This window comes from Sphingomonas sp. 77B (assembly GCF_056497825.1).
On record NZ_JBWMBY010000001.1, the window covers coordinates 1988917 to 2045251 of the forward strand.

Here is a 56335-nt window from a genome sequence, read left to right on the forward strand (position 1 = left end):
TCTTCGACCCGTCCGCACCTTCCGCGCCGAGGCCGCCGACCGCCAGATTGCCCTGCGCCATCGCATAGATCTGGCCGTCCGCACCCTGAAGCGGGGTGAGGATCAGGCTGCCGCCGCGCAGGCTCTTGGCCTTGCCCATCGAGGCGACGGTGATGTCCAGCTTCTGCCCCGGCTTGGCGAAGGGCGGCAGCTCGGCCGTGACCATCACCACCGCGGCATTCTTCATGCCCGGATTGGCGGTCGGCGGCAGTTGCAGCCCGAAGCGCGAGACCACGGCCTTCAGCGACTGGACGGTATATTCCAGATTGTCGTCACCCGTGCCCGGCAGACCGACGACGATGCCGTAGCCGGTCAGCTGGTTGGTGCGGATGCCCTGGAACCCGCCCAGATCCTTGATCCGGTCGGCCGAGGCCGGCCCCGCGATCGCGAAGGTGGCAAGGAGCATGAGGAAGAAGCGGAGGATCATGGTCAAAGGCCTCAGAACGGGCTGACGGCTTGGAAGAAACGGCTCAGCCAGCCCTGGCGGCTGGCCCGGGCGACGTCGCCCTTGCCGGTATAGGCGATCTGCGCATCGGCGACGCGGGTCGACTCGACGCGGTTGTCGATGCCGACATCGGCCATGCGGACCAGCCCCTTGATCTGGATGAACTCGTCGCCGCGGTTCAGCGTCACGCGCTTCTGGCCCTGGACCAGCATCGTGCCGTTCGGGAACACCTGCGCCACGGTCACGGTGATCTCGCCCGACAGCGAGTTGGACTGGTCGGCCGCGCCCGATCCGTTGAAGTTGCGGCTGCCGCTCATGCCGATATCGGTCGACTTGAGCAGCTTGCCTAGCGGGCCGGTGGTCGGCGGGGCCAGACCCAGATCGCCCTTGGAGCCGAGCTTGGAATTGGCGGACTTGCTCGCCGCCGTCCGCTCGACGAGCACGATGGTCAGCGGATCGCCGACCTTGCGCGCGCGCCAGCCTTCGTACAGCGCGGCATAGCCGTCCGACGCCTGGAAGATGCCGCCATTGGGCTGGACGGGCTGCGCGACCGGCTGCATCGGCATCGGCGCGGGGCGCACCGTCGAGAAATCCTCGACCGGCTTCTTCTTGCCGAACAGGCTGGCATGCGCGGGCGCAGGCATCAGCGCGACGGCGACCATCGTACCCGCCGCCGCCGACAGCGCCAGCTCGGTCCAATAGGCGAAGCGGAAGGTGGGAAAGCGGATGGTCATGGTCACAGATTCTGGTTCGCGTACTGGAGCATCTCGTCGGTCGACTTGATCATCTTCGAGTTGACCTCATAGGCGCGCTGGGTCTCGATCATGTCGACCAGCTCCTCGACGACGTTGACGTTCGAGCCTTCAAGCATCCCCTGGCGGATCTGGCCGCGCCCTTCGAGGCCCGCGACACCCATGTTCGCGGCGCCCGAGGCCGCGGTCTCGGTCAGGTAATTGTCGCCCTTGGACTGGAGCCCGGCCGAGTTGGGGAAGCTGGCGATCTGGATCTGGCCGATCTCGGCAGGGGCGGTCTGGCCCGGAAGGGTCGCCGAGACGGTGCCGTCGGTGCCGATCGTGACCTGGGTCGTGCCCTCGGGGATGGTGATGCCCGGCATCACCTGATAGCCCTCGGCGGTGACCAGCAGCCCTTCGGCCGAGCGCGAGAAATTGCCCGCGCGGGTATAGCCGAGCGTGCCGCCGGGCATCTGCACCTGGAAGAAGCCGTCACCGTCCAGCGCCATGTCGAGGCTGTTGTTGGTGGTCTGCATCGACCCTTGCGTGTTGATGCGCGCGGTCCCCTGGATGCGCACGCCGGTGCCCAGGTTCAGGCCGGTCGCGTACTTGCTCTCGGTCGAGCTGGCGGCGCCGGGCGCGGTGATCGTCTGATAGGCCAGCGTCTCGAACGCGGCGCGATCGCGCTTGAACCCGGTCGTGTTGACGTTGGCCAGGTTGTTCGAGATGACCCGCATACGCATATCCTGGGCATCGAGCCCGGTGCGCGCGACGTGCAAAGCGGCGGAAGACATAACCCTTTAATCCTCAGCTCGGCAGACGCATCAGCGATGCGCTGTTCTCATCCAACGACTTGGCCTCTTTCATGAGGTTGGCCTGCACCTCGTAGCTGCGCTGGTTCTCGATCATGTCGACCAGCGTCTGGGTCATGTTGACGTTCGACCCTTCGAGCGCGCCCGACTGGACGGTGGCGTCCATGTCCTGCGGCATCGCCCCGCCGCCCTTGACGCGCAGCAGATTGTCGAGACCCTTCACCGTCTGCGTACCGCGCGTGTCGGCCAGCTTGATGCGGTCGATCACCTGGGGCTGGGTATCGGGCCCGGCACCCAGCGGAATGATCGACAGTGTGCCGTCGGGGGCGACGGTCATCGAATTGTACGGCGGCACCGTGACCGGGCCGTTCTGGCCGACCACCGGATAGCCGTCGCCGGTCTGCAGCACGCCCGAGGCCGTGACCTCCAGGTCGCCGCGACGGGTATAGGCTTCCGAACCGTCGGGGGCCTGCACCGCCAGCCAGGCGCTCGACGTCGCGATCGCGATGTCCAGCGCGTTGCCGGTATGCTGGATGGTGCCCGGCGCGCGGTCGGCGTCGGTCACTTCCTCGGCGGTGGGCATCCGCGCCTCGAACGCCGCGCCGCCGCCCTTCAGGTCGATGCGGTCGAACACGACACGGTCGGCGCGGAACCCGATCGTCGAGGCATTGGCCATGTTGTTGGCGATCGCGGTCTGCGCCGCCATGTGCGCCCGCATGCCCGTCGATGCCGTATAGACCAGCTTGTCCATCGCGGTTCCCCGTTAGCCCCCGACGTTCGCTTAGCTGCGGATGTTGAAGATGGTCTGCGAGATCTGGCTCGACGTATCGAGCGCCTTCGCATTCGCCTGGAAATCGCGTTGCGCGGCGATCAGGTTGACCAGTTCCTCGGTGATGTCGACGTTCGACCCCTCGATGGTGCTCGACCGGATCGCGCCGTACGCGCCTTCATTGGCGGTGCCGAACTTGGCCTCGCCCGACTTGCCGGTCGCTTCCCAATAGCTGTTCCCTTCCTGGCGAAGGCCCGGCATGTTGACGAAGGTCGCCACCGCCACCTTACCCAGATTGGCGGTCTCGCCGTTGGTGAAGGACGCCGTGACCAGGCCGTTCTCGCCGACCGACACGCCCGACAGCAGGCCGACCGCCTTGCCGTCCTGGGTGCGCGAGGCGACCGAGAAGATCGAACCCGACTGCGACGAGCCGGTATAGTCGATCGTCAGCGGCTGCGCGGTGATCGAGGTGCGCGGGGTGTAGTTGTCGAACTTGGTCGGGCCGACCGGCGAGACAAGGTTGCCGCCCGCGTTGAAGGTCATCTCGATCGGCGCGGTCGAACCGCCGCGCGTCATCTGCTGATCGTTGACATAGCTGTAGACCTGCCAGGTGCTGCTGCCGTCGGCGGGCTGGATCGGCTTGTTGTTGGCATCCAGCGGCAGCGGCTTGCGGACGTAATAGTTGGTCAGCGTCATGGCATTGCCCGACGTGTCGTAGATCTTGGTCTGGGTCGTATTGTTGTACGTGCCCATGTTGGTCCGGTCGAACGCCGCCGTCGGGGCGACCGCGGTGCTCGACAGGTTGATGTCGAGCGTCACGTTCTTGGTCGACACCGGCGTGCCGCTGGTCGGCGGCAGCTGCAGGCTGGTCAGGCCGTCATTGCCGAACGAGGTGACGTTGCCGTCCTTGTCGACCGGGAACACCTGCATCCGGTTCCCTTGCGTGTCGGTGACATAGTTGTTGGTGTCGACCTGGAACGCGCCGTTGCGGGTATATTGTAGCGTGCCGGTCGTGCCGCCCGACTGCACCGTGAAGAAGCCGTCGCCCGAGATGGCGAGGTCCAGCGCGTTCGACGTGCTGGTGTAGTTGCCTTCCTTGAACTCCTGCCGGTTGGCCTTGACCACCGTGCCCGAGCCGACCTGCTTGAACGGGTCGGTCGAGAAGTTGGCCGCCATCACGTCGGCGAATTCGGCGCGGCTCTTCTTGAAGCCGTTGGTGCCGACGTTCGCGAGGTTGTGCGAGATGACCGACATGTCGGTCTGCGAGGCCTGGAGGCCGCTGAGCGAAGTGTAGAAGGACATGGGCTATCTTCCTGGTGCGTAAAGGGGGATCAGCCGACCGAGCGGACGGCGGAAAGCTGGACCTGGCCGAGACCGGCGACGGTCAGGACGGGGGAGCCGGTGGAGGGCATCGAGACCGACTGGACCGGCGCCCAGACGAGCGATCGGCTGCCGACGGCGGTGTTGCCGTTCGACGCCGAGACCGAGAGGGTGAAGGGGCCCGATCCGGCTTCCTTGCCGTCCTCGGTTTTGCCGTCCCAGTCATAGCTGACGGTGCCGCCCTGCTGGGTGCCCAGCGACAGCGACTTGAGGACCGCGCCCTGCGCGTCGGAGATCGTGACCGACACATCCGACGCCGCGCCGTCCAGCTCGATCTGACCGGCCAGGCCGCCGCTGGCCCGGCCATAGGCGGTGGTGCCCTGGGTCAGCACGGTCTTGCCGACATAGTTCATCGCGTCCGACGGGGTCGTCGCGTTGAGCTTGGTCGCGATCGCGCCGAGCGTGGTGTTCATCTCGGAGATGCCCGCCACGCTGGAGAACTGCGCCATCTGGGCGACCATCTGGGTGTTGTCCATCGGCGCGAACGGGTCCTGGTTCTTCAGCTGCGCGGTCAGCAGCTGCAGGAAATCGCCCTGGTCCAGCGTCGTGGCCGACTTCTTGGCGGTGGTCGGGGTCGTCGCAGCGGCGGTGGTCGCCCCGGCACGCTTGATGCCCAGGCTGTCCAGCGTCGAATTCATCTGCGTGGAAGTCATGATCAGCGGCCCAGCTTGAGGGTATCGAGGATCAGCGACTTGGCCGTCTGCATCACCTCGACATTGTTCTGATAGGTGCGCGAGGTCTCCATCATGTCGACCAGCTCGCGCGTCTCATCGACCGCCGCCTCGAAGACGTTGCCGTCCTTGTCGGCGATCGGGTTGTTGGGATCGTGGCGCTTGGTGGGGTCCTCGCCCGCCGTCACGATCTTCTCGACATCGACGGTCGACAGGCCGGTCGCGGCGTCGAAGCTGGTGCGGAACACCGGCTTCATCGTCTTGTACGCGGTCTCGGCCGACCCGGCGATGCCACCGGCATTGGCCAGGTTCGACGCGGTGGTGTTCATCCGCACCAGCTGCGCCGACATGGCGCGACCGGCGACCTGGAAGATGGAAAGCGGTCCGTTCGGCATCGCTTATTCGCCCTTCAGCGCGCGGGTGATGGTGGAGATGCGACCGTTCAGGAACGACAGCGTCGTCTGATACTGGACCGCATTCTCGGCGAAGGCGGTCTGTTCCTGGTTGAGTTCGACCGTGTTGCCGTCGAGCGAGGTCTGGATCGGCACGCGGTACTTCATCGCATCGGCGATGCCCCGCCCCTGGTCCTGACCGCCCTCGACCGAGGCGAGTGCCGCCTTGAAGTCGATGTCGCGGGCTTTGAAGCCCGGGGTCGAGGCGTTGGCGATGTTCGATGCCAGCACACCCATGCGCTGCGCCCGCACCTCCAGTGCGGCACCGTGCACTCCGAAAAGCGTTTCTGCGGCCATCGTTCAACCTCCTTTCCCACGCGGGACTTCGCGATGGCCGGACCCTCGCAATGACCGTGCCAATTCCACGGACAGGAGGGTAAGCGGACACCGGCACCGCCTTTCCGGCAACCGGCTGCCGGTTTTTGCCGGACGGCGGCAAAGAAGCGGCAGCGTGCCTGGTCAGCGCCTTTCCGCCGCCTTGCGCATCCGATTTGGCCCGGTCTTTGCGTGGGAGCGCGCATGACCGCATTTCCTCCGCTTCATCAGTTCTTCGATTCCGCGGCGCTCGCCATCGTGCTGGGCGGAACGCTGATCGCGACGCTGCTCCGCACGCCGTGGCGCGATGCCACGCGCGCGGTGCGGGCGCTGGCGGTATTGCCGCGCCGTCCCTTCTCCGCCGAGCCGCTGGTCGAACAGATCGCGCACCTGTCGCGCGTGGCCAAGCGCCACGGCGTCCTGACGCTCGACCGCTCGGTCATCACCGATCCCGACATGGCCGAGGCGGTGGCCGCGATCGTCGACGGCGAAGGGCCCGAGGTCGTGGCCAGCCGCCTGAGCCTCGCGCGCACCGCGCGGGTCGAGCGGCATGTCGCGATCGCCGACATCTGGACCGGCGCGGCCGAGGTCGCCCCCGCCATGGGCATGGTCGGCACGCTGATCGGCCTGGCGGCGATGTTCGCGACGATGAACGATCCCCAGCGGATCGGCGGCGCGATGGCCATCGCTTTGCTCGCGACCCTGTACGGCGCGCTGTTCGCCAATCTGATCGCGCAGCCGATCGCGATGCGCCTGCGCCGCGCCGCCCGGATCGAGGCGTTCGAGCGGACCCGCATCGTCGCGCCGCTGGCCGCCCTGGCCGCGCGCGAGGCGCCGCGCCCGTCACGCGGGCCGTCCCCCTCCCCGAAGTCGGGCGCCAATCTGGTCAGCGTCGCATGAGCGAGCCCTTTTTCCCCGAGGCCGCGCCCGCGCGCCCGATCTGGCTGATGACGCTCGCCGACCTCGCGCTGTTGCTGGTCGGCTTCCTCGTTCTGGTCCAGGCTACGGGTGCGGAGCGACGCCCTGCCCTGCTCAACGGCCTGCGCGCGCAGTTCGGCAGCACCGATCATGTCGACCAGGCGTTGCGGGCACCCCCCGCCCCGCCGCCCGCCATGCCGGTGGCCGCCGCCTCGCTCAGCTTCGCGGTCGGATCGGCCGCACCGACCGAGCCCGATCCGCTGTTCGGCCCCTGGGCGCGCGAGGCGCTGGCCGATCCGCGCGTCCGCCTGTCGATCGTCGGCTCGACCGACGGCAGCGCCGCCGATGTCGATCCCGTCACCCATAGCGCGGTCGTCCTGGCCGCCGATCGTGCCCGCGCCGCGGCCGCGCTGATCGGCCCGGCCGCCGCCGACCGCCTGATCCTGTCCACCGCCGGAAAGTCCGGACCTCGCGTCGCGATGGTCACGCTGGTCTTTGCCGGTGAACCCACACGGAGACCCTCACGATGATCCTGTCCCTGCTTCTGGCCGGTGCCGCCGGTTTCCAGGATATCGCCGCGCTCGACGCCGCCGTCACCGCCTTTACCGGCCGCCCGGTCGGGGTGGAGGGCGGGCCCCGCGCGGCCATCGACAACCGGCTGAAGCTGGCCCAGTGCCCGACCGTCGCGCTGTCCTGGCGGACGGAGGCGCATGATGCGGTGGTCGTCACCTGCTCCAGCCCGCAATGGCGCATCTTCGTGCCGGTATTGTCCGCGCCCAGGCCCGCCCCCGAAGCCCGCATGACCCCCGCCGTTGCGGTCAAGGCCGAACCCGTCATCAAGCGCGGCGACCCGGTCGTGATCGAAGCCGGATCGGACGGATTTTCCATTACGAGAGAAGGGGTTGCCATGGGCGATGCCGCCCCGGGTGCCCACTTCCCGGTGCGCGTCGAATCCGCCCGCCAGCCGATCCAGGCGGTGGCGGTGGCCAGCGGTCGCGCCACCCTGCCCGGCTGGTCGGAATGACCATGAAAATCCTGACAGGGAGCGTAAATTTCCCCTAAAAATCGCCGCCCCCCGGCCGTTATACATCATGTCAGCGAAACCAGAGGGTGCGGGCATGGTGGATGTAACAAGGCTGAGTGCCGGGGAAGCGAGGGTCGGGCGGGTTGCCGCCGTGGCGCGTCCCAACGCGCTCACCGGAGCCACCCAGACCGCGCAGAACCCGGTCAAGGCGAACAGCGATATCGGCGGCGCCAGCACCATGGCCCGCACCATGGCCGCGCAGCCGCCGGTCGATATGGATCGCGTCGCCGAGATCAAGAAGGCGATCGCCCAAGGCAATTTCCCGATCCTGCCGGCGACCATCGCCGACCAGATGATTGCGCTGAAGCTCGACTGGAATGGTAAATGACACGCCGTGACGCCCTGATCCGGGTCATCGAGGCCCTTCACCGTGAAATTGCGGCGCTCAAGGTCAACGACGTGGCCGCGCTGGAACGTGCGACGGTCGAGAAGCTGGCCGCGATCGAAGAGGTCGCCGCGCTCGGCACCGGCCCCGCAGGCCCCGAGCTGCGCGAGCTGGCCGACGAGGCCAATCGCCTGAACGAGACCTGCCGCATCTATGTCAACCTGATGGCGGCCAATGTCCGCCGCCGCCTGCAGACGCTGACCGGCGATGCGGGCATGGGCTATCGCCCCGCCATGCGCGCCTATGCCTGATTGCCGCCTGCCGGGCGGCAATGGGTTGCCGCTTTGCCGGAACGGCGGCGGCACCCCCGGCGACATGATCCGCAGGCCCCGATCGGCCGAATAGGCAAGAGCCCGGTTTTACGGGCTTTTTTTATGCCCCGCACGGATTCATGCCGTACGCCTGTCGGCACCGTCAGGAATTGGCACGCCCCTTGCTGAGTATGGCCCGAACAAGGGCTTTTCCGACTCAGCATGACCGTCCAATCCGTCTCTCACGCCAGAATCCAATCGGCCATCGCGCTGGCATCCAGCCGCACGGGCGTCGATTTCGGCTATCTGCTCGGCCAGGCGAAGCTGGAATCGGGGCTGAACGCCAATGCCCGCGCGGGCACCTCCTCGGCGTCGGGGCTCTATCAATTCGTCGAACAGAGCTGGCTAGCGGTCGTCAAGAAGCACGGCGCCGAACATGGCCTGGGCTGGGCGGCCGACGCGATCGGCCAGTCGGGCGGACGCTATTATGTTTCCGGCGGTGCGCGCTCGGCGGTGATGGGGCTGCGCAACGATCCGACCGCCGCCTCGCTGATGGCCGCCGAACACGCCTCGGACAACAAGTCCGCGCTGGAATCGACGCTGGGCCGCGAGGCGGGCGGCACCGACCTGTACATGGCACACTTCCTGGGCCTGGGCGGCGCGACCAAGTTCCTGGGCACCATGGCCAGCAATCCGCAGGCCAGCGGCGCCGCGCTGTTCCCCGCCGCCGCACGCGCCAACCGCTCGGTCTTCTACGCCGCGAACGGCCAGCCGCGCTCGCTCTCGGACATTTACGACCGTTTTTCCGCCAAGCTGGCCGGCACCAAGGCCGATAGCGACGAGACGCGCGACGCCAATCTGCAGTTCGCCGCCCAGGCGCTCGCGCTCCAGGGCATGAACGGCGACGCGACCGTCGTCACCGGCAACAACGAAAGCGCCGCCGATGCGATCGCCTGGGCCAACAGCACCATGAACCAGCTGGGGATGCGCGGCGCGACCGCGACCGGCGACAGCGTGCTGCGGCCCAAGCCCGATCATGCGCGCCTGGCCTATATGATGCTCGCACGGATGGGTGGCTAAGCGATGGGCAAGCTCTTCTCCAGCGGCCGTACCATGGCCCTGCCCGCCGCGATCCTGCTGCTGGTGCTGGTCATGGTCGTGCCGATCCCCCCGGCGCTGCTCGACATCTTCTTCGTGGCGAACATCGCGATCAGCCTGGCCGTGCTGATGGTCGCGCTGAACGCCGAAAAGCCGCTCGACTTCTCGGCCTTCCCGACCGTCCTCCTGTTCGCGACCCTGTTCCGCCTGGGCCTGAACGTCGCCTCGACCCGTATCGTGCTGGTCCATGGCCATGAGGGTGAGAGCGCGGCCGGTCACGTCATCGAGGCGTTCGGCACCTTCCTGATCGGCGGCGACTATGTCGTGGGTCTCTTCGTCTTCGCGATCCTGATGATCATCAACCTGATCGTGGTGACCAAGGGCGCAGGGCGCGTGTCGGAAGTGTCGGCGCGCTTCACCCTGGACGCCCTGCCCGGCAAGCAGATGGCGATCGACGCCGACCTGAACGCCGGGCTCATCACGCCGGACCAGGCCAAGGCGCGCCGCGTCGAGGTGTCGACCGAGGCCGATTTCTACGGTTCGATGGACGGTTCGTCCAAGTTCGTGAAGGGCGACGCGGTCGCCGCCATGCTGATCCTGGCGGCCAATGTCATCGGCGGCCTGATCCTGGGTCCGGTCAGCCATGGCATGGGCATCGCCGACGCGGCCAAGACCTATATCCTGCTCGCCATCGGCGACGCGCTGGTCGCGCAGTTGCCCAGCCTGATGCTGTCGATCGCCGCCGCCGCCATCGTGACGCGCGTGTCGTCGGATCGGGATCTGGCGGGCCAGATCGGCTCGCAGTTCGGTGCATCCAAGACCTGGATCCCGGTCGCCGCGATCCTGGGTCTGCTGGGCGTCCTGCCGGGCATGCCGCATCTGGTGCTGCTGCCCGCCGCCGGGATCGCCGGGTTCACCGCCTGGAAGCTGCGCCAGATCGAGAAGCGCCCGGTCATCGCCCCCGCCGCCCCCGCGCCCGAGCCGGTCGACCCCTCGCGCATCGGCTGGGACGAGGTGATCGACGGCATGCAGGTGCATATCGACATCGGTTACGGCCTGGTGCCGCTGGTCGACGAGCGCCGCGGCGCGCCGCTGATGGCCCGTATCACTGGCGTCCGTCGCCAGCTGTCCAAGGACCTGGGCTTCGTCGTGCCGCAGGCGCGTGTCCGCGACGACATCAACCTCGCGCCCTACAGCTATCGCATCATCATCAACGGCGTCGTCGCGGCCGAGGATCAGGTCTCGCCCGACGAGATGCTGGCGCTCGACACCGGCCAGGCGTTCGGCGCTCTGAACGGCAAGCCGGTCAAGGACCCGACCTTCGGCCTGCCAGCGACCTGGATCCTGAAGGGCGACGCCGATGCCGCCACCGGCATGGGCTACCTGGTCGTCGATCCGGGCACCGTCATGGCGACGCACCTGAACCACATCCTGTCCTCGAACGCCGCCGAGCTGCTCGGCCCCGACGAGGTCCAGTCGCTGCTCGACGGGCTGAAGGAGCGCGCCGCGCAACTCGCCGCCTCGCTCAGCCCCAACCCGCTGCCGCTCACCACCCTGACCCAGGTTCTCAAGGGCCTTCTTTCGGAGAACATCACCTTGAAGGAGTTCCGCCGCATCGCCAGCGCGATCGCCGTGGCGGCCCAGAAGACGCTCGACGCCGAAGAGATCGTCGAGCTGATCCGGCCGCAGCTGGGCGCGCTCATCATCCAGAAGCTGTGCGGGATGCGCGAGCCGCTGCGCGTCATGACGCTGGACGGCCAGCTCGAAGGGCTGCTGGGCCAGGCCATGCGCGCCGACACTGCGCGCCGCCATGTGATCGAACCCGATCTGGGCCGCCGCATCACCGAGGCGCTGACCCAGGCCGCCCAGCCGCTGATCGCCGAGGCCAAGCCCTTCGCGCTGGTCGTGCAGCCGGGCGTGCGCATCGCCATGCGCAAACTGGTCCGGACCTGCCTGCCCGACACGCCCGTCCTCTCCTTCTTCGAAGTGCCCGAGGACAAGGCGGTCGAAGTCGTCGCCGTCATCGGCTCTCCCCATCACCACCAGCAACAGGCGTTGGCCGCATGAGCGCACATCCCCTGAGCGGCGCGTTCATGGACGCGCAGCGCTTCAACCCGGCGAATTTCGATCCCGCGCTGGCCAATCCCACGGTCGCCGACCAGCCGCTGACCTATCGCCCCGCGCCGCGCCGCGCCGGCGTGCCGGGCGGCGATGCGAATGCGGTCATCCGCCAGCACCTGCCGCTGGTCCGGCGCATCGCGTGGCATGTGCATGGGTCCATGTCGAGCATGATCGAGGTCGAGGATCTGGTCCAGGTCGGCCTGGTCGCGCTGGTCGAGGCCGCCGCCTCGTTCGAGGAGCGTGGTGTCGAGTTCGGCCATTACCTCAAGTCGCGGCTGCGCGGCGCGATGATCGACGAGCTTCGCCGCCAGGCCACGACGACGCGCGGCGCGATGCGTCGCCGCCGCCAGTATCATGAGGCGGTCAACACGCTGTCGCAGACCGAGGGCCATGCCCCGGCCGATGAGGCGGTCGCCGAAAAGCTGGGAATCACGGTCGAGCGGCTGCGCGCCGATTACAAGACCGCCGAAGCCGTGCGCATGGAGGCGATCGACGATGTCTATGCCGACGACCTGCCCTGGTTCGCCGACGACACGCCCAATGCCTTCGAGCAGCTGGCCGAAAGCGACCTGCGCGACGCGCTGATCGCCGCCATCTCGGCGCTCCCCGAGCGCGAGGCGATGGTAATCCAGCTCTATTATGTCGAGGAACTCAACCTGGAGGAAATCGGCCAGGTACTCGGCGTCGGCGCGGCGCGCGTCTGCCAGATCAAGAGCGCCGCACATGCCCGGTTGAAGAAGGCCCTCGCCAGCCAGCGTTGATCCTGCCGGGCGGGAACGGCGTCGATCGTTCCCGTTCCGTCATTGCGAGCGAAGCGAAGCAATCCAGGGCGTTTTGCCCGTAACCCTGGATTGCTTCGCTTCGCTCGCAATGACGATTCCTGATAAGGCAAATTTGCTCTAAGCGCGTCCCCGATGACCGGGGACGCCGATGCTCGCACGCCATGAACGCCATCTGATCGCCCGCTATCTGTGGCCGGGTGCGGGCGGGCGGCTGGTCCTGCTGGTCGCCGGCATCGGCTGTACCGGCGTCATGATCGGCGTCGCCGCGCTGGTGCTGGTCATCGCGGTCATGAACGGCGCGCAGACCAAGCTGGCCGAGAGCGTCGCGCCGGTCGACGGGCATCTCAGCGTCACCGTGCCCGCGGGCGCGAAGCTGACCGAGGCGCAGGTTGCCGCTACGATCGCCAAAATCCCCGGCGTCACGCGCACCGAACCGATTCGCGAGATCACCGCCGGGCTGTCGATCGACGGCCGGATCACGGCCGTGAAGCTCCAGGGCCGCGATCCTCGGACACTCTATAGACTCGTGCCGACGATGCGTTCGGCGCTCGCGCACAGTCCCGATCCGGCAAATGCGGTGGCGATCGGTCAGAATGCCGCGATGCAGCTGGGGCTGTTCCCCGGCGACCGGGTCGCGATCGGCCGCGTTCGCGTCGGTGCCGACAATGACGTGTCGCTCGATCTGACCCCGGCACGGGTCGCGGCCTTCTATCCCGACGACGACAAGGGCAGCGACCAGGTAACGTTGTTCGCCCCGCTCGATTCGCCGATCCTGCAAGCGGATCCGGCCGTGACCCGCCGGGTCGCGGTGGTGCTGACCGGCGCGGATCGGGAGGCAGCGGTGACGACCGCGATCCGGCGGCGGCTGGGTTCGGGCTATCCGATCACCAGCTGGCAACAGGCCAATCGCGCGCTGCTCGCCGCGCTCGTCACCGAAAAGATCGGCATGACCATCGCGGTCGGGCTCGTCACGCTGGTCGCGTTGTTCAACATATTGTCGTCGATGACCCTGCTCGCGCGGGCCAAGCGGCGCGAGATCGCGATCCTGCGCACCATGGGCGTGTCCGCGCGCAGCATCATGCGGATCTTCGCCACCGTGGGCAGCATCATCGCGCTGATCGGGGCGGGCATCGGCCTGTCGCTGGCCGCGGCGCTGCTGACCCAGCGGGCGGCGATCGTTGCGGGCGTCCGCCATCTGTCCCCTGCCCGGCAGGCCGAATGGGACGTGTTCCTGTCGCTGCCGATCGGGATTTCCGCACGCGAGCTGGCGGTGATCGCCCTGAGCGTCGTGGCGGGCGCGGTGCTGGCCAGCCTGTATCCCGCCTGGCGCGCGGGGCGGACATCACCCGCCATCGTGCTACGCGCCGATTAAAGCATGGCACATCACACCAATCCGTCATGGCGAGCGTAGCGAAGCAATCCAGAGCCGGACTAGGACGCCCTGGATTGCTTCGCTACGCTCGCCATGACGATGCGGAGTCAATCCTGCGCCTTCACCTAGGATGCGATCCAACGGCGCTGGATCAGTACGGCACCGGCTCACGTCAGCCGATCAGACTCTAACCACACGCAAGTAAACCCCGGCGACATCGCTGCCGCCGGGGTTTGTCCTGCAAACCGGTCCGTGAGGATCTCGCGGCCGGTCGGCCCCGCCACCCGAGTGGGGGCGCGGTGCCGGGGCGCTCAGGATCCGGGAATTACTGGCCGAGCAGCTTGAGCACGCCCTGCTGCGACTGGTTGGCCTGGCTCAGCATCGCGGTCGACGCCTGGCTCAGGATCTGGGCCTTGGCGAGCGCGGTGGTTTCGGCCGAGAAATCGGTGTCCTCGATGCGGCTGCGCGCGTCCGTCAGGTTGGTGACGTTCGAGGTCAGGTTATTGACCGCCGACTGGAGCCGATTCTGCGTGGCACCCAGGCCTGCGCGGATGTTGGCGACCCGGCCGATCGCGCCGTCGAAATTTTCGAGCGTCGCGGCGGCGGCGATGGTGCTGGGCCCCGTCGCCGGATTGACGATGGTGACCGCGGCATTGATCGCGGCATCGGTGGTCATGTTGGTGAAGGTCATGTTGATGGCGTCGTTGGTATTCGCGCCTGCCTGGATCGGCACGACACCGGCGGTGCCAGCCGTCCCGTCCAGCAACTTCTGACCGTTGAACTGCGTATTGAACAGGATGTTCGACACCTGATTCGCCAGCGCGTTCTGTTCGGCGGTGATGTTCGCCTTGTCGTTGGTCGAATAGATGCCGTTGGCCTTCTGCACGGCCAGTTCGCGCATACGCTGGAGCATGTTGCTCACTTCGTCCAGCGCACCTTCGGCGGTCTGCGCCATCGAGATGCCGTCATTGGCGTTGCGAATGCCCTGGTTCATGCCGCGCACCTGCGCCGACATGGAGGCGGCGATGGCGAGGCCGGCGGCGTCGTCCTTCGCGGAGTTGATTCGCTTGCCGGTGGACAGGCGCTGCATCGACACGTTCAGCGATTCCGTGGCGGCGCCGTTGGCGCTCGAGGCGCGTAACGCCGAAATATTACTGGCGATAACCGTCATGGTTGTTCTCCAAAGCCGGAGCTCTCCGCCGCCCCCAAGGCGAAGGTCGAGCTGCCATGACGGGTAACGACCGCCTGGAACCGGACTTTAGAGAAAAGAATCGAGTGGGCGCATTTTTTCGGGCGGAGCCCCCCGACACCTTATTATAAGGCATCGGGGGGTCCACCTTCCGCGACCGAGGGGAAAACCGCGGTCGGCATTCGCCCAGGGCGATTAGCCGAGGAGCTTCAGCACGCCCTGCTGCGACTGGTTGGCCTGGCTCAGCATCGCGGTCGACGCCTGGCTCAGGATCTGCGCCTTGGCGAGCGCGGTGGTTTCTTCCGAGAAGTCGGTGTCCGAGATGCGGCTCTTCGCTTCGGCCAGGTTGGTCATGTTCGACGTCGCGCTGTTGACCGCCGACTGGAGGCGGTTCTGCGTCGCACCCAGGCCAGCCCGGATCGACGACACGTCGGCGATCGCGGCATCGTAGTTGTCCAAACTGTCGGACTTCAGCGCCGTATCCGTACCAGTCGGAGCAAAGTTCACGACGGCGCCCAGCTGCGAGCCGGTAGCGGCCGCGCCGCCCGTTGCCGCGACATAAGTGGCGGTCAGATCGCGCAGACCGATGCTGACCGTGTCGTTGGACGTTGCGCCAGTCTGGATCGTCACGCTCGAGGCCGCGTTGAACAACTGCTTGTTGTTGAACTGCGTGTTCTTAACAACGGCGCTGATCTGCGCGGCCAGCGTGGTCTGCTCGTTGGTGATGTTCGCCTTGTCGGCGGTCGAATAGGTGCCGTTCGACGACTGGACCTTCAGCTCGCGCATACGCTGGAGCATGTTGCCGACTTCGTTCAGCGCGCCTTCCGCCGTCTGGGCCAGCGAAATGCCGTCATTCGCGTTGCGGATGCCCTGCGCCATGCCCTTGATCTGCGCGGTCATCGAGTCGCTGATGGCCAGACCCGCCGCGTCGTCCTTTGCCGAGTTGATGCGGTTGCCGGTCGACAGGCGCTGCATCGAGGTGCTGAGCGCGAGCGAGGCCGAGGTCGAAGCAGCGGTTGCCCGCATAGCACTGATATTGCTGGCAATAACGGTCATGTGATGTCTCCAAATCTGCTCGGCGATCCGTCTGTGTCCCCTCTGGACCACCGAGCCGCCGAGTGGAGTAACGGCCGCTTTCCGGCAGGCTTTAGCCGGTTCCGTGCAAATTTTTGCCGGTGGCCTTGCCGGTTTTGCCGGAACGGTCGCGCGCGCGGCCGGGCGTCGCCCGCATACGTATGGGCGCGCGTCGCGCCCGGAAAAAACTTGCCGTTCGCGTTGCCGCATTAACCACGGTTTTACCAAACAGGCGGCATTGGAGACTCACGAAAGGACTCCACGTCAGATGTCGTCGATTCACCCCTCCGCTGCGCTCGTTAAGCAGAAATATGCGCTGATCTCCGGGCTCCGGGCCCAGGGCATGGCCATTGCCGAGCAGGGCGCCGTGCCCCAGGCCGGGGACCTGTTCCTCGTCACCGAGGGCGATGTGATCGAACATCCGGCGCGCACCGTCATCGTCTCCGACGGCCCGGTCCCCGCGATCACCCCGGCGATGGGCGGCCGCCCCGCCGCCGTGACCTATTCCGCCGCCGAGTCGGGCGTGGGCAACAGCTTCGTCCGCGCGCTGCTGGCAGGTTCCGCCATGCCGACCGCCGCCGACCCGGAGAGCCTGGCGCTCTTCACGCTGGCCGAGCGCGTCGCCCAGGCGGACATCACCGTCCTCATCAACGGCCCGACCGGCACCGGCAAGGAAGTCGTCGCCCGCGCCATCCATGCGCAATCGGTGCGCGCCAACAAGCCGTTCGTGGCGATCAACTGCGCCGCGCTGCCGGAATCGATGCTGGAGGCACTGCTCTTCGGTCACCAGAAGGGCGCGTTCACCGGCGCGGCGCAGGCGGGCGAAGGTTTCTTCCGCGCGGCGGACGGCGGCACGCTGCTCCTCGACGAGATTGCCGAGATGCCGCTCCAGCTCCAGGCCAAGCTGCTCCGCGTGCTGCAGGAGCGTGAAGTGATCCCGCTGGGCGCATCGATGCCGCAGTCGGTCGACGTCCGCGTCATCGCCTGCGCCAATCGCGACCTGCAGGCTGAAGTGGCGGCGGGCCGGTTCCGCGCCGACTTGTACTACCGCCTCTCGGTCTTCCCGCTGACCACCAAGGCGCTGGCCGAGCGTCGCCTGGATATCCCTGCGCTCGCCGCGACGATGATCCTGCGCCACGCCGCAGGCCGCACCGCCATTCCGTGGCCGAGCGCGGCGGCGATCGAGAAGCTGGCCAAGCACAACTGGCCCGGCAACGTCCGCGAGCTGGAAAACGTCATCCAGCGCGCGCTGCTCTTTGCCGGTGGCGCGACGATCGAGCCCGAGCATATCGTGTTCGACCGTCCGATGATCGCCAACGACCTGGACGACGAGCCGCTGACCGTGACCACCGCCGAAGCGACGCTGGGCAAGGTCGTGCAGATGAGCGAGTTCGCCGCGATCCGCGAGATGCTGGCGGCCTGCGGCGGCAACCGGGTCGAGACCGCCAAGCGCCTAGGCATCTCGGAGCGCACTCTGCGCTACCGTCTCGCCAAGGCGCGCGAACAGGGCGAAGAGATCATCCGACCCTCTAGCCGGGCCGTGATGGCATGAGCGTCGGTGGTGTCGGCGGTGCGATGAGCGTCGACCGGGTGATGGCGCTTCGCGCCCAGATCCTGGAACGCAATCAGGCACTCAAGGCGGCAAGCCAGGCCGGTGCCAACCAGGCGGCACAGGCCGCCCAGACCCAAGCCCCGGCTGCGACCAGCTTTGCCGATACGCTGGAATCCGCGCTGAAGGGCGTGAACGAAGGCCAGCAGCAGGCCGCCCGCCTGTCCGAATCCTACGAACGCGGCGAAACGGTCGACATCGCCAAGGTGATGATGGCCCGCCAGCAGGCATCGGTCGGGTTCGAGGCGACCCTGCAAGTCCGCAACAAACTCCTGTCCGCCTATAAGGACATCATGAGCATGCCGGTGTAAGATGAGCACTGCCCTCACCCCCGCATCCGCCAATCCGGCACCGGCGCTGCCGCCCTTGCCGGAAAAGTTCGCCAACCCGCTTCGCCAGATCAAGTCGGTGATGGCGCAGCCCGCCGTCCGCCGTTCCGCGCCGATGGCGATGCTGATCGGACTGATCGCCGCCGCCGCGCTGGCGTGGATGGCGCTGTCCAGCCCGCCGCAGAAGACGCTGTTCGACAATCTGTCGGACGCGGACAAGCAGGCCGTGACGACCGCGCTGTCGGCCGCGAACATCAAGAGCAAGATCAACGACGGCACCGGCGCGCTGACCGTGAACGAGGAGGATTACTCCAGGGCGCGGATGCTGCTGGCGGGTCAGGGGCTGCCGAAACAGGCGCCCGGCGGCTATGCGATCCTCGACCAGTTGCCGATGGGCGTCAGCCGCGCGGTCGAGGGCGAACGCCTTCGCCAGGCCCGCGAGAGCGAACTCGCCCGCTCGATCGAGGAGATCGACGCGGTGGCCGAGGCGCGCGTGCACCTTGCCACGCCCGATGCCTCGCCCTTCATCCGCGACAAGTCCTCGCCTTCGGCCTCGGTGGTGCTCAAGCTCAATGCCGGGCGCTCGCTGTCGGAATCGCAGGTCCAGTCGATCGTCAACCTCGTCGCCTCGTCGGTGCCGGGCATGAAGCCCGAGGACGTGACCGTCGTCGACCAGATGGGCGGCCTGCTGTCCAAGAAGGGCGCGGACGGCGCGACCGGCGACGATCGTCGCATCGATTTCCAGCGCCGCCTGGAGGAAAAGTACCGCACCCAGCTGATCCAGCTGCTGACCCCGCTGGTCGGCGCGGGCAACTTCACCGCCGAGGTGCAGACCGAGGTCAATCTGGACGAAACCAGCGCGACCCGCGAACGCTATGACAAGGACGGTGCGCTGCGTGCCGAAACCGGCAACTGGACCGGCAATCAGAAGGATCCGACCACGCCCGGCGGCATTCCCGGTGCGCTGTCCAACACGCCGCCGCCCGCCAGCACGCTGCAACAGCCGCAGGCCGCGAATGGTGCGAACGGCGCGCCGCCCGCCGATGGCAAGCCGGTCGCCGGTGGTCCGGGCGTGAACCCCGAAAAACAGTCCGACGCCTTCCAGCGCGCCTATGACCTGAACAAGGAAGTGTCGGTGACCCGCGCCGCGCCGGGTTCGATCAAGCGGCTGACCGTCGCCGTCCTGCTGCGCGACCCCGCCACCGGCAAGCGCAGCCAGATGGAGATCAACCAGATTTCCGACCTGGTGAAGTCGGCGGTCGGCTTCGACCAGCAGCGCAACGACAATGTCACCGTCATCAGCCGCAAGTTCGCCGACGCGGGTGTCGACGACAAGCGTGCCTGGTATGACAATAGCTGGCTGCCCATCGTCGCCCGCAATGCGACCGCGCTGGTCATCGCCCTCCTCGTCCTGCTGTTGGGCGTGCGTCCGCTGGTCAAGGCGATGGCGAAGAAGAAGGACGGGGCCGACGCGGCCAAGGCGCTGCCCATGGGTGCCGCCGACGGCGCGGGCGTGGGCAATGTCCTGCTCGGCGCGGACGGCCAGCCGGTGATCGGCCCCAACGGCCAGCCCGTGCGCATCGGCCCCGATGGCCAGCCCATGTGGGTCGGCGCGGACGGCCAGCCCATGCCCGGCATGATCGGCCAGCAGCCGCCCGCCGTGACGCTCGACGAGATCGAGGACACCAACAATTTCGACGAACGGATCACCAAGGTGCGCGGCTTCACCCGTGACAACCCGGCGCGCGCCGCGCTGGCCGTCCGCGACATGATCCGTTCGGAGGCGCAGCAGTAATGGCCTCCGCAGAAGAGGGGCGCGTCTATTCCGGGGTCGAGCGCGCCGCCGTCCTGATGATGCTGGTCGGCGAGGAAGAAGCCGCCGCCATCCTCCAGAAACTGGAGCCCGACGAGGTCCGCGAACTAGGCAAGGCGATGTATTCGATCGCCGATGTCAGCGAGCAGGATGTCGGCTTCGTGCTCGACGATTTCGTCGGCTGCGCCCGCGCCCGTGCCTCGATCGCCTTCCAGCCCAAGCCGATCGTCGAGAATCTGATGAACCGCGCGCTCGGGCCGGAACGCGCCGGCAGCGTGCTGTCGCGCATCGTGCCCGCCGACGCGCAGTGCGAGATCGAGATGCTCGGCTGGCTTGACCCGGTCGACATCGCTAAGATCGTCGAGAAGGAACATCCGCAGATCGGCGCGGTCCTGATCGCCAATTGCGATCCCGCCGTCGCGGGCAAGGTGCTGGAGCTGCTGCCCGAGGCGATGCAGCCCGACATCCTGCACCGCGTCGCCCGGCTGGGCCCGGTGACGCCGCAGGCGATCGACACGCTGAACGGCGTGCTCAAGCGCTGGAGCGAAGGCGGCAGCGGCGGCCAGGGCCTGGCGATGGGCGGATCGCGCGAAGCGGCCAAGATCCTGTCGAGCGCCCGCAAGGCGACCGAACAGCGGGTCATGCCCAAGCTGTTCAAGATCGACCGCGATGTCGCCAAGCAGATCGAGGAAGCGCTGTTCATCTTCGAGAACCTGCTCGACATGGACGACAAGAATCTGGGCACCCTCATCCGCAACGTCGACGGCGAAATCCTCACCCGCGCGCTCAAGGGTGCGGACGAAGCGGCCCGCGATCGCTTCCTGGGCTGCATGTCGGCGCGTGCGGCGGCCGGTATCCGCGACGAGATCGAATCGCGCGGCCCGATGAAGCTGTCCGAGGTGCTGGAGGCGCAGAAGGCGATGATTACCGTCGCGCGCAACCTGGCCAAGGAAGGCACGATCATGATGGGCGGAGGCGAGGACGATTATGTCTGATTTCGTCGCCGGTTTCTCCGCCCGCCAGAATGCGGCGGCGGCCGCGCTGCAACAGGCCTTCGCACCCCCCGGCGGCTTTGCGCCGTCGGGCATGCCGGGCCTGCACGTCGATCTGGGCTCCGGGCCGATCTCGTTCCGTCCGCAGGCGCCGACCGGCGGCCTGGGCGCGACGGCGGCCGACAATGTCGCGCCCGGCCATCCGCGCCATTTCCATCCCGCCAGCCGCGATCACGATCCGACCCAGGGCTGGGACCCCTTTGCCGCGTGCGAGGATCCCGTCGAACCGGCGGTCGATCCGATCACCGCCGCCCATGCCTCGGGCCATGCGGAGGGCTATGCCGAAGGGCTCGCCGCCGCCCAGCGCCAGTTCCAGGCGCAGGCCGATGCCGAGGCCCGCGACAGCCGGATGGTCACCTCGATCACCGAGGCGCTGTCCGCGCGCATCGATCGCCAGGCGATGGCCGAACAGCTGCGCCAGACCGTGCTGATGCTCGTCGGCAAGTTGGTGGGCGAGATCGGCGTCGATGCCGAGCGGCTCGCTGGCCGGATCGAGGGGGCGATGGACCTGTTGTCCGACGCCAAGGAAGCCGCGATGCTGCGCGTCCACCCGGACGATGTGGCGATGCTGGCCGAACGCCTGCCCCAGACCGTCTTCCCCGTCGGCGACCCGAATGTGGAGCGCGGCGGCTTCGTCCTCGAAAGCGCCTCGACCATCGTCGAGGACGGCCCCTCGCTGTGGCTCGACCAGCTCGCCGCCGCGATCGACAAGGTTCCCGTTCCGCAATGCTGAACCGTTTCACCACCGATTACCTCGAGACCATGGCCCAGGCGGACTTCGCACCGCGCGCGGCGGTGGCGGGTCGGCTGGCCTCCTATGACGGTCTGCTCATGGAAGCGGTCGGGCTGTCGCTGCCGGTCGGCACGGTCTGCGCGATCGGTGAGAAGGGCAGCCATTGTGTCGAGGCCGAGGTGATCGGGTTCCGCAACGGCCGCACGCTGATGATGAATCTGGGCGGCCCCGCCCCCCTGCTCCCCCGCGCGCCGGTGCGCCCGCTCGGCCCTCCGGGCGAAGCGGAAGTGGGGGCGGCGATGCTCGGCCGCGTGGTCGACGGATCGGGCAAGCCGATCGACGGCCTGGGCCCCATTCGCGGCGCCGACCGTTGGCCGCTGGCGGGCAAGATGCAGTCGCCGCTCGACCGGGGCCGCGTGCTCGAGCCGATGGACGTCGGCGTGCGCGCGATCAACGGGCTTCTCACCATCGGTCAGGGCCAGCGCGTCGGCATCATGGCGGGCTCGGGCGTCGGCAAGTCGGTGCTGCTGGGCATGATGGTCCGCGCGGCACGCGCCGATGTCATCGTCATCGGCCTGATCGGCGAGCGCAGTCGCGAAGTCGCCGACTTCCTCGAAACCAAGGTCGCTGGCGCGGCCCGCGCACGCTCGGTCGTGGTCGCGGTGCCCGCCAACCATTCGCCGGTGCTGCGCATCCGCGGCGCGCTGCGCGCCACCGCCATTGCCGAGGCGTTCCGCGCCGAGGGCAAGAAGGTCCTGCTCATCATGGATTCGCTGACCCGCGTCGCCCATGCGGGGCGCGAGATCGGGCTGGCGCTGGGCGAGCCCGCCTCGGCGCGCGGCTATCCGCCCTCGGCCATCGCGATGCTGCCCAACCTGATCGAGCGGGCGGGCGCCGATGCGCACGGCACCGGATCGATCACCGCCATTTATACGGTGCTGGCCGACGGCGACGATGGCAATGATCCGGTCGTCGACTCGGCGCGGTCGATCCTGGACGGGCATATCGTGCTCAACCGTCATCTGGCCGAGCGCGGCGTCTATCCCGCCATCGATATCGGCCCCTCGGTCAGCCGCGTGATGACCGATATCGTCGGCCGTCCGCACGCACAGGCGGCGCGGACGCTGCGCCGCCATCTGGCGACCTATGAGGAAAATCGCGATCTCGTCCTGATGGGCGCATACCGTTCGGGCGCGGACCCGGCGATCGATGCCGCCATCGCCTGCCACCCGGCGGTGATGGAATATATCCGGCAGGACGCCGACGAGGTCGTGCCGCTCGACCATGCGGTCGAGGAACTGGTGGGCATTTTCGGTCAGCCGATCGGCTGATCCGTTTCCAAGGGGGGAAACAGACATGGCATCCCGGCAACAGACGATGCTGTCCCGGCTTCACCGGGTCCGCACGCTGCAACTCAATCTGACGCTGGCCGACGAAGCGAGGGCGCATGAACGCGTCGCTTCCGAACACCAGCTGTCGCAGCGTATCGGCCAGCTGATCGATGCGGTGACCCCCGCTCCGGCGGTGACGGCGTCGGCCGCGTCGCTGATGGCGAATGCGCATTTCCGCCACCGGCTGCTCGAATCGGCCGATGCCGCGACCGCGCGTATCCAGGTCGCCGAACAGCGCGCCGCCCAGGCGGGCGAGCAGACCAAGGCTGCCAAGCGCGACCGGACCGCCGTCGAGAAGCTGATGGACCGCGCGCGCATGGCCGCGATCCGCGCCGAGATGCGCGCGCTGGAGGATATGCCCGCCAGCGGCGGCCGACGCACCAATCGGCACGAACCTTGCTGACAGACCTGTCATGATGTCCTCCATCTCCTCCCTCACGCCCTCCGGCACCGCCTCCGCCCGCTTGGGCACCGGGGCTGGCGCGGGCGATCCGATGGCCTCCGCCTTCGCGATGCTCTTTGCGCTGATGCCGGGCATGGGCGAGGCGAAGGCCATGGGCGGTGGCGAAGGCCAGCCCAAGTCCGACGCCGACACGGCCAAGGACGGCAGCACAACCGAAAAGGACGGCAAGGACGTGCCGAGCGACGCCACCGCCTTGCCGGTGATGCCGTTCGCGATCCCGACCCTGCCGGTGGCGCCGCCCGAACCCGTCGCGGTGCCGGTCGCCGCGTCCGGAAGCGCGTCCAACACCGGGCCCGCACCGATCACGACACTTCTCGCGTCGATGCCGACATCGCCTGACGCCGGGGCCGCCCCGATGGCCGCGGCAGTTGGCCTGTCCGATCGGACGAAGGCGCCGGTGACTTTCGATCCCCTGAAGGGGACGATGCCCGTGCCCGCCACCATGATGGTTCCGGCGGCAGACGATACCGATCAAACGACGCCGGTCCCGGTTCGGCTCGATTCGCCGCTGCCGACGACCCCCCTGACCACCGGGGCGAGCGTTTCGATCGCGGCGCCGTCGACAGCGAGCGTTCGGACGGCGACGCTCGCCAATGCGGCGGTTCCCCTGATGCCGGGCAACACGGCCTCGCCGACCATCGCACGGGATATCGCGCCCGCAATCCTTCGCAATACGACGCTGAACGCCCAGGCAGAAACGCCGGGGGATATGCCGGTCGCCGCAGTCGCGCGTGACGCGGTGTCGAACGCGTCGGTCTCGCCCGGTGCCGACGCTCCGCCCGCCATACCCGGCCAAGCCGTGCGAAACGTGACGACGGGCATCCCGCTCGCGATTCGCGCCGACGCCGCGCCGACCGCCATTCCCGTCGATGCGACCCCGGTCGTCCTGACGACCGATGGCGAGCGCCCCGCCATCGCCCGGCCGGACATGCCGCTCCGCTTCACCGCGAACGGCGCCTCCGCGCCCGTCGTCTCACCGCTGCCGATCGAGTCCCCTGCCCCGATCCTCCAGCCGGGCCAGAGCGCACCCGCCATCCAGCTTTTCGGGGCCGCGATGCGCGGCGAACAGAGCTTCGACCCGCGCACCACCGATCGCCGCAAGGACGACGCCGCGCTGTCGGTCGATCCGACGACGCTGACCCGCGCCGATTCGCTGACCGCCGCGCCGGTCGTGGCGACCACGGGGGCCGAGCAGGCCCCGCTCGACATGACGCAGCATCATTGGCCGCAGGGGATGATCGACCGCATCGACCGGATGCGCGAGGACGCGGCCACCGCCGATACCCGCATCCAGCTGTCGCCCGATGCGCTGGGCGGCATCGCGGTGAACCTGCGCCAGGAGGACGGCGCGACGCATATCCACTTCACCGCCGACCAGGCGCAGACCGCCTCCATGCTCGCCGACGCCCAGCCGACCCTGGCGCGGCTGGCCGAGGAAAAGGGCATGCGCCTGGGTCAGACCGGCGTCGACATGGGTCAGTCGGGCATGGGCGGCGAGCGACAGGCGCCGCCGCGTCGCCCCGATCCCGTCATGCCCACCCGCCCGGCCTTCACGGGCGCCACCGCTTCCAGCGACGCCGGGGACCCGGCCGCCGCCTCCACCCGAATCGCCTGAGGACTGAGCCATGAGTGACACCAAGGATACCGACGAAAAGGCGCCCAAGAAGAAGGGCAAGCTGGGCAAGATCATCGTGATGGTGGTCGGCGTTCTCGTCCTGCTGGGCGGGGGCGTGGGCGCCGGCCTGTATGCCGCCAACTCCGGTCTGATCGGCGGCGGCCATGCCAAGGAGGACAATGGCGAGGCCGAGGCCGAGGCCAAGCATCCCGGCCCCAAGCTGGTGCCCAAGTCCGAGCAGAAGCGCGCCGGGGCCGAAGGCGCCGAGGGCGAAGGCGGCCATGGCGGCGGCGGCGAAGGCGGCGGTGGCCATGGCGAGGGCGGCGGCGAGGCCCATGAAAACAAGGGCATGCCGACCCCGGTGGGGGATGGCGGCGAACGCTATGCGTCCAACTATTACGAGCTGCCCAAGGACTTCACCTCGAACATGCGCGACTCGGTGCATATCATCCAGGTGGGTCTGGCGATCTCGACGCCTTATGACGACACGGTCATCAACAATCTGAAGACCAACGACCTGGCCGTCCGCTCGGCCATTCTGATGACCTTGGGCGACGCCAATGAGGAAATGGTGTTTTCCAGCGAGGGCAAGCGCCAGCTGCAACGCAAGCTGGTCGACTCGATCAACGAGATTCTGCGGCAGAAGGAGGGATTCGGAGGCGTCGCTAACGTCTACTTTACCAATTTTGTTGTTCAGTGAGGCATGGTTAACGCCGCCCCCCAGGTTGAACGCCGCGAACGCGGTCGTGAACAGACCGCCGATCACGGCGTGCTGGGCACGACCAAGCTCAATCCGTTCGGCGACCTACATACGATGCAGCATCTGTCCGCGCGTCTCGCGCGGTCGCTGCGGGGGCTGCTCGAATCCCTTCTGCGCGAGGAACTGCGCTGCTGGGCGGAGCCGCTGGTCGTCCAGCGCTTCGCCGATTACCGGGCCGAGCGCGGCGACGGCCTGAGCGCCTGGCTGCCCATGGCGATGACCTCGCCCAGCGGCAGCACGTCCGACGCCCAGGCGCTGATCGTCATCGACGGCGCGTTCAGCCTGGCGCTGATCGACCTGCTGTTCGGCGGCACCGGCGCGGTGCCCGACGTGCTGCCGCCCGAATTCTCGCCCGCCGCCGAGGCGATGGTGAGCCAGCTGGGCGCCATGATGGCCGCGCCCCTGCGCGGCGCCTGGGAGTCGCTCGCCCGGATCGATTTCCGCGCCGGTCATCCCGAAGCCTCGCCCGCGATGCTGTCGGGGATCGAGGGCGACGACGCGATGATCGTCACCCGCTTCGGCATCGACGGCCGCAATCGCCGCCCGACGATGATCGACATCCTCTACCCCGTCAGCGCGTTGAAGCCGCACGGCTCCGCCCTGACCGGCAAGGTCGTCGACAAGCAGGCCGAGGTCGATCCCACCTGGCGCGGCGACCTGACCCGCGCGGTGATGACGGTGCGCTTCCCGGTTCGCTCGGTGCTCGCCGAACCCGTTGTGTCGCTCAGCCGCCTGATGGAGCTGAAGACCGGCGACGTGATCCCGATCAGTTTCGGCCCGGAAGTGCCGGTGATGGTCGGCGGCGACCTGCTCGGCATGGGCACGGTCGGTACCGCCAATGGCCGCGCCGCCGTCCAGCTTACCTCGCTCAACCGGACCGTCGAAGGACTGGCCCGTGCTCACGAAGGATTCGAAGAATGAACGATATGGCCGGGGGCTTCCCCGTCGACACATCGGTCGCGGCCAATTTCCGGCTGCTCCAGGATGTCGACGTCAAGCTGACCGTGGAGATCGGCTCGACCCAGCTGTCGCTGCGCGAGCTGCTGGCGCTGTCCGAATCGAGCGTGATCGAACTGGACCGTCAGGCCAACGAGCTGCTCGACGTGCTGGTCAACGGCACGCTAATCGGGCGCGGCGAGGTGGTGACGGTCGGCGATCGGTTCGGCGTGCGCCTGACCGAGCTGGTCAACCCCGACAAGCGCGGCTGATCCACCCATGCTCTGGTCCTATGTCCTGAAGCTCGTCATCCTGCTGCCGCTGATCTGCGGCCTGATGATCGGGTGCCTCTACCTCTGGCGCCGTCTGGAAAGCCGGATGCCGGGTCGGCCCGCCACGCGGCTGATCCATGTCCGCGAGACGATGATGATCTCGCCCGGCCTGCGCCTGGCGGTCATCGAGTTCGAGGGGCGCAACCTGCTCGTCTCGGTCGGGCGCGGCGGCGTGCAGCTGGTCGACAAGGTCGAGGGCAACGGGACCACGCCCGCCGCGCCGAACCCGGCGCCGCTGACGCCCACCACCCCGCGCCGCACCGATTTCGTCTCGCGCTTCGCACCCAAGAAGTTCGACCAATGAGCATTTCCGTGACCCGCCGGGGCACCGGACCCGCGCTGATCCGTACCCATGGCCAAAGCGAACCGAAGCGCAGCCTGAAGCCGCTCTGGATCGTCCTCGCCCTGCTGCTGGCGCTGGTCATCGCGATGCCCGCCTTTGCACAGGCCGCTCCGACCGCGGCTCCGGCGGCGGCCCCGGCTCCGGGCGTCGGCGATGCGGTCGACCGCGCGCTGGGGCAGCTGGGCGGCGGCAATAATGGCGGCTCGGGCTCGCTGAGCCTGTCGCTCCAGGTCCTCATCATCATGGGCCTGCTGACGATCCTGCCGGGCATCATCCTGATGATGACCAGCTTTACCCGGATCGTCATCGTGCTCGCCATCCTGCGCCAGGCGCTGGGCCTGCAACAGACGCCGCCCAACCAGGTGCTGATCGGCCTGTCGGTCTTCCTGTCGCTGTTCATCATGGCCCCGACGATCAGCCAGATGAACACCCAGGCGATCGAACCCTATGCGCAAGGCCGCCTGCCCGGCACCGAGATGATAAAGGCCGCCGGTGCGCCGCTCCACGCCTTCATGGCCAAGCAGACGCGGGTGAAGGACGTGTCGATGTTCGCCGAAATGGCGAAGTCGGGCCCCTATGCCAGCCCCAAGGACATTCCCTATGCCGTGCTGCTCCCCGCCTTCGTCACTTCGGAACTGAAGACCGCGTTCCAGATCGGCTTCCTGATCTTCCTGCCCTTCATCGTCATCGACCTGGTCGTCGCCACCGTGCTGATGGCGCTGGGAATGATGATGCTGTCGCCCTCGATCATATCGCTGCCGTTCAAGCTGCTGCTGTTCGTGCTGGTCGATGGCTGGGCGCTGACCATGGGCAGCCTGGCGAACAGTTTCGCGACGTAGGTACTTTTTCCCTCTCCCCTGGACAGGGGAGAGGGTTAGCGGAGCTTGCCAGCCCGCTGGCTAGCGCAGCTTGGGTGAGGGGTTGAGCGAGCCTTCGGCTCGCGCGCGCTCTGCGCGCTCACCCCTCACCCAGCTCCGACTAAGCCTTTGCTTTCGCAAAGGCCAAGTCTGCGCAACCCTCTCCCCTCGTTGAGGGGCGAGGGAAGATGAGAGCGGGAAGGTCTTCGTTAACCATTCTCGCCGATAATCCGTACCAGCCGACGCATTGTTGAAGGCAACGGACGCCACCCCACACGGGACCAAAGACCGCATCATGGACGCCCAATATTTCCTGACGCTGGCCAACCAGAGCATGTGGGTGCTGGCGCTCGCCGCCGCGCCGATCCTGGTGCCCGTGCTCGTCTCGGGTCTGGTGATCGGCATGATTCAGGCCGCGACCTCGATCAATGAACAGACGCTGTCGTTCGTCCCCAAGCTGATCGTCGTTGCCGTCTCGATCCTGATCTTCGGCAGCCTGATCGTCGGACTGCTCAGCGACTTCATGGTCAGCATGTTCGAGCGTATTCCCGATCTCGTGAAGTAACCATGCTCGGCTTCGGCCTCTCGATCGAGCCGCAGGCTTGGGCGATCCTGTTCCTGATGATCCGCATCGGGGCCGCCTTCATCACCGCGCCCGTGTTCGGCGCGGTGTCGATCCCCCTGCCCGTACGGGTCAGCCTGGCCGGAGCGATCGCCTTTCTGGTGAATTCGGTCCATCCGGTCGTGCCGCCGCCCGTCATCTTCTCGGTCCCCACGATCATGTCGGTCGCGGGGGAGGCGATCGTGGGGCTGGCGCTGGGCCTGATCCTTCAGGTCGCCTTCACCGCGCCCCTGGTCGCCAGCGAGCTGATCGGCGGATCGATGGGATTGAACTTCGCCACCACCGTCGATCCGCTCAACGGCCGGTCGAGCCAGGCGCTGGGCCAGTTCTTCACCGTCATGCTGACGCTGTTGTTCCTGTCGGTCGACGGGCACCTCGTCCTCGTCGAGACGATCGTGAAGAGCTATGAGGCGCTGCCGCCCGGACAGGCCTGGATGGCCCCGGCGCAGTTCAAGGCGATCGCGCTGTTCGGCGGCTATGCCTTTCTCGCCGGGCTGCTGCTGGCGCTGCCGGTCGGCTTCCTGCTGCTCAGCCTGAACCTCGTCATGGGCATGATGAGCCGCGCCGCGCCCTCGCTCAACCTCTTCTCGGTGGGCATGCCCGCCGCGCTGACCATCGGTGTCATCACCATCGCCGTCGCCTTCCCGGCGATGGGCGACTATATGCTCGTCATCATCCGCGAAGGCCTCGCCGCCACCGAAACGTTGGTGATCGGCTGATGTCGGAAGGCGGCGAAAAGACAGAAGCCCCAACCCAAAAGCGCCGCGACAAGGCGCGTGAGGATGGGCAGATCCTGCGCAGCCGCGACCTGGCGGCGGCCCTGGTGATGATGGCGGGTATCGCCTGGCTGATGTTCGCAGGGCCCACTTTGCTGGGCGCGTGCAAGGCGGTGATGGCGACCAGCTTTCAGTTCACCCATGCCGATGTCGAGGATTTCGAACCGTTCCGGCCCTTGCTGGAGGCAGGCGGCAAGCTCTGGCCCTCGCTCGCCTCGCTGTTCGCGGTCACCGTCGTCGCGACCATCGCCTCGCAAGCGGGTCTCGGCTCGCTCCAGTTCAATCCCAAGGCGATGGCGCCCAAGCCGTCCAAGCTGAACCCCGCCTCGGGCCTGAAGCGCATCTTCGGCACGCATGGCTGGATCGAACTGGGCAAGTCGCTGCTCAAGGTCGTGCTGCTCGGCGCGCTCGGCGCCTATATGCTGTGGAAGACGTCGCGCACCACCCTGGGGCTGGCGCAGTCGGACCTGAACGGCGCGATCGGATCGCTGGGCGGCACCTTCATCACCATCCTGCTGGTCATGGGCTTCGGCCTGATCCTGATCGCCGGGTTCGACGTGCCGATCCAGATCATCCAGCTCTTTTCCAAGCTCAAGATGACCAAGCAGGAGGTCAAGGACGAGCATAAGGAAAGCGAGGGCAATCCCGAGGCCAAGGCGCATATACGCGGCAAGCAGCGCGAGATGTCGCGCCGGGCGGTGCGCGCGGCGGTGATGGAGGCGCATGTCATCCTGACCAACCCGACGCACTTCGCTGTCGCCCTGCGCTACGACCGGGGTCAGGACGAGGTGCCGGTGGTGGTCGCCAAGGGACGCGGCGCGACCGCGCTGGCCATTCGCGAACTGGCCGCCGAGCTGGACACGCCGGTGCTGGAATATCCGCAGCTCGCCCGCGCCGTCTATTACACCAGCCGCGAGGGCCAGGAGGTGCGTGCCGACCTGTACCAGGCGATCGCGGTCGTGCTCGCCTTCGTCTTCGGCCTCAATGCGGGGGCGGGCGGTACGTCGCAGCCGCCAGTCGAGGTGCCGGTGGGTGCCCGCTTCGACGAGAACGGCGTCGAGCAGCCATGATGCGCATCGTGCCCCGTCATTCGTCGCATCCCCCTAAAGCCCGGCGGCCCGCGGCCGTTAAGCAAGGCAAGCGCGCGCCGGAGTATCGTCGATGACCACCGTTTCCTCGAGTACATCGTCCAATACCACGACGACGACCTCCACCTCGTCGTCCAGCGCGACGAACGCGAACAATGCGGCGCAGAACGCGACGAAGACCGCCGCCCAGCAGCTGTTCAACTCGCTGCAGGCGGGCTCGGGCATCGACCTGTCGACGGTCGTCCCCTCGCTGATCGAGGCGCAGTTCGCCGCCAAGACCGCGGCCCTCAAGGCGCAATCGGACAAGCTGACCGCGCAGATTTCGGACGTGTCGTCGATCAAGAGCGCGATCACCGATTTCGCCTCCGCGCTGGCCTCGCTGGCAAGCGGGGGAACGCTCGCGACGCAGGCGACCAGCTCGGACCCGTCGACCATGAGCGTGACGACGGCGGCGGGCGCCAAGCTGGCGGGCATGTCCAAGTCGATCACCGTCAATGCACTGGCCAGCGCGCAGGTCTCCTCGACCAAGACGGCCTTTTCCAAGACCGCCTCGCTGGGCACCGGCAGCCTGTCGATCAAGGTCGGGGCGAAGGATGCCGTGTCGGTGACGTTCGGCGCCGACGATTCGACGCCCGACCTGCTGGCCGCCAAGATCAATGCCGCCAATACCGGCATCACGGCATCGGTCGTCACCGACGCCGGCGGCAACGCCTTCCTGTCCTTCACCGGGGCCAGCGGCAAGGACAACAGCTTCACCATCACCGCGACCGAGGGCGATACGGCGGGGCTCGCCCGGCTGAACGTCGGCAACGGCGCGACCGGCACCGCCACGTCGTCGACCGCCGCCAATGCCAGCATCACGATGGACGGCGTCACCGTCGAGCGGGCCAGCAACACCGTCAACGACCTGGTCACCGGCGTGAACATGACGCTGTCCGCGGTATCGACCAAGCCGCTGACGCTGACCGGCTCCAGCCCTGTCGCGGCGCTCAGCACCGTCGTGTCCAACTTCGTCTCGACCTATAACGACAATATGACCGCGCTGAACAAGGCGATCGATCCGATCACGGGCGATCTGCGCGCCGATCCCGCCGCGCGTTCGCTGGCCCAGACGATGCGTACGCTGACCACTACCAAGCTGGTGCCCGGCGACGATACCGATCTCGGCCCCAAGACGCTGGCCGATCTGGGCGTCAGGACCGAAAAGGACGGCACGTTGACCATCGACCAGACGCAGCTGACCAAGGCGATGGCGGCCAACCCGGGGTCCATCGAGAAGATGTTCCAGGCCAGCGGCGACAACCTGATCGGCCTGTCGGCGCGGATGAACAGCATCCAGCTGTCGGCGACCAGCAGCGTCTATGGCCTGACCGCATCGTACAGCAACCTGACGCAGGCGCAGAAGGATATAGCGGATCAGCAGAGCCGCCTGTCCGACAACCGCGACCGGGCCAGCGATGCGCTGACCGCCCGCTTCGCGGCGATGAACAGCCGCGTCTCGGCCTATAAATCGGCACAGGGCCTCATGGATCAGCAGGTCAAGATGTGGACGAAGAGCAACTGATATGACCTATGCCTCCGCCCTTCTGACCGATCCCGCCGCCGTCTATCGACAGATCGACGTGGTCGGTCGCACCGCCATGGCCGATGGTCCCGCGCTGGTGCAGCTGCTCTACGAGGAACTGATCTCCGCGCTCCGTTCCGCCGCCTGGGCGACCGAGCACGGCCAGCTGGCGCGCAAGAGCGAGCGGGTGACCCGCGCCACCGCCATCCTGTTCGCGCTGGAGGCGGGCCTGGATTTCGAGAATGGCGGCGAGATGTCGATCACCTTCGCGCGCCTCTATGGCGGCGCGCGCAAGCAGATCGTCGACGCCTCGCTGGACCAGGACGCGCAGATCTTCCGCAACGTCGCAGCCAGCATCGCCGACATCGCCGAGGCGTGGGAGACGGTGCGCAAGATGAACAGCCCAAAAAAGGGTAATTGAATCGGGCCATCAACCCCGCCCTCCGTTCGCGCTGAGCTAAGTCGAGGCGCACGTTCCGCGCTATGTTGCCCTTGGCCTTCGACTACGCTCAGGCTGAACGGACCATTGGGATGATCCTAGACTGTGATAACATTGCCTTGAACCAATGTAAGCCCCTCCCCTTCAGGGGAGGGGTTGGGGTGGGGCCTCGCCACAGACCGCACGTTTGCGGAAACGCCCCACCCCCGGCCCCTCCCCTGAAGGGGAGGGGTGAGTTCATCTCATGTCATCTTGCTCTAGGTTACCGCCGGAACCAGTGTTTCTGGACGAAATAGATCACGATCCCCGCCGCGATCGCCGCACAGGTCCCCAGGATCGCATCGAACGCCCAGGGCTCCTCGGCATAGGGCAGATTCTTGACGTTCATCCCGTACAGCCCGGTGATGAAGGTCAGCGGCAGGAACACCATCGCCACGATCGAGATGACGAGCGCGCGATTGTCGATCTGTTCGGCGCGCATGTCGCTCAACGTCTCGTGGATCAGCGCCGAGCGTTCGCGGATCGATTCCAGCTCCTCGGCCATGCGCGCGGCGCGGTCGGCGGCGGCGGACAGGTGCAGCCGGTCGTCATCGGCCAGCCAGTCGCCGGGCAGCGCGGCCAGCTTCTCCAGCGCCGCGCGCTGCGGATTGAGGAAGCGGCGATAACCGATCGCGGCGACGCGTACCCGACTGACCGTGCGGCGCAGCTGGAACACGCGGTGTTCGTCCAGCTGCTCCTCGCACCCGTCGAGTTCGTCGCCCAGATTGGCGACATCGGGGTCCATGTCGCTGGTGATCGCGGTGGCGAAGGCGGTGATGAGATCGCCCGGATCGGCGACGCGGCCCTCCTCCACCTCCTTGCGAACCGTATCGACCGCCAGCAACGGGCGGCGGGTGACCGAATAGACCTTGCCCTTCACCGCCCAGATCCGCACCGAGGCGAGCATGTCCGATCCGTCGAGCGGCTCGCTGCTGCGCCCGCGCAAGTTCAGGAACGCGCCCTCGCCCACCGCCTCGCAGCGCGGCCTCGTCTCGGTCGCGGTCAGCGCGTCGATGACGTAATCGCCCAGATGTGCCGCGTCACGCAGCCAACGCTGTGCGACTGCGTCATTGGTCTCCAGATGCACCCAGACCAGCCGCGCCTTGGCCTCCACCGCCTCGCGGATCGGGATCGGCGCGGCATGGCCGTTGTCGATGCGATAGGCGAAGCCGGTCATGCGCGCGCGTCCATGGCGAGATCGACGATCTGCCCCTCGCCCGGTTCCACCGGCAGCGAGTCGCTTTCGATCCGCACCGCATCGGCGCGGGCGCGGTCCAGGATGGCGGGCGGCACGTCGGCGCGGTGATAGACCCGGTCGGCCGCCGCCAGCGCGCGCGCCTGGCGCAGGGTCAAATCGTCGGGATCGGGCGAGGTCAGGACGAACGCCTCGACCTTCGCCGCCGGGCGGGCGGCCTGCGACAGCCAGCTCGCAACATCGGTCTGCCCCGCCAGCGGATCGAGCGCGCCGCCGGGCGACAGCGCCGCGCCAATCGCCCGCCGCCGCTCCGCCCCGTCGGGGAAGCGCGCGCGCAAGGCGCTACGGGCGGCGTACAGCCCCTCGGCCAGGGCGCCGAGTCCTGCGGGCAGCAAGGTCTCCAGCCGCTGGCGCAGCGCCGCCGCGAGGCCCGCCGACACGCCGCCGGTGCCGATCGCGACGATGACCGGCCCGCGCTCGACGATCGCGGGCAGAGTGAAGTCGCACGCCGCGGGTCGGTCGACCGCGTTGACCAGAATGCCGCGCGCCTTCAGCCGGGTGATCGCGGCCTGCGCCGCATCCTCATCCTCGATCGCGACGATGGCGAGCGCGGCCTGCGCCTCCTCGCCGACGACCAGCGCACCGGCACGGTCGAGCAGGCGCCGTTTGGCCTCGGCAGGCTCGCCCTCGCCCAGCAGGATCACCGGACGGCCGCCCAGCCGGACGAACAGCGGCAGGCTGGCGAGGCTCACCAAATCCTCCCCAAGCTATGCTTGGGGAGGGGGACCGCCGCGAAGCGGTGGTGGAGGGGCAAATGTCCCCGGCCCCTCAACCACGCCCTGCGGGCGCGGTCCCCCTCCCCATCAAAGATGGGGAGGATTGAGGCGGCTGGCGTCACTTCTTCAGCCACTCCGGCACGCGCTCGGCGGCGATGATCGTCTCGGCGGCGATGCGGTCGGCGACGACGGCGAAGCGGTCGCCCTCGACCATGACTTCGGGCACCAGCGGGCGGCTGTTATAGGTTGACGCCATGGTCGCGCCATAAGCCCCGGCCGTGCGGAACACGGCCAGGTCGCCCGACTTCACCGCGTCGATCTCGCGGTTCATGCCGAAGGTATCGCCCGTCTCGCACACCGGGCCTGCGATATTGGCCATCATCGTCTCGCCGGTCGGCTTCACCGCGACGAAATCGTGATGCGCGTCGTACAGCGCAGGCCGCATCAGGTCGTTCATCGCCGCATCGACGATGACGTACGGGTTGGCGACGCCGGGCTTCACCCAGACGACTTCGGTCGCGAGAACCCCGGCATTGCCCGCGATCACCCGGCCGGGCTCGAACATCAGCTCGACGTCCCAGTCCTTGGTCACCCGCGCGACCATCTCGCCATAGGCAGCGGGCGCAGGCATCACGTCGCCCGGCTTGTACGGCACGCCCAGGCCACCGCCCAGGTCGACGCGGGTGATACGGTGCCCCGCCCCGCGCAGCTCGGCGACCAGCTCGCCGACACAGCGATAGGCGGCCTCCAGCGGCGCGAGGTCGCCCAGCTGGCTGCCGATATGGCAGGCAACACCCTTCAGGTCGATGCCGGGCAGCCCCGCCAGACGGTCGAACATGCCGAGCGCCTGGTCGATCGGCACGCCGAACTTGTTCTCCTTGCGGCCCGTGGAGATCTTCGCGTGCGTGCCCGCATCGACGTCCGGGTTCACGCGCAGCGTGGCGGGGGCGACGAGGCCGCGTGCGTGCGCCAGCTCGGCGAGGACCGCGCCCTCTTCCTCCAGCTCCAGGTTGAACTGGCCGATCCCGGCCTCCAGCGCGGCGACCAGCTCGGCCCGCGTCTTGCCGACGCCGGAGAACACGATGTCCTCCGCCTTCATGCCCGCCGCCAGCGCCCGGCGCATCTCGCCGACCGAGACGACGTCCGCGCCATAGCCTTCGTCGGCCAGCACGCGCAGCACGGCGATGTTCGGGTTCGCCTTGATCGCATAGGCCAGATGCACGCGCGGCAGGGCGCTCAGCCCCTCGCGGAACACCTGCGCATGGCGGCGGAAGGTCGAGGCGGAATAGATATAGACCGGCGTACCGACTTCGGCGGCGATCCGGGATACGGGCACGTCCTCCACATGGAGTTCGCCATCTTGGAAATGAAAATGGTCCATCAGCGGGGGGGCAAATCGAATTCGTCCGAGCGCCGGTCCTGCGACTGGGTCATCAGTTCGTCGGAGCGCTGCGGGCGTTGTTGGGGGGTGGCCGTCAGCAATTGCTGCGGCGTCGGGGTCGCGGTGGCGCCGCGTGGCGCGACCGGCAGGCTTTCGCCCTTAGCCGGTTGCAGCCGATTGGCCGCACCGCATCCGGTCAGCGCCAGCGCGACCAGCAGGGCGAGCGCGGGCTTCATGCCCGCAGGCCCCGCGCGGTCGCGATCGCGGCGCGGACATTGGCGGGCGCAGTGCCGCCGAAGCTGACCCGGCTGGCGACCGAGGCATCGACCGACAGCACGTCATAGATGCTGTCGTTGATGCGCCCATCGATGCCCTTGAGATCGTCGATCGACAGCTGATGCAGCATCACACCCTTCTCCTCGGCCAGCTTCACCGCGCGGCCGGTGATGTGGTGCGCCTCGCGGAAGGGAATGCCGCCGACGCGGACCAGCCAGTCGGCCAGGTCGGTCGCGGTCGAGAAGCCCGCCTCCGCGACGCCACGCATCCGCTCCGTCCGGAAGGTCGCGCTTTCAACCATGCCGGTCATCGCCGCGATCGACAGCGCCAGCAGGTCGTGCGCCTCGAACACCGGCGGCTTGTCGTCCTGCATGTCCTTGGAATAGGCGAGCGGCAGGCCCTTCATCGTGACCATCAGGCTGGTCATGCAGCCCATGATGCGGCCCGCATGGCCGCGCACCAGCTCGGCCGCGTCCGGGTTGCGCTTCTGCGGCATGATCGAGCTGCCCGTCGACCATTGGTCGCTAAGTGCCACGAAACCGAAGGGCTGCGACGCCCAGAGCACGAACTCTTCCGCAAGACGCGACAGGTGCAGCGAGCAATTGGTTGCCGCCTGGAGATAATCGATCGCGAAGTCCCGGTCGCTGACCGCATCGAGCGAATTGCGCGTCGGCTCGTCGAAGCCCAGCGCCTGCGCCGTCATGTGGCGGTCGACCGGGAAACCCGTCCCCGCCAGCGCCGCCGACCCCAGCGGACACTGGTTCATCCGCGCCCGCGCCGCCACGAAGCGGCTGGCGTCACGCACGATCATCTCGTGATAGGCCATCAGGTGATGGCCCAGCGTCACCGGCTGTGCGGACTGGAGATGCGTGAAGCCCGGCATCACGCTGTCGGCATGTTCCTCGGCCCGCGTCAGCAGCGCGCTACGCAGCGCACCCAACGCCGCCAGCGTCTCGTCGATCGCGTCGCGCACCCACAGGCGGAAATCGGTCGCCACCTGGTCGTTGCGCGACCGCGCGGTGTGCAGACGCCCTGCGACCGGCCCGATCAGCTGGGCCAGCTTCGCCTCGGTCTGCATGTGGATGTCTTCGAGGGTCAGGTCCTCGGACACGCCGTTGGCGGCATAATCCTGAGCGACCTGGTCCAGCCCGGCGGAAATCGTCGCGGCGTCCTCGGCCGAGACGATGCCCTGTTTGCCCAGCATCGCGACATGCGCTTTCGACCCGGCGATGTCCTGTTTCCACAATCGCTTGTCGAAGGGGATGGACGCGTTTATCTCGCGCATCACCGCGGCGGGACCTTCTGCGAAGCGCCCGCCCCACATTGCGTTGGAGCCGCCCATGTCGTCGCGTACCGTGATCGCCTGTCTCCTGGGGCTGATGGTCGCCGGGTGCGATAAGCAAAGCCCCGCGCCGGAGCAAGCCGCCAACACCTCCAGCGGCGAAGTTTCGAGCGGCGAAGTGACCAGCGGCGAGGCGTCCGGCACGTCCGCTCCGGAAGCCCCCAAGCCCGCAGGGGCCGTCGACCGCAGCCACAAGGGCGAGGCCGCGCCGCTGCTGGCCTTCACCGCGATGGACGGCAAGTCCACCAACCTTCACGACTTTGCGGGGCGGCCGGTGCTGGTCAACCTCTGGGCGACCTGGTGCGGGCCGTGCGTCGCGGAGATGCCGACACTCGCCGCACAGGCCGAGCGGTCGAAGGGCAAGATCGCGGTCATCGCCGTGGCGCAGGACGATGCCGCCAAGGTGAAACCCTTCCTGGCCGGCAAGAAGCTCGACGCGCTGCCCATCTATCTCGACCCGAAGCTGGGCCTGAGCGTCCATTACAAGGCGAACCTGCCGACCACGATCCTGTACGGCGCGAACGGCAAGGAGATCTGGCGCGTGACCGGGGGCTTCGAATGGGTCGGCGCGCAGGCGGACCAGTTGCTCGCCGAAGCGATGTAAGCCGGGCGCCGCCCCGACGAAAAGATCCCGCCCGGCATGCACCGGACGGGATAGGTGGGGGTAAAGCCGTTGGAATGGGGGGCGGCCCTTCGACCGCCCCCTTTTCGCATCAGAACTCCGCCGTCAGGCCGATGAACACCGACCGGCCGACCGCGTCGTACATGCCCGGATAGGTGTTGCCGTTGCCGAACGAGGCCAGCAGGCCGGACTGGATCAGCGGCGGATCCTTATCCAGCAGGTTGTTGACGCCGGCGCGGAAGACGATGCCCTTCTGCACCTTCACCGTGCCCGCCAGGTCGAAATAGCTGTACGCCTTGATCCGGGCATTGATGATCGACGGGTCGCTGGCGAAGTCGGCGATCGTCGAGTTGTTGGTCAGGTTGGTGCCGCCGATATAGCGCCAGTTGAGCGAGATCGTGCCGACCGAGGCCGCGTCCGACCAGGTCAGGCGGGCCTGGTGGCGCCACTTCGGCGAAGGCTGGCCACAGGTCGGGCCGAAATAGCCGACACAGTCATAAGAACCCAGGCCCGGCAACGGCTCGGTCACGAGCTTGCGCAGGCGGGTGCCGAGGAAGTCGATGTTCACGCTGCCGAACGACCCCAGCGGCTGGGTGTAGCTGCCGGAGATGTCGATGCCCGAGGTGCGCAGCGAACCCGTATTCTGCGTGGTCGAGATGATATAGCCCTGGTCGCCGAAGATGATGCCGCTGCGCGGATCACGCTTGAACAGGCTGCAGAAGAACGGATTGCCCGTGGCGATGCACTGGCTGATCGTCTGGCTGACCGGGATCGCGCCGATATAGCCCTTCACCTTGATGTCGAAATAATCGACCGACAGGTTCAGGCGCCTGATGAAGGTCGGCGTGAAGACGATGCCCGCCGTATAGGTGTCGGCCTCTTCGGGCTTCAGCAGCGGGTTGCCGCCGCCGCGACCAGTGCACTGGTCGGACGGGCATGGTGCGATGCGGCCATATTGCGCCGCCGTCACGCCGCTGCGCTGGCACTGGACGAGCGACGCGGTCGGCGCCACGCCCGGATCGTTGGCGCAAGGATCCTGCGCATTGACGTTGCCGTTCGACTGCGGGCTGAACAGTTCCGACACGTTGGGCGCGCGGATCGCCCGGTTGTAGCTGCCGCGCAGACGCAGGTCGCTGGTCGGCGCCCAGGACAATTCGGTCTTGTAGGTCGAAATGATCTTGGACAGGTTGCTATAGTCCGACCCGCGATACCCTGCGTTGAACGACAGGTCCTTGAAGAAGGGTCGATTTTCGATCAGCGGCAGTTGCAGTTCGGCGAACACCTCGTTCACGCTGAACCGGCCCGACGTCTCGGTCGTGCCCTTCTGGATGGCCAGGGCGTCCGCCTTGAACTCCAGGCTCTCGTACCGATGCTCGAAGCCCAGCACGAAGCCGACGCCCGAGTCGGCGAAGGGCGACTTGACCCCGTAACGGCCCAGATCGGCCGCGATATTGCCGCTCAGCACGGTTTCGCGATCGACGCCGCGCGTCGAGGTCGGCGCGTAGATGTAATTGAACGCCGCGTCCGAGATGCCGTTGTAGCGGAAGATATCGAGGGGCACGCACTGTGCGTCACTGCGGTCGATCACCGACTTGCAGGTCGGCGTGCCGTTGACGTTGACCACCTGGATCGCGCGATTGGCGCGGCTGGGGTCGATGTCGTTCTCATAGGTCTCGTTATAGAGCACGGTCGAGAACAGGGCGTTGGCATCATAGCGGATGCCGTCGATGATCTCGCCCCGGACGCCGCCGCTGAAACGGAAATCGGTGTGGCGAAGGTCATCGCGACGCGGCCGGGCGTTCCCCGCGACCGGGCGGTAGCCGATATAGACATCCTGCGATGCGGCGGTGCCGAACGCGTTGCCGCACAGGATCTGGCCCTGCTGCGCACTCAGGAACGGATTGTTGCAGTTGACCGTGTAGGTATAGCCCTGGAACAGCGCCGACGGAGCGATCTGCGAGTTGGTGTGATCGTCCATGAACATGAAGCTGCCATAGGCTTCGATGCCCGGCTGGACCTCATACTTGGCAAAGGCGCCCGCCGTGTAGCGCGTGTCGTTGCGCTGGAAATAGTTCAGCGGCGCATAATTGTAGCGGAAGCTGGCATCGTACGGGACCCAGGTGCGGGCGCCGTCCTTGGTGTTGTTGAACCGGCCGAGATCGGCGCTGGGGCCGGTCTGGGGATCGAACAGGCCGAACGGGTTGTTGCTCGACCCGCCGCAGGCCAGATCGGTATTGCCCTTGGCGGTGAAGCCCGCCGGATCGGCGGCGCAGGACGACACGTCGCGATCGGCCTGGAGGATCGGCTTGGTGTCGCGATAACCGAAATAGGCGGTCACATTGCCGCGGCCATCGGCAAAATTGGTGCCGAAGGCGACGTTCACGTCCAGCTTCTGCCCGTCGAGGATCATCGGCTGGGCCAGACGGTAACCGGCCTGCGTCTGAATCTTGCGCGCATAGGCGTTGTCGTTCTGGTGCTGGGCGAAGCCGTATTGGATATCGGTTCGCACGCCGTCCAGATCGTCGCGCAGGACGAAATTGATGACGCCCGAGATTGCGTCGGAGCCATAGACCGCCGACGCGCCGCCGGTCATGATATCAACCCGCTTGATGAGCGCGGTCGGCACGAAGTTCAGGTCGTTCGCCTGGACCGGCAGCATGCGCTGGCCGTTGATGAGGATGAGGTTCCGGTTGCTGCCCAGGTTGCGCAGGTTGACGCGCGCCGTGCCGTCCGACCCGTTCGAGACATTCTCGTTCGAATCCGGCGTCACCTGCGGCAAGCGGTTCAGCACATTCTCGACCTGGACCGCGCCCTGGTAGCGGATCTCGGCCGCATCGACGACCGCCAGCGGGCTGTTGCTGGTCAGGTTGGGACGCTGAAGCCGGGTGCCGGTGATGACCACATCGCCGCCGCTCGGTGCATCCACATCGTCGGACACCTTCGCCGCATCGGAAACCTTCGCCGCATCGGGCGGGCAAGGCTGTTCCGGCAGACAGCGTGCATCCTCGCTCTGGTCGGCGGCCTTCTTCACCTGTGCCTGCGCCTGCGAAACCGAAAGCAGCGCGATGGCAATGGCGCCCGCCGAACAGGCGAGTCGCTTGTAATTTCCATTCATCAATGAGCCCCCTCTTGATCTTATTCTTGCTGTTTGGCCCAATGATTTTGTTTAGTCAAATATAATATACTTTCTTCATTTCCATCACGGATTGGCTTGTGATCGTGCCCCGGCAACCGATGGCCGCACGCTGCGTTGCACAACAGGCCGGTCTTCGCGCAGCCGTCATGCGCGTTCCGTTCCGGGCCGTTGCTGGAGATGCTGAACCGATGATGCAGGCCAATCGTCGAGAACTGGTCGCGGCGCTTGCCGTTCTGGGGCTGACCCCGGCGGCTGCCACGCGTGTCGCGGCACAGGGCTCCGCCGGTGGCGTAAAGCTGGGCGTGCCCGAACCCTTTTCCTGGGCAACGCTGCAATCCCAGGCCGAGGCGCTGGCACGCCAGCCTTATCTCGCGCGCGCCAAGGTCGCGGCGGCGGAGGCGATCGGCTATGACGCGGTCGGCACCATCCGCTACCGCGATGATCGGACGCTGCTCGGCGGCATCCGGCTGTTTCCGCTGGGCCGCTATGCGCCGACCCCGGTTGGCATCCATATCGTCGAGAATGGCCAGGCCCGTACCGTGCCCTTCTCGCCCTCGCTGTTCACTGCCGAGGCGGGCCATGCCCCGCCGCTGGGCATCGCCGGATTTCGCGCGATGACGGCGGACGGGAAGAGCGACTGGCTGGCCTTTCAGGGCGCCTCCTATTTCCGCACGGCGGGCGCGCAGGACCAATATGGCCTGTCGGCGCGCGGGATCGCGATCGACACCGGCATCGACGGGCGCGAGGAATTTCCCGCCTTCACCGACTTCTGGATCGAGCGGACGGGCACGCAGGGCTACACCGTCTATGCGCTGCTCGACGGGCCCAGCGTCAGCGGCGCATACCGGATCGCCTCGCAAAAAGGCGCGGGCGGCGTCGAGCAACAGGTCTCCGCCGTCCTGTTTTTCCGTCGTGACGTGGAACGGCTGGGCATAGCACCCGCGACCAGCATGTTCTGGTACGGCGAGGGCAATCGCGCCGCCGCGCGCGACTGGCGCCCCGAAATTCATGATTCGGACGGGCTGGCATTGCTGACCGGCGCGGGCGAGCGGCTGTGGCGGCCGCTGGTCAACCCGCCGCGCCCCACGCTCGACAGCTTCGTCGATAGCAATCCGCGCGGCTTCGGCCTGCTCCAGCGTGACCGCGACTTCGACCATTATCAGGACGACGGCGCCTTTTACGACCGGCGCGCGAATCTGTGGGTGCAGCCGCAGGGCGATTGGGGGCGTGGGCAGGTCATGCTCTATGCCTTCCCCACCGCGAGCGAGACGGTCGACAATATCGTCGCCTTCTGGAACCCCGCCGATGCCCCCAGGGCGGGGCAGAAGCGGCAGTTCGACTATCGGCTCAGCTGGACGTCCACCGATCCGACGGTCGTGCCCCGTATCGCCCATGCGGTCGACAGCTGGACGGGCGATGCGGGGCGGCCGGGCGCCGAGCCGACGCCGGGCGCGCGCAAGCTGGTCGTCGATTTCACCGGCCCCGCGCTGGCGGGCCTCGACCGGCAGAGTGGCGTCACCGCCGACATATCCGTGACGCGCGGCAGGCTGCTGGCGCAGGCCGCCTATCCGGTGGTCGGGCAGACCGACCGCTGGCGCGTGACCGCCGATATCGCGCCGGAGGCGAGCGGCCCCGCCGATGTCCGCCTGTACCTGAAACAGAATGCAAAGGCGCTCAGCGAGACGGTGTTGATGCCGGTCTTCCTGCCATGACCGACTTGCCCGCCATGATGCCGCCGCCCGCGCCGCTGACCATGCCGGTGCAGCGGTTCGACGGCCCGCCGCCGCCGCACAATGCGCCCGAGCCGCGCGAGGGCATCAACCTGTCGCCCGACGACATATTGACGCGCCGCCTGCTGCTGGTGCTGCTGACCGGGTTGCTCGCCACCGCCGCCTCCGCCTCGGTCAAGGAGGCGTTGCTCAGCGACGGGTTCAGCCTGCTCGACGGGGTGTTGCTGCTACTTTTCTTCCCGCTGTTCGCCTGGATTTCGTTCGGCTTCGTGACGGCGGCGATCGGCTTCGCCCTGCTGATCTCGCGCGCGCATCCCGGCATTACCGCCGCCCCCAAAGGCGCCGCGCCGCCGACGGCGCTCACCGCCGTGCTGGTGCCGGTCCATAACGAGGATGTCGACGCCGTCTTCGACCGGATCGCACGCATGGCGACGATGATCGACCGCGCAGGCGCCGCCGACCGCTTCGCCTTTTTTGTCCTGTCCGATTCGGGGGAGGCCGCCGAAGTCGAGGAGCGTGCCGCCTGGGAATGCTGGGCCCCGCGCCTGCGCGTGCCGCTCTATTATCGCCGCCGAACCGAGAATGTCGGGCGCAAACCGGGCAATGTCGCCGAATGGATCCGCAATCATGGCGGCGGGTACGACTTCATGCTGATGCTCGACGCCGACAGCCTGATGGGCGGCGACACCATCGTCGGCATGGCCCAGATCATGGAGCAGCGCCCTTCCATTGCCCTCCTGCAGACCGTGCCGATGATTATCGGCGCGACTACGCTCTTCCAGCGCTGGATGCAGTTCGCCAGCCGCTTCTACGGGCCGATCTCGACCGCTGGCCTCGTGTGGTGGTCCGGGTCGGAATCGACCTTCTGGGGCCATAACGCCCTGATCCGCATCCGCGCCTTTGCCGAAAGCTGTGGCCTGCCCGACCTGCCCGGCCGGCCGCCGTTCGGGGGTACGATCATGAGCCACGACATGGTCGAGGCCGCGCTGCTGCGACGGCGCGGCTGGCGACTGCACATGCTGATGGTCGAGGACAGTTTCGAGGAGTTTCCGCCGACCCTGATAGACCAGGCGGTGCGCGACCGGCGCTGGGCGCAAGGCAATACCCAGCACCTCAAGCTGCTGGGGTCGAGCGGCTTTCACTGGATCAGCCGGTTGCAGCTGTTCATCGGTGCGCTCGCCTATCTGATGTCGCCCGCCTGGCTGATCCTGATCGCCACCTCGATCGCGCAGAGCCTGTCCGACGATGCCGCGACGGTGCGCGCCGTCACCTCGACCCAGGTCCTGCTCGTCACGCTGATCCTCCTATTCGGGCCGAAGGTGCTGAGCGTCATCTGGGCGATGGCCGATCGCGAACGCCGGGCGAGCTATGGCGGCGCGAAGGGCATCCTGTCCTCCGTCGCGCTCGACGTGCCGCTGTCGATCCTGACCGCGCCCGCCATCGCACTGACCCAGACGATCGACCTCATTAACATCGTACGCGGCAAGCCGTCGGGCTGGAACCCGCAGAGCCGGGTGCGCGACGGCCTCGCGGCGGCGGATGCGATGCCGCGCTATCGCTGGCACCTGGGGATCGGCGTGGTGTTGGTCTTCGTGTCGTTCCTGAACCCGATGCTGGGGGCGTGGCTGTCGCCGGTGACCTTGGGGCTGCTGCTGGCGCCCTGGCTAGCGATGGAGACGGCCAAGGTACGGCCGGGCGAGCGGCTGGCGAAAAAGGGCGTGTTCGCGGTGCCGGGGTCCGAGGTGGCGGAGCCGGTTCGGCCTATGGCTCTGGCGTGAGGGTTGGGCGTGGGCTTCGACTACGCTCAGCCTGAACGGGGGTTTGGGATTGGGTCCTTTACCAACAGCCGTTCAGGCTGAGCGACGTCGAAGCCCACGCCCGAACCCATCAATCATCCTCATCCTCGAACCCCACCAAGGCCAAGGCCCGCGCCTTCATCTGCCGCGTCTCGCACCAATGGACCAGCGCCTCCTCGCGCCCATGCGTCACCCACACCTCGCGCGGCGCGATCTCGGTCAGCGTCTGGGTGAGTTCATCCCAATCGGCATGGTCGGACAGGATCAGCGGCAGCTCGACATTCTTCTGCCGCGCGCGCTGGCGCACCCGCATCCAGCCGCTGGCCATCGCCGTGATCGGGTCGGGCAGCCGCCGCGACCAGCGATCGTTGAGGGCTCCGGGCGGACACATCACCACATGCCCCGCCATCTCCGCCTTGGGGGTGTCGGCCACCATGCGCAGCTCGCCCAGGTCGACACCCAATTCCTGATAAAGCGAGCATAGCCGCGCCAGTGCGCCGTGCAGATAGATGGGCGCGTCATACCCACGCACGCGCAACTCGGCGATCACCCGCTGCGCCTTGCCCAGCGCATAGGCCCCGACCAGCACGCAGCGCGTCGGATTGGCGTGGAGCCGCGCGATCAGCTTGTCGATCTCGTCGCCCGTCTCGGGATGACGGAAGACGGGCAGCGCGAAAGTCGCCTCGGTGACGAAGACGTCGCATTTGACCGGCTCGAACGGCGTACAGGTCGGGTCGGCGCGGCGCTTGTAATCGCCCGACACCACCACCCGCTCGCCCCGGTAGTCGAGCACGATCTGCGCCGATCCCAGCACATGCCCGGCGGGCACGAAGCCGACTTCCACCTCGCCCAGCCGGATCGTCTCGCCATAAGCGACCGGCACACCGTTCTGCGGGCCATAGCGCGCCGCCATGATCGCCAGCGTCTCGGGCGTCGCCCAGACCGTGCCGTGCCCGCCGCGCGCATGGTCGGCATGGCCGTGCGTCACCAGCGCCTTAGGCTCGGGCTCGGACGGATCGACCCACACATCGGCGGGGGCCACGTAAATCCCATGTTTATGGGGCTGTATCCAGTCGCCGAGCTTGACCATGATACCTATATCCTTCGGGATGCCCCCCGGTTCCCTTCCCTCCGCCCTGACCGACTGGTTTGCCGCCAAGGGCTGGTCGCCACGCACCCATCAGCTGGCGATGCTGGAGGAAGCGCGCGCCGGACGCCACGCGCTGCTGGTCGCCACCACCGGCGCGGGCAAGACGCTGGCGGGGTTCCTGCCGACCCTGACCGAGCTGATCAAGGCACCGACCGAGGGGCTGCACACCCTCTACGTCTCGCCGCTCAAGGCGCTGGCGGTCGATATCCGCCGCAACCTCGTCACCCCGATCGAGGAGATGGACCTCGACATCCGGGTCGAGACGCGCACCGGCGATACCTCGTCGGACAAGAAGGCACGGCAGCGGGTGAAGCCGCCGCAGATTTTGCTGACCACACCGGAATCGCTGTCGCTGCTGCTCAGCTACCCCGATGCAGAGGGGATGTTCGCCGGGCTGAAGACCATCGTGGTGGACGAGGTCCACGCCTTCGCCACCGGCAAGCGCGGCGACCTGCTGTCCCTGTGCATGGCGCGGTTGCAGCGCCTGTCCCCCGATCTGCGCCGCGTCGCGCTGTCGGCGACGGTGGCGGACCCGGACGGCTATCGCGCCTGGCTCGCTCCCGATGGCGATATCGACGCGGTCGGCCTCGTCACCGGCGAGCCCGGCGCGCCGCCGGACATATCGATCCTGCTGCCCGAGGATCGCGTGCCCTGGGCGGGCCATTCGGGCCGCTATGCCGCAGCCCAGGTCATGCGGGTGATCGAAGCGAACCGGACGACCATCGTCTTCTGCAACACACGCAGTCTCGCCGAGCTGATCTTCCAGGATTTGTGGAAGGCGAACGACAAGAGCCTGCCGATCGGCGTCCATCACGGCTCGCTCTCGCTGGAGGCGCGCCAGAAGGTCGAGGGCGCGATGGCGGGCGGTCAGCTTCGCGCGCTGGTCGCGACCGCCAGCCTCGACCTCGGCGTCGACTGGGGCGATGTCGATTGCGTGATCCAGATGGGTGCGCCCAAGGGCTCGTCGCGCCTCCTGCAACGCATCGGCCGCGCCAATCACCGGCTGGACGAATCAAGCCGCGCGATCCTGGTCCCCGGCAACCGCTTCGAATATCTGGAGGCGCGTGCCGCGCTCGACGCGGTGGAGGCGGGCGAGCTGGACCCCGATATCTTCCGCCAGGGCGCGCTCGACGTGCTGGCGCAGCATGTCATGGCCTGCGCCTGTGCCGCGCCGTTCGAGCAGGGCGCGCTGCTCGACGAAATCCGCTCGGCCATGCCCTATTCGGCGCTGGACGATGCGACGTTCGACCGGGTGCTGCATTTCATCGCGGACGGCGGCTATGCCTTGCGCGCCTATGACAAGTTCAAGCGGCTGGTCCAGCAGCCGGACGGGACGTGGCGCGTCACCCATCCGCAATTCGTCGCCCAACATCGCCTCAACGCCGGGATCATCGTGGAAGCGACGATGCTGAAGGTCCGTTTCCGCAACGGCCGCCAGCTGGGCCGGGTCGAGGAGGGATTCGCCGCGACGCTGGCCCCCGGCGACACCTTCTTCTTCGCGGGGCTCAGTTTGGAGGTAGAGTCGATCGACGGCGAGGACCTGATCGTCCGCGCCACCTCTCGCCCCGCGCGCATCCCGACCTATGGCGGCAGCCGGATGCCGCTGTCGACCAGCCTAGCCGACCGGGTGCGCGCGTTCCTGGCCGACCGGCGCGAATGGGACCGCTTTCCCCCGGACGTGCATGACTGGCTGGAGATGCAGGACCGCCGCTCGGTCCTGCCCCGCCCCGGCCAATTGCTGGTCGAGACCTTCCCCCGAGAAGGGCGGCATTACATGGTCGCCTATAGCTTCGAGGGGTGGAATGCGCACCAGTCGCTGGGGATGCTCGTGACAAGGCGGATGGAGGCGCAGGGGCTCAAACCCCTCGGCTTCGTCGCCAGCGATTATGCGCTGGCCTGTTACGGGCTGGAGAAGGTGACCGATCCGGCCAGCCTCTTCTCCCCCGATATCCTCGAAAACGAGTTCGTCGACTGGGTGCAGCAATCGCACCTGCTCAAGCGCGCCTTTCGCGAGGTCGCGGTGATCGGCGGGCTGGTCGAGCGCCAGCATCCCGGCAAGCGCAAGACCGGGCGGCAGGTGACCTTTTCGACCGACCTGATCTACGACGTGCTGCGCAAGTATGAGCCGGGACATCTGCTGCTCCAGGCGGCGTGGGACGATGCGCGGGCGCGGATGACCGATGTCGGGCGGCTGGCGAACCTGCTCGACCGGGCGGGCGGCACGATGCTGCACGTCGATCTGGAGCGGGTGAGTCCGCTGGCGGTCCCGGTGCTGGTGCTGATCGGGCGCGAGAAGATCGCGACGGGAAGCGCGGACGACGACCTGTTGATCGAGGCGGAGGCCCTAGCGGCGGAGGCGATGGGGGATTGAAGTGAGGGATTCGCGTGGCCTTCGACTTCGGCGCACAGCGCCGAAGTTTATCCTGAGCGGCTGGCTTGCCAGCCAGCCGAAGGGCTCAGGCTGAACGGAGGTTGGGTATAGCCACTCTCGCCTCTGGCCCCTCCCCTCCCGCAGGCGGGAGGGGAGGGGGGAGGGAACGCCGCAAGCGACAGGCTCTGCGAGGCACCCTGCCCTCCCCAAACCCCTCCCGCCTGCGGGAGGGGCTTAAGAAGAAGAGGAGGGCTTAAGAAGGCCTCGATCACCCTGATCGCATCAAAAATGTTGCATTGCCCATCCCTACCCCGCAAATCTGATTTCGTGCTCCGCCAGTATGAACTCGTCGACCGCGTGCTCGACTATGACCCCCAGGCCGATGAGGCGCTGTTGAACCGCGCCTATGTCTTCTCGATGAAGGCGCATGGCAGCCAGAAGCGTGCTTCGGGCGATCCCTATTTCAGCCATCCGATCGAGGTGGCCGGCATCCTGACCGACCTGCATCTGGATGACGAGACGATCGCCACCGCCATCCTGCACGACACGATCGAGGATACCGTCGCTACCTATGACGAGATCGAGCGGCTGTTCGGTCCCAATGTCGCGCGGCTGGTCGACGGCGTTACCAAGCTGTCCAAGATCGAGGCACAGACCGAAAGCGAGCGTGCGGCCGAAAACCTGCGCAAGTTCCTTCTCGCCATGTCGGACGATATCCGCGTCCTGCTGGTGAAGCTGGCCGACCGGCTGCACAACATGCGCACGCTCCATCATATCGCGAAGCCGGAGAAGCGCCGCCGCATCGCGAAGGAGACGATGGACATCTATGCCCCGCTCGCCGAGCGGATCGGCATGTACGAGTTCATGAAGGAGATGCAGATGCTCTCCTTCCAGCAGCTCGAGCCCGAGGCGTATGAGTCGATCAGCTTGCGTCTCGCGCAGATGAAGGAAGGCGGCGGCGACCGGATTTCCAAGATCGCATCGGGCCTGAAGCTGCTGATGTCGCGCGGCGGCGTCGAGGCGGAGGTGACGGGGCGCGAGAAATCCGCCTTCTCGATCTTCCGCAAGATGAACGAGCGGCACATCAGCTTCGAGCAGCTGTCCGACGTCATGGCCTTCCGCGCGATCGTGCCCACGGAAGAGGATTGCTACCGCGCGCTGGGGCTGATCCATCGCCGCTGGCCGATGGTGCCGGGGCGGTTCAAGGACTATATCTCGACGCCCAAGCGCAACGGGTACCGCTCGCTGCACACCAGCGTCATCCATGCCGACAATGCCCGCATCGAGATTCAGATCCGCACCCCCGAAATGCATGCCGAGGCCGATTTCGGCCTGGCCGCGCACTGGACCTATAAACAGGCGACCCGCCACGACGCGCAGGTCAGCTGGATTCGCGACCTGGTCGAAATCCTCGATACCTCGGACAGTCCCGAAGAGCTGATCGAGCATACGAAGATGGCGATGTATCAGGATCGCATCTTCGCCTTCACCCCCAAGGGCGAACTGATCCAGTTGCCGAAAGGCGCCACGCCGATCGACTTCGCCTATGCCGTCCACACCGATCTGGGCGACCAGGCGGTGGGCGCGAAGCTCAATGGCCGCGTCGTGCCGCTGTCGACCGTCATCTCCAACGGCGACCAGGTGCAGATATTGCGCTCGGCCGGACAGACGCCGCAGGCCAACTGGCTGAACCTGGCGATCACCGGCAAGGCGCTGGCCGCGATCCGCCGCCACCTGCGCCATGCCGAGCGCGACGAGCAGGTGACGCTGGGCACCAAGCTGTACGAGGACATCGTCCGCCGCCTGCCCGCGCAGATCGGCCCGGACGCGCTGGGCCATGCGCTCCAACGGCTGAAGATGCCCGACGAAGCGCATCTGATGATCGCGATCGCCAGGCGCACCCTGTCCGACGCCGCCGTGATGGAGGCGCTGATGCCGGGCTCCGCAGGCGCGGATGTCGCCGCCGTCCCGCCGCAGTCGAGCGCGATCTCGATCAAGGGGCTGACACCCGGCGTCGCTTATGACCTCGCGCAATGCTGCCATCCGGTGCCAGGCGACCGCATCGTCGGCCTGCGCCGTCCCGATGCGGGGATCGAGGTCCATGCGATCCAGTGCCCGGTACTGGCCGAGCTGGCCGACCGGACGGACGAGGAAACCGACTGGGTCGACGTGTCCTGGGGCGACGACAGCGAGGGCGCGACCGCGCGCATCTCGGTGATGGTCAAGAACGAGCCCGGCGCGCTGGGCATCCTGGCGACGATCATCGGCCAGCATAAGGCCAACATCATCAACGTCCGGCTGGATACGCGCGATACGCGCTTCCACACCAACCTGATCGATGTCGAAGTGCACGATCTGCAACATCTGATGCGCCTGATCGCCGCGTTGCGCGCAGCCGATGTAGTGAGTTTGGTGGAGCGGGTTTAGGGCGCCGCCGCCCCCCTCCATTCCTCCCCAAGCTGTGCTTGGGGAGGGGGACCGTCGCGCCAGCGATGGTGGAGGGGCGTGACGGGCCGGCCATGCCCCTCCACCACGCCCTGCGGGCGCGGTCCCCCTCCCCATCTCACGATGGGGAGGAATGAGGCATCATTTCTTACCGCCTTTCCTGACATCAAAATGACGCCTCCGTAACAAAAAGCTGGAACCCCCGCCCGTCACACGCTTTGAAAAGCACGAACAGGGAGTCCCGTCACCGATGCGTTTCGCCACCGCCGCCGCCATACTCGCGCTCGTCGCCGCCCCCGTCGCAAGCCAGACCACCCGATCCATTTCCGCCTCGGACAAGGCACAGGGCGCGCAGGCCAATCCCGAACTCGTCAAGCAATATGGCGGTCGCTACACCGGCCCGCAGGCCGCATTCGTCGAGCGGGTCGGCAAGCGGGTCGCGGTCCAGTCGGGACTGTCGAACGCGCAGGGCGACTTCACCGTCACCACACTCAATTCGCCGGTCGAGAACGCCTTCGCCATCCCCGGCGGCTATATCTATGTCACGCGCCAGTTGCTCGCGCTGATGAACTCGGAAGCCGAGCTGGCTTCGGTGCTGGGTCATGAGGTCGGCCATGTCGCCGCCCGCCATTCGCAGAGCCGCAACACTCGCTCGACCATCGGCTCGATCCTGGCGGCGGGGGCAGGGTTGTTGACCGGCAGCAATCTGGCCAGCCAGGTCGTCGGCACCGGCGCGCAGCTCTACACGCTGAAATATGGCCGCGATCAGGAATATCAGGCTGATGGCCTGGGCATCCGCTATATGACCGCCGCCGGATACGATCCTTATGCCTCGGCCGACATGCTCGCCTCGCTGGCGGCGTCGAGCAATCTGGCCGCGCGCACGGCGGGCAAGGAGGCCAATGCCGTGCCCACCTGGGCCTCGACCCACCCCAACAGCGCCGACCGCGTGCGCCGCGCCGCCGCGCTGGCGCAGCAAACCGGCCGCCCGGAAACCACGCCGCCACAGGACACCGCCTTTCTGCGGATGCTCGACGGCATGCCCTATGGCGACGATCCCAAGGAAGGCATCGTCGACGGCCAGACCTTCCGCCATCCCGGCCTCAAGCTGAAGTTCACCGCCCCCAATGGCTATGCCATCGCCAATGGCAGCGATGCGGTGACGGTGGTCGGCCAGGGCGGACAGGCCGAGATGCGCCTCGCCCAAGGCAGCGACCTGGGCCAGGCGATCGCCCAGCGTTTCGGCCAGCTCGGCACCGGCACCCCCTCGGGCCAGTTGCAGAACGGCACGGCGAACGGCATCCCCTATGCCTATGTGACCACCCGCGCCGCCGCCAATAATCGCGCGGTCGATGCGACGGTGGTCGCGTACCGCTTCCCCTCGGCGACCTATACCTTCACTTTGGTCACGCCCGCAGGGTCGGGCATCGGGCCGTTCCAGCCGCTGCTCGCCTCGGTCGCGCCGCTCTCCACCGCAGAGGCCAACGGTATTCGCGGCAAGAAGATCAGTATTGTGACCGTCAAGGCCGGGGACACGATCAACAGCCTAGCCGCACGCATGGCCTTCCCGGATTACAAGCGCGAACGCTTCATCACGCTCAACGGGCTGGACGCGGACCAGGCGCTGACGCCGGGGCGTTTGGTCAAGTTGGTCGTAGGCGGGTGACGGACGGCTTCGACGCCGCTAAACCGGCGGCGTCATGAAGCGTCCTGCCCTGTCCGTCGTCGTCCCCTGCTACAACGAAGCCGCGTGTCTGGACGTGTTGCATGCCCGCATTTCCGGCGCGGCACGCGCGGCGGTGGGCGAGGATTACGAGATCGTCCTCATCAACGACGGTTCGAAGGACGACAGCTGGCCGGTGATGCAGCGGCTGGCCGCCGGTGATCCGCATCTGGTCGCGATCAACCTGTCGCGCAACCATGGCCACCAGCTGGCGCTGACCGCGGGGCTGGACCTGTGCGCGGGCGAACAGATCCTCATCATCGACGCCGATCTTCAGGACCCGCCCGAACTGCTAACCGACATGCGCGCGACCATGGCGGCGCAAGGGGCCGACGTGGTCTATGCCGTGCGCCGCAAGCGGGCGGGCGAGACGCTGTTCAAAAAGGCGACGGCGGCGGTCTTCTACCGGATGCTCGACCGGCTGACCGACACGCCGATCCCGCTGGACACCGGCGATTTCCGCCTGATGAGCCGTCGCGCGCTCGACGCGCTGCAATCGCTGCCCGAACAGGCGCGCTTCATCCGCGGCATGGTCGCCTGGGTCGGCTTCCGCCAGGTCCCCTTCCCCTATGACCGCGCCGAGCGTCATGCGGGCGAGACCCATTACCCGTTGGGCAAGATGATTGCGCTGGCCTTTGACGCGGTGACAGGCTTCTCGACCGCGCCGCTTCGCTGGGCCAGCCATATCGGCCTGGCTCTGACCGGGGCGTCCCTGCTGCTGCTGGTCTATATCGCGATCGGCTGGCTGACCGGCACGGCGGTGCAGGGCTGGACCTCGACCATGCTCGTCACCGTCGTCCTGGGCGCGGTGCAGATGTTCGTGCTGGGCATGATCGGCGAATATCTGGGGCGGCTCTATATCGAGTCGAAGCGGCGGCCGCTCTATCTGGTCGCGGATGTGGCGGGGCCGGTGCAGGGCCATGCGCGGCTGGGGTACAGCGCGCATGAGGGGGCGAAAGACCCCGCCTGACCGCCACCACGCGGGTCAGGTCCGGCACGGGCACATCCGCGCCTGCAGGACTCACCCGGCGTTCCTCGGGGTGGTGGTAGCGGGCTGACTTTCGCACGGGAATCTTGCCTTGAACGCACGCGGCGGGGGTCGGGGCGTGGCCTTCGACTTCGCTCAGGCTGAACGGATTTTCGTGTCTATCGCGAGATGGCACTACGATGAATCACCCGTCATTGTGAGCGCAGCGAAGCAATCCAGGGCAGCGCGCGGAACCCTGGATTGCTTCGCTGCGCTCGCAATGACGGGTCAACATCATGTCATCCCAATCTAGGTGTTTGGTCCCAGTATTTGATGGTGCGGGTTTGATGTAAAGCGTGCTGGCTCGTTCTGCCATGCTTTGCAGATGGCCTCGTAGGGCGTGAGGCCTTTGAGCGTCTTGAGCCTGCGGCCGAAGTTGTAGGCGGCGACGAAGTCGCCGAGATGTTGCCGGAGCTGGTCGTGGCTGTCGTAATGGTAGCGCTTGACGGTCGCTTCCTTAATGGTGCGGTTCATCCGCTCGACCTGGCCGTTGGTCCAGGGATGCTTCACCTTGGTGAGCCGGTGCTCGATGCCGTTCTCGTCGCAGACGCGATCGAAGATGTGGTGGAAGGCGTATTTTTGGTGGGCATGGTTGGTGAACTGGATACCGTTATCGGTCAGCACGGTGTGGATACGGTAGGGCACGGCCGTGACCAGATTACGCAGGAACTGCGCCGCGATCATCTTGCCACCTTCCTGATGCAGTTCGACGAACGCGAACTTGCTCGTTCGGTCGATCGCCACGAACAGGCGCAGCTTGCCCTCGGCGGTCTGAACCTCGGCGATGTCGATGTGGAAGTAGCCGATCGGGTAGGTCTTGAACTTGCGTTTGGGCGTCTTGTCGCCGGTGATCTCGGGCAACCGGCTGATGCCATGGCGTTGCAGGCAGCGGTGTAGCGACGAGCGCGTCAGGTGCGGGATCGTCGCCTGTAGCGCGTAGAGGCAGTCGTCCAGCGGCAGCAACGTGTGGCGCCGGAAAGCGACGATGACCGCTTCCTCCTCGATGGTCAGTACCGTCGAGTGCGGGTCCTTCGGCCCAGTCGGCAGATCCTTGACCGCCGTCCGCTTCTTCCACTTCGCGACGGTCTTCTGGTTGATCCCGTGGCGCTTCGCCAGCACCCTCAGGCTCTCTTGACTATGTTGTATCGCTCGACGGACCGCCTCTGTCGTGCGGGCGCTCCCGTGTAGAACCTGTCCCATAGTGCATCCCTCCAAGCTTGCGACGATGATGCACCATCAAATGCCGGGATCAAACACCTAGACGCATTCCCGAACGCCGTTCAGCCTGAGCGAAGTCGAAGGCCACGGGATGCCCCCAAACAAAAAAAGGGCTCGGGGTTTACCCCGAGCCCTTTTCCTTTCACCCGAAGGCGAAGGATCAGTCGCGATCGCCGGTCAGGAAGGCCGGGGCCGCGAACTCGGACGAACCGCCCTGCTCGCCGCCTTCGCGACGGGGACGGTCGCCACGGTCGCGACGCGGGCCGCTGCGGCCTTCGCCGCCGCGATCACCACGGCCTTCGCCGCCACGGTCGCCGCCATCGCGGCGCGGACCACGGCCGCCCTCACGGGGACCACGGTCGCCGCGCGGTTCACGCGGTTCGCGCGCCGGACGATTGTCTTCCAGCTCGGCGCCGGTTTCCTGGTCGACGACGCGCATCGACAGGCGGACCTTGCCGCGCGGGTCGATCTCGAGGACCTTGACCTTGACTTCCTGGCCTTCGCTCAGGACGTCCGAGACCTTCTCGACGCGCTCGTTCTTGATCTCCGAGACGTGGACCAGACCGTCCTTGCCGCCCATGAAGTTCACGAACGCACCGAAATCGACCAGGTTGACGACCTTGCCGTTGTAGATCTTGCCGACCTCGGCCTCTTCGACGATGCCCTTGATCCAGTTCATCGCGGCTTCGATCTGCGAACCGTCCGACGAGCTGATCTTGATGACGCCCTCGTCGTCGATGTCGACCTTGGCGCCGGTCGTCGCGACGATCTCGCGGATCACCTTGCCGCCGGTGCCGATCACGTCGCGGATCTTCGACTTGTCGATCGTCATCGTCTCGATGCGCGGGGCATGGGCCGACAGCTCGGTGCGGGTCTCGCCCAGCGCCTTGTTCATCTCGCCCAGGATGTGCGCACGGCCTTCCTTGGCCTGCGCCAGCGCGACCTTCATGATCTCTTCGGTGATACCGGCGATCTTGATGTCCATCTGGAGCGAGGTGATGCCTTCGGAGGTGCCCGCCACCTTGAAGTCCATGTCGCCCAGGTGATCCTCGTCACCCAGGATGTCGGACAGGACGGCGAAGTCCTTGCCTTCCAGGATCAGGCCCATGGCGATGCCCGAAACCGGACGCTTCAGCGGAACGCCCGCATCCATCAGCGACAGCGAACCGCCGCAGACGGTGGCCATCGACGACGAGCCGTTCGACTCGGTGATGTCGCTGGTCACGCGGATGGTGTAGGGGAATTCCTCCTTCGACGGCAGCACCGGGTGCAGCGCGCGCCATGCCAGCTTGCCATGGCCGATCTCGCGACGGCCCGGCGCGCCGAAGCGGCCCACTTCGCCGACCGAATAGGGCGGGAAGTTATAGTGCAGCATGAAGTGCTGGTACGACAGGCCGTTCAGACCGTCGATCATCTGCTCGGCGTCGCGGGTGCCCAGCGTGGTGGTCGCGATCGTCTGGGTCTCGCCGCGCGTGAACAGCGCCGAGCCGTGCGAACG

General features: G+C 67.2%; 53 protein-coding genes (2 of these 53 running past the window's edge). 34 read left to right on the plus strand and 19 right to left on the minus strand.

The window, feature by feature from the left end:
* From AC1GI4_RS09360 to flgB, 8 genes are all read right to left on the minus strand, one after another.
* Window positions 1–466 carry the 5' portion of a flagellar basal body P-ring protein FlgI gene (locus AC1GI4_RS09360; RefSeq protein ID WP_433909582.1) on the minus strand. The gene continues 632 nt to the left of window position 1, outside the view, so 466 of the gene's 1098 nt are visible here — the first part of the coding sequence; its start codon is at window positions 464–466; its stop codon lies beyond the left edge, outside the window.
* Window positions 467–477: 11 nt separating this feature from the next.
* A complete protein-coding gene (locus AC1GI4_RS09365) occupies window positions 478–1146 on the minus strand; it encodes a flagellar basal body L-ring protein FlgH (protein ID WP_294275256.1) in 669 nt (222 codons plus the stop codon).
* Between the two features lie 74 nt (window positions 1147–1220).
* On the minus strand, window positions 1221–2009 hold the full coding sequence (gene flgG / locus AC1GI4_RS09370) for a flagellar basal-body rod protein FlgG (protein ID WP_433909581.1): 789 nt from the start codon (window positions 2007–2009) through the stop codon (window positions 1221–1223).
* 13 nt (window positions 2010–2022) lie between these two features.
* Window positions 2023–2778: a flagellar basal body rod protein FlgF gene (locus AC1GI4_RS09375; protein WP_294270550.1), complete on the minus strand. Its 756-nt coding sequence runs from the start codon at window positions 2776–2778 to the stop codon at window positions 2023–2025.
* Window positions 2779–2808: 30 nt separating this feature from the next.
* A complete protein-coding gene (locus AC1GI4_RS09380) occupies window positions 2809–4098 on the minus strand; it encodes a flagellar hook protein FlgE (RefSeq protein WP_294270553.1) in 1290 nt (429 codons plus the stop codon).
* Window positions 4099–4127: 29 nt separating this feature from the next.
* On the minus strand, window positions 4128–4829 hold the full coding sequence (locus AC1GI4_RS09385; protein ID WP_294270558.1) for a flagellar hook assembly protein FlgD: 702 nt from the start codon (window positions 4827–4829) through the stop codon (window positions 4128–4130).
* Window positions 4830–4831: 2 nt separating this feature from the next.
* Window positions 4832–5242 (minus strand): flagellar basal body rod protein FlgC, encoded by a 411-nt coding sequence (gene flgC, locus AC1GI4_RS09390; RefSeq protein ID WP_294270561.1) that lies wholly within the window; start codon window positions 5240–5242, stop codon window positions 4832–4834.
* Window positions 5243–5245: 3 nt separating this feature from the next.
* Window positions 5246–5596, minus strand: coding sequence for a flagellar basal body rod protein FlgB (gene flgB / locus AC1GI4_RS09395; protein ID WP_058743877.1), 351 nt, complete (start codon window positions 5594–5596; stop codon window positions 5246–5248).
* A 222-nt stretch (window positions 5597–5818) separates the two neighbouring features.
* Here flgB and AC1GI4_RS09400 point away from each other — a divergent pair, with 222 nt between their 5' ends.
* The 9 genes from AC1GI4_RS09400 to AC1GI4_RS09440 all read left to right on the plus strand — a co-directional run bounded on the left by AC1GI4_RS09400 (window position 5819) and on the right by AC1GI4_RS09440 (window position 13625).
* Window positions 5819–6514 (plus strand): motility protein A, encoded by a 696-nt coding sequence (locus tag AC1GI4_RS09400; protein ID WP_479629334.1) that lies wholly within the window; start codon window positions 5819–5821, stop codon window positions 6512–6514.
* On the plus strand, window positions 6511–7062 hold the full coding sequence (locus AC1GI4_RS09405; RefSeq protein WP_433909578.1) for a hypothetical protein: 552 nt from the start codon (window positions 6511–6513) through the stop codon (window positions 7060–7062). The genes AC1GI4_RS09400 and AC1GI4_RS09405 overlap by 4 nt, the downstream gene beginning before the upstream one ends.
* On the plus strand, window positions 7059–7556 hold the full coding sequence (locus tag AC1GI4_RS09410; protein ID WP_479629335.1) for a flagella basal body P-ring formation protein FlgA: 498 nt from the start codon (window positions 7059–7061) through the stop codon (window positions 7554–7556). The genes AC1GI4_RS09405 and AC1GI4_RS09410 overlap by 4 nt, the downstream gene beginning before the upstream one ends.
* Before the next feature lie 151 nt (window positions 7557–7707).
* Window positions 7708–7944: a flagellar biosynthesis anti-sigma factor FlgM gene (gene flgM, locus AC1GI4_RS09415; protein ID WP_367113910.1), complete on the plus strand. Its 237-nt coding sequence runs from the start codon at window positions 7708–7710 to the stop codon at window positions 7942–7944.
* Window positions 7941–8252 (plus strand): flagellar protein FlgN, encoded by a 312-nt coding sequence (locus AC1GI4_RS09420; protein WP_294270572.1) that lies wholly within the window; start codon window positions 7941–7943, stop codon window positions 8250–8252. Before flgM ends, AC1GI4_RS09420 begins: the two co-directional genes overlap by 4 nt.
* 222 nt (window positions 8253–8474) lie before the next feature.
* Entirely contained in the window at window positions 8475–9332 is an 858-nt protein-coding gene (locus AC1GI4_RS09425) for a lytic transglycosylase domain-containing protein (protein WP_479629336.1), read from the plus strand.
* Window positions 9333–9335: 3 nt separating this feature from the next.
* Window positions 9336–11417, plus strand: a complete 2082-nt coding sequence (gene flhA, locus AC1GI4_RS09430; protein ID WP_294270577.1) for a flagellar biosynthesis protein FlhA — start codon at window positions 9336–9338, stop codon at window positions 11415–11417.
* Window positions 11414–12232: a sigma-70 family RNA polymerase sigma factor gene (locus AC1GI4_RS09435; protein ID WP_479629337.1), complete on the plus strand. Its 819-nt coding sequence runs from the start codon at window positions 11414–11416 to the stop codon at window positions 12230–12232. The genes flhA and AC1GI4_RS09435 overlap by 4 nt, the downstream gene beginning before the upstream one ends.
* 169 nt (window positions 12233–12401) lie before the next feature.
* Window positions 12402–13625, plus strand: coding sequence for an FtsX-like permease family protein (locus AC1GI4_RS09440; RefSeq protein WP_479629338.1), 1224 nt, complete (start codon window positions 12402–12404; stop codon window positions 13623–13625).
* Between the two features lie 325 nt (window positions 13626–13950).
* Here the strand turns inward: AC1GI4_RS09440 and AC1GI4_RS09445 are convergent, their stop codons facing one another.
* On the minus strand, window positions 13951–14796 hold the full coding sequence (locus AC1GI4_RS09445; protein WP_294270587.1) for a flagellin N-terminal helical domain-containing protein: 846 nt from the start codon (window positions 14794–14796) through the stop codon (window positions 13951–13953).
* Window positions 14797–15009: 213 nt separating this feature from the next.
* Window positions 15010–15870 (minus strand): flagellin N-terminal helical domain-containing protein, encoded by an 861-nt coding sequence (locus AC1GI4_RS09450; protein WP_294270589.1) that lies wholly within the window; start codon window positions 15868–15870, stop codon window positions 15010–15012.
* Between the two features lie 286 nt (window positions 15871–16156).
* On the opposite strand from AC1GI4_RS09450, the gene AC1GI4_RS09455 reads away from it, so the two are divergent.
* The 18 genes from AC1GI4_RS09455 (at window position 16157) to fliS (ending at window position 32592) form a co-directional block, all read left to right on the plus strand.
* On the plus strand, window positions 16157–17440 hold the full coding sequence (locus AC1GI4_RS09455) for a sigma-54 interaction domain-containing protein (protein ID WP_479629339.1): 1284 nt from the start codon (window positions 16157–16159) through the stop codon (window positions 17438–17440).
* Window positions 17437–17808: a flagellar hook-basal body complex protein FliE gene (fliE, locus tag AC1GI4_RS09460; RefSeq protein ID WP_294270595.1), complete on the plus strand. Its 372-nt coding sequence runs from the start codon at window positions 17437–17439 to the stop codon at window positions 17806–17808. The genes AC1GI4_RS09455 and fliE overlap by 4 nt, the downstream gene beginning before the upstream one ends.
* A gap of 1 nt (window position 17809) precedes the next feature.
* Window positions 17810–19621, plus strand: coding sequence for a flagellar basal-body MS-ring/collar protein FliF (fliF, locus tag AC1GI4_RS09465; RefSeq protein ID WP_479629340.1), 1812 nt, complete (start codon window positions 17810–17812; stop codon window positions 19619–19621).
* Window positions 19621–20634, plus strand: a complete 1014-nt coding sequence (fliG, locus tag AC1GI4_RS09470) for a flagellar motor switch protein FliG (RefSeq protein ID WP_294270634.1) — start codon at window positions 19621–19623, stop codon at window positions 20632–20634. The genes fliF and fliG overlap by 1 nt, the downstream gene beginning before the upstream one ends.
* Entirely contained in the window at window positions 20627–21424 is a 798-nt protein-coding gene (locus AC1GI4_RS09475) for a FliH/SctL family protein (protein WP_294270637.1), read from the plus strand. The genes fliG and AC1GI4_RS09475 overlap by 8 nt, the downstream gene beginning before the upstream one ends.
* Complete coding sequence (locus AC1GI4_RS09480) at window positions 21418–22755, plus strand: FliI/YscN family ATPase (RefSeq protein WP_479629341.1); 1338 nt, start codon at window positions 21418–21420, stop codon at window positions 22753–22755. The genes AC1GI4_RS09475 and AC1GI4_RS09480 overlap by 7 nt, the downstream gene beginning before the upstream one ends.
* 25 nt (window positions 22756–22780) lie before the next feature.
* Complete coding sequence (locus AC1GI4_RS09485) at window positions 22781–23218, plus strand: hypothetical protein (RefSeq protein ID WP_479629342.1); 438 nt, start codon at window positions 22781–22783, stop codon at window positions 23216–23218.
* Window positions 23219–23228: 10 nt separating this feature from the next.
* Window positions 23229–24893 (plus strand): flagellar hook-length control protein FliK, encoded by a 1665-nt coding sequence (locus AC1GI4_RS09490; protein ID WP_479629343.1) that lies wholly within the window; start codon window positions 23229–23231, stop codon window positions 24891–24893.
* A gap of 10 nt (window positions 24894–24903) precedes the next feature.
* Complete coding sequence (locus AC1GI4_RS09495) at window positions 24904–25593, plus strand: flagellar basal body-associated FliL family protein (protein ID WP_433909567.1); 690 nt, start codon at window positions 24904–24906, stop codon at window positions 25591–25593.
* 3 nt (window positions 25594–25596) lie between these two features.
* Window positions 25597–26574 carry a flagellar motor switch protein FliM gene (locus tag AC1GI4_RS09500; RefSeq protein ID WP_479629344.1) on the plus strand — a complete coding sequence of 326 codons (978 nt, stop codon included), beginning with the start codon at window positions 25597–25599 and terminating at the stop codon, window positions 26572–26574.
* Window positions 26571–26861 (plus strand): flagellar motor switch protein FliN, encoded by a 291-nt coding sequence (gene fliN, locus AC1GI4_RS09505; protein ID WP_042487397.1) that lies wholly within the window; start codon window positions 26571–26573, stop codon window positions 26859–26861. Before AC1GI4_RS09500 ends, fliN begins: the two co-directional genes overlap by 4 nt.
* Window positions 26862–26868: 7 nt before the next feature.
* Window positions 26869–27225, plus strand: coding sequence for a FliO/MopB family protein (locus tag AC1GI4_RS09510; protein ID WP_294270655.1), 357 nt, complete (start codon window positions 26869–26871; stop codon window positions 27223–27225).
* Entirely contained in the window at window positions 27222–28103 is an 882-nt protein-coding gene (gene fliP / locus AC1GI4_RS09515; RefSeq protein ID WP_433909565.1) for a flagellar type III secretion system pore protein FliP, read from the plus strand. Before AC1GI4_RS09510 ends, fliP begins: the two co-directional genes overlap by 4 nt.
* Before the next feature lie 313 nt (window positions 28104–28416).
* Window positions 28417–28686 carry a flagellar biosynthesis protein FliQ gene (fliQ, locus tag AC1GI4_RS09520; protein WP_042487406.1) on the plus strand — a complete coding sequence of 90 codons (270 nt, stop codon included), beginning with the start codon at window positions 28417–28419 and terminating at the stop codon, window positions 28684–28686.
* 2 nt (window positions 28687–28688) lie between these two features.
* Window positions 28689–29462 (plus strand): flagellar biosynthetic protein FliR, encoded by a 774-nt coding sequence (fliR, locus tag AC1GI4_RS09525; protein ID WP_433909564.1) that lies wholly within the window; start codon window positions 28689–28691, stop codon window positions 29460–29462.
* Window positions 29462–30589, plus strand: coding sequence for an EscU/YscU/HrcU family type III secretion system export apparatus switch protein (locus AC1GI4_RS09530; RefSeq protein ID WP_294270663.1), 1128 nt, complete (start codon window positions 29462–29464; stop codon window positions 30587–30589). Before fliR ends, AC1GI4_RS09530 begins: the two co-directional genes overlap by 1 nt.
* Before the next feature lie 91 nt (window positions 30590–30680).
* Complete coding sequence (fliD, locus tag AC1GI4_RS09535; protein WP_479629345.1) at window positions 30681–32171, plus strand: flagellar filament capping protein FliD; 1491 nt, start codon at window positions 30681–30683, stop codon at window positions 32169–32171.
* Between the two features lies 1 nt (window position 32172).
* A complete protein-coding gene (gene fliS / locus AC1GI4_RS09540) occupies window positions 32173–32592 on the plus strand; it encodes a flagellar export chaperone FliS (RefSeq protein WP_479629346.1) in 420 nt (139 codons plus the stop codon).
* Between the two features lie 280 nt (window positions 32593–32872).
* Here fliS and AC1GI4_RS09545 read toward each other — a convergent pair whose 3' ends face one another.
* The 5 genes from AC1GI4_RS09545 to argH all read right to left on the minus strand — a co-directional run bounded on the left by AC1GI4_RS09545 (window position 32873) and on the right by argH (window position 37601).
* A complete protein-coding gene (locus AC1GI4_RS09545) occupies window positions 32873–33826 on the minus strand; it encodes a zinc transporter ZntB (protein WP_433909562.1) in 954 nt (317 codons plus the stop codon).
* Window positions 33823–34596: a precorrin-2 dehydrogenase/sirohydrochlorin ferrochelatase family protein gene (locus AC1GI4_RS09550; protein WP_479629347.1), complete on the minus strand. Its 774-nt coding sequence runs from the start codon at window positions 34594–34596 to the stop codon at window positions 33823–33825. The genes AC1GI4_RS09545 and AC1GI4_RS09550 overlap by 4 nt, the downstream gene beginning before the upstream one ends.
* Before the next feature lie 142 nt (window positions 34597–34738).
* Entirely contained in the window at window positions 34739–36001 is a 1263-nt protein-coding gene (lysA, locus tag AC1GI4_RS09555; RefSeq protein WP_479629348.1) for a diaminopimelate decarboxylase, read from the minus strand.
* Entirely contained in the window at window positions 36001–36237 is a 237-nt protein-coding gene (locus tag AC1GI4_RS09560; RefSeq protein ID WP_042487426.1) for a hypothetical protein, read from the minus strand. The genes lysA and AC1GI4_RS09560 overlap by 1 nt, the downstream gene beginning before the upstream one ends.
* On the minus strand, window positions 36234–37601 hold the full coding sequence (argH, locus tag AC1GI4_RS09565; protein ID WP_479630385.1) for an argininosuccinate lyase: 1368 nt from the start codon (window positions 37599–37601) through the stop codon (window positions 36234–36236). The genes AC1GI4_RS09560 and argH overlap by 4 nt, the downstream gene beginning before the upstream one ends.
* 16 nt (window positions 37602–37617) lie before the next feature.
* Here argH and AC1GI4_RS09570 point away from each other — a divergent pair, with 16 nt between their 5' ends.
* Window positions 37618–38223: a TlpA family protein disulfide reductase gene (locus tag AC1GI4_RS09570; RefSeq protein ID WP_479629349.1), complete on the plus strand. Its 606-nt coding sequence runs from the start codon at window positions 37618–37620 to the stop codon at window positions 38221–38223.
* Between the two features lie 109 nt (window positions 38224–38332).
* Here the strand turns inward: AC1GI4_RS09570 and AC1GI4_RS09575 are convergent, their stop codons facing one another.
* Window positions 38333–41356, minus strand: a complete 3024-nt coding sequence (locus AC1GI4_RS09575; protein WP_479629350.1) for a TonB-dependent receptor domain-containing protein — start codon at window positions 41354–41356, stop codon at window positions 38333–38335.
* A 209-nt stretch (window positions 41357–41565) separates the two neighbouring features.
* Here AC1GI4_RS09575 and AC1GI4_RS09580 point away from each other — a divergent pair, with 209 nt between their 5' ends.
* Together AC1GI4_RS09580 and mdoH are read left to right on the plus strand one after the other, a co-directional pair.
* On the plus strand, window positions 41566–43089 hold the full coding sequence (locus tag AC1GI4_RS09580) for an OpgD/OpgG family glucan biosynthesis protein (protein WP_479629351.1): 1524 nt from the start codon (window positions 41566–41568) through the stop codon (window positions 43087–43089).
* Window positions 43086–44885, plus strand: coding sequence for a glucans biosynthesis glucosyltransferase MdoH (mdoH, locus tag AC1GI4_RS09585; protein ID WP_479629352.1), 1800 nt, complete (start codon window positions 43086–43088; stop codon window positions 44883–44885). Before AC1GI4_RS09580 ends, mdoH begins: the two co-directional genes overlap by 4 nt.
* A gap of 109 nt (window positions 44886–44994) precedes the next feature.
* On the opposite strand, the gene AC1GI4_RS09590 is transcribed toward mdoH, so the two are convergent.
* Window positions 44995–45993, minus strand: a complete 999-nt coding sequence (locus AC1GI4_RS09590; protein ID WP_479629353.1) for a ligase-associated DNA damage response exonuclease — start codon at window positions 45991–45993, stop codon at window positions 44995–44997.
* A gap of 19 nt (window positions 45994–46012) precedes the next feature.
* Here AC1GI4_RS09590 and AC1GI4_RS09595 point away from each other — a divergent pair, with 19 nt between their 5' ends.
* The 4 genes from AC1GI4_RS09595 (at window position 46013) to AC1GI4_RS09610 (ending at window position 53562) form a co-directional block, all read left to right on the plus strand.
* Complete coding sequence (locus AC1GI4_RS09595; RefSeq protein ID WP_479629354.1) at window positions 46013–48424, plus strand: ligase-associated DNA damage response DEXH box helicase; 2412 nt, start codon at window positions 46013–46015, stop codon at window positions 48422–48424.
* Between the two features lie 327 nt (window positions 48425–48751).
* Window positions 48752–50851 carry a RelA/SpoT family protein gene (locus AC1GI4_RS09600; protein WP_479629355.1) on the plus strand — a complete coding sequence of 700 codons (2100 nt, stop codon included), beginning with the start codon at window positions 48752–48754 and terminating at the stop codon, window positions 50849–50851.
* A gap of 268 nt (window positions 50852–51119) precedes the next feature.
* Entirely contained in the window at window positions 51120–52535 is a 1416-nt protein-coding gene (locus tag AC1GI4_RS09605; RefSeq protein WP_479629356.1) for a M48 family metalloprotease, read from the plus strand.
* Window positions 52536–52569: 34 nt separating this feature from the next.
* Window positions 52570–53562 carry a glycosyltransferase family 2 protein gene (locus AC1GI4_RS09610; protein ID WP_479629357.1) on the plus strand — a complete coding sequence of 331 codons (993 nt, stop codon included), beginning with the start codon at window positions 52570–52572 and terminating at the stop codon, window positions 53560–53562.
* A 306-nt stretch (window positions 53563–53868) separates the two neighbouring features.
* Here AC1GI4_RS09610 and AC1GI4_RS09615 read toward each other — a convergent pair whose 3' ends face one another.
* Entirely contained in the window at window positions 53869–54819 is a 951-nt protein-coding gene (locus AC1GI4_RS09615) for an IS481 family transposase (protein ID WP_479628588.1), read from the minus strand.
* 178 nt (window positions 54820–54997) lie between these two features.
* Window positions 54998–56335 carry the 3' portion of a polyribonucleotide nucleotidyltransferase gene (pnp, locus tag AC1GI4_RS09620; protein WP_294268247.1) on the minus strand. It continues 1002 nt past the right edge of the window, so only the last 1338 of its 2340 coding nucleotides appear in the window; its start codon lies beyond the right edge, outside the window — the gene reads right to left on this strand; the stop codon is at window positions 54998–55000.

What these genes read in the sequence shown, in the direction of transcription:
- AC1GI4_RS09365 (WP_294275256.1), bottom strand. Translation starts at nt 1,146, where the DNA reads ATGGTCGCCGTCGCGCTGATGCCTGCGCCCGCGCATGCCAGCCTGTTC.
- flgG (WP_433909581.1), bottom strand. Translation starts at nt 2,009, where the DNA reads ATGTCTTCCGCCGCTTTGCACGTCGCGCGCACCGGGCTCGATGCCCAG.
- AC1GI4_RS09375 (WP_294270550.1), bottom strand. Translation starts at nt 2,778, where the DNA reads ATGGACAAGCTGGTCTATACGGCATCGACGGGCATGCGGGCGCACATG.
- AC1GI4_RS09380 (WP_294270553.1), bottom strand. Translation starts at nt 4,098, where the DNA reads ATGTCCTTCTACACTTCGCTCAGCGGCCTCCAGGCCTCGCAGACCGAC.
- AC1GI4_RS09385 (WP_294270558.1), bottom strand. Translation starts at nt 4,829, where the DNA reads ATGACTTCCACGCAGATGAATTCGACGCTGGACAGCCTGGGCATCAAG.
- flgC (WP_294270561.1), bottom strand. Translation starts at nt 5,242, where the DNA reads ATGCCGAACGGACCGCTTTCCATCTTCCAGGTCGCCGGTCGCGCCATG.
- flgB (WP_058743877.1), bottom strand. Translation starts at nt 5,596, where the DNA reads ATGGCCGCAGAAACGCTTTTCGGAGTGCACGGTGCCGCACTGGAGGTG.
- AC1GI4_RS09400 (WP_479629334.1), top strand. Translation starts at nt 5,819, where the DNA reads ATGACCGCATTTCCTCCGCTTCATCAGTTCTTCGATTCCGCGGCGCTC.
- AC1GI4_RS09405 (WP_433909578.1), top strand. Translation starts at nt 6,511, where the DNA reads ATGAGCGAGCCCTTTTTCCCCGAGGCCGCGCCCGCGCGCCCGATCTGG.
- AC1GI4_RS09410 (WP_479629335.1), top strand. Translation starts at nt 7,059, where the DNA reads ATGATCCTGTCCCTGCTTCTGGCCGGTGCCGCCGGTTTCCAGGATATC.
- AC1GI4_RS09420 (WP_294270572.1), top strand. Translation starts at nt 7,941, where the DNA reads ATGACACGCCGTGACGCCCTGATCCGGGTCATCGAGGCCCTTCACCGT.
- AC1GI4_RS09425 (WP_479629336.1), top strand. Translation starts at nt 8,475, where the DNA reads ATGACCGTCCAATCCGTCTCTCACGCCAGAATCCAATCGGCCATCGCG.
- flhA (WP_294270577.1), top strand. Translation starts at nt 9,336, where the DNA reads ATGGGCAAGCTCTTCTCCAGCGGCCGTACCATGGCCCTGCCCGCCGCG.
- AC1GI4_RS09435 (WP_479629337.1), top strand. Translation starts at nt 11,414, where the DNA reads ATGAGCGCACATCCCCTGAGCGGCGCGTTCATGGACGCGCAGCGCTTC.
- AC1GI4_RS09440 (WP_479629338.1), top strand. Translation starts at nt 12,402, where the DNA reads ATGCTCGCACGCCATGAACGCCATCTGATCGCCCGCTATCTGTGGCCG.
- AC1GI4_RS09445 (WP_294270587.1), bottom strand. Translation starts at nt 14,796, where the DNA reads ATGACGGTTATCGCCAGTAATATTTCGGCGTTACGCGCCTCGAGCGCC.
- AC1GI4_RS09450 (WP_294270589.1), bottom strand. Translation starts at nt 15,870, where the DNA reads ATGACCGTTATTGCCAGCAATATCAGTGCTATGCGGGCAACCGCTGCT.
- AC1GI4_RS09455 (WP_479629339.1), top strand. Translation starts at nt 16,157, where the DNA reads ATGTCGTCGATTCACCCCTCCGCTGCGCTCGTTAAGCAGAAATATGCG.
- fliE (WP_294270595.1), top strand. Translation starts at nt 17,437, where the DNA reads ATGAGCGTCGGTGGTGTCGGCGGTGCGATGAGCGTCGACCGGGTGATG.
- fliF (WP_479629340.1), top strand. Translation starts at nt 17,810, where the DNA reads ATGAGCACTGCCCTCACCCCCGCATCCGCCAATCCGGCACCGGCGCTG.
- fliG (WP_294270634.1), top strand. Translation starts at nt 19,621, where the DNA reads ATGGCCTCCGCAGAAGAGGGGCGCGTCTATTCCGGGGTCGAGCGCGCC.
- AC1GI4_RS09475 (WP_294270637.1), top strand. Translation starts at nt 20,627, where the DNA reads ATGTCTGATTTCGTCGCCGGTTTCTCCGCCCGCCAGAATGCGGCGGCG.
- AC1GI4_RS09480 (WP_479629341.1), top strand. Translation starts at nt 21,418, where the DNA reads ATGCTGAACCGTTTCACCACCGATTACCTCGAGACCATGGCCCAGGCG.
- AC1GI4_RS09485 (WP_479629342.1), top strand. Translation starts at nt 22,781, where the DNA reads ATGGCATCCCGGCAACAGACGATGCTGTCCCGGCTTCACCGGGTCCGC.
- AC1GI4_RS09490 (WP_479629343.1), top strand. Translation starts at nt 23,229, where the DNA reads ATGATGTCCTCCATCTCCTCCCTCACGCCCTCCGGCACCGCCTCCGCC.
- AC1GI4_RS09495 (WP_433909567.1), top strand. Translation starts at nt 24,904, where the DNA reads ATGAGTGACACCAAGGATACCGACGAAAAGGCGCCCAAGAAGAAGGGC.
- AC1GI4_RS09500 (WP_479629344.1), top strand. Translation starts at nt 25,597, where the DNA reads ATGGTTAACGCCGCCCCCCAGGTTGAACGCCGCGAACGCGGTCGTGAA.
- fliN (WP_042487397.1), top strand. Translation starts at nt 26,571, where the DNA reads ATGAACGATATGGCCGGGGGCTTCCCCGTCGACACATCGGTCGCGGCC.
- AC1GI4_RS09510 (WP_294270655.1), top strand. Translation starts at nt 26,869, where the DNA reads ATGCTCTGGTCCTATGTCCTGAAGCTCGTCATCCTGCTGCCGCTGATC.
- fliP (WP_433909565.1), top strand. Translation starts at nt 27,222, where the DNA reads ATGAGCATTTCCGTGACCCGCCGGGGCACCGGACCCGCGCTGATCCGT.
- fliQ (WP_042487406.1), top strand. Translation starts at nt 28,417, where the DNA reads ATGGACGCCCAATATTTCCTGACGCTGGCCAACCAGAGCATGTGGGTG.
- fliR (WP_433909564.1), top strand. Translation starts at nt 28,689, where the DNA reads ATGCTCGGCTTCGGCCTCTCGATCGAGCCGCAGGCTTGGGCGATCCTG.
- AC1GI4_RS09530 (WP_294270663.1), top strand. Translation starts at nt 29,462, where the DNA reads ATGTCGGAAGGCGGCGAAAAGACAGAAGCCCCAACCCAAAAGCGCCGC.
- fliD (WP_479629345.1), top strand. Translation starts at nt 30,681, where the DNA reads ATGACCACCGTTTCCTCGAGTACATCGTCCAATACCACGACGACGACC.
- fliS (WP_479629346.1), top strand. Translation starts at nt 32,173, where the DNA reads ATGACCTATGCCTCCGCCCTTCTGACCGATCCCGCCGCCGTCTATCGA.
- AC1GI4_RS09545 (WP_433909562.1), bottom strand. Translation starts at nt 33,826, where the DNA reads ATGACCGGCTTCGCCTATCGCATCGACAACGGCCATGCCGCGCCGATC.
- lysA (WP_479629348.1), bottom strand. Translation starts at nt 36,001, where the DNA reads ATGGACCATTTTCATTTCCAAGATGGCGAACTCCATGTGGAGGACGTG.
- AC1GI4_RS09560 (WP_042487426.1), bottom strand. Translation starts at nt 36,237, where the DNA reads ATGAAGCCCGCGCTCGCCCTGCTGGTCGCGCTGGCGCTGACCGGATGC.
- argH (WP_479630385.1), bottom strand. Translation starts at nt 37,601, where the DNA reads ATGTGGGGCGGGCGCTTCGCAGAAGGTCCCGCCGCGGTGATGCGCGAG.
- AC1GI4_RS09570 (WP_479629349.1), top strand. Translation starts at nt 37,618, where the DNA reads ATGTCGTCGCGTACCGTGATCGCCTGTCTCCTGGGGCTGATGGTCGCC.
- AC1GI4_RS09575 (WP_479629350.1), bottom strand. Translation starts at nt 41,356, where the DNA reads ATGAATGGAAATTACAAGCGACTCGCCTGTTCGGCGGGCGCCATTGCC.
- AC1GI4_RS09580 (WP_479629351.1), top strand. Translation starts at nt 41,566, where the DNA reads ATGATGCAGGCCAATCGTCGAGAACTGGTCGCGGCGCTTGCCGTTCTG.
- mdoH (WP_479629352.1), top strand. Translation starts at nt 43,086, where the DNA reads ATGACCGACTTGCCCGCCATGATGCCGCCGCCCGCGCCGCTGACCATG.
- AC1GI4_RS09590 (WP_479629353.1), bottom strand. Translation starts at nt 45,993, where the DNA reads ATGGTCAAGCTCGGCGACTGGATACAGCCCCATAAACATGGGATTTAC.
- AC1GI4_RS09595 (WP_479629354.1), top strand. Translation starts at nt 46,013, where the DNA reads ATGCCCCCCGGTTCCCTTCCCTCCGCCCTGACCGACTGGTTTGCCGCC.
- AC1GI4_RS09605 (WP_479629356.1), top strand. Translation starts at nt 51,120, where the DNA reads ATGCGTTTCGCCACCGCCGCCGCCATACTCGCGCTCGTCGCCGCCCCC.
- AC1GI4_RS09610 (WP_479629357.1), top strand. Translation starts at nt 52,570, where the DNA reads ATGAAGCGTCCTGCCCTGTCCGTCGTCGTCCCCTGCTACAACGAAGCC.
- AC1GI4_RS09615 (WP_479628588.1), bottom strand. Translation starts at nt 54,819, where the DNA reads ATGGGACAGGTTCTACACGGGAGCGCCCGCACGACAGAGGCGGTCCGT.